Below are 55784 nucleotides of genomic sequence, written 5' to 3'. Positions count from 1 at the left end.
GCACGAGACTTAGTGGTCGATTGGGAGCGACGTGCTCAACGTGTGGTCGCTGAGTTCCGCGCAGATGTGGGGGCTCATGTTGATGAGCCAGAGCTGCGTGCCGTTGTAGCCGAACTTCAAGAACAAAGTCAGGTGTTTGCTCAATGGTGGGGACGCCAGCAAGTCACCGAGCGCGAAGGAGGGGTGCGTGAATTTAATCACCCCATCCACGGGGGACGGGTCTATCAACAGTTTACATTCAGGCTAGCTGTGCGTAGTGATTGCAAACTGGTGATGTTATTACCCGTACTTTAGGTGCAATGGGGAGTCAAATTCGGCTTAGCGGAATCACCCGTGGCGCAGGTCTTTCTGCAGAGACGGCTTCGCTTTGCTCTTCGTCCTCGCCAAAACGAGGTGTGGCTGGGTCCAGCGTGAAGTCTTGGCTGTCAAAAGCGGTATCACCCGTTGGGTCTGGGGTGCCAGTAGCCCGTAAGCCACTAAAATCGAACAACTCTCGATCCATCAGGTGAGAAGGTACTACCGAGTTTAAGGCACCAAAGACATTCCAAGTACGACCGGGGAATTTTTGATCCCATTCTGCGATCATGCGGTTGGCTTCTTGGCGTTTTAAGTTTTCTTGAGATCCACATAAATTGCAGGGAATAATAGGGAACTCACGTAACTTGGCATAGGCAATTAAATCTTTTTCTGCTACGTATGCTAAGGGGCGAATCACAATATGTTGACCATTATCGGACTGCAACTTGGGTGGCATTGCTTTTAAGCGACCACCGTAAAATAAGTTGAGGAAAAAGGTCGCTAAAATGTCGTCACGATGATGACCTAAAGCAATTTTTGTCGCCCCTAGCTCTTCGGCAACCCGATACAAAATGCCGCGACGAAGACGCGAGCATAACGAACAGTATGTTTTGCCTTCGGGTATCACACGGGTCACGATCGAGTAGGTGTCTTGGGTTTCAATATGGTAGGGCACACCAATGCCTTCCAAGTAGCTAGGTAGCACGTCATCTGGAAAGCCGGGCTGTTTTTGATCAAGGTTTACCGCCACGATATCGAAATGGATCGGTGCACGGGCCTTTAGCTTAAGCAAAATATCCAATAGACCATACGAGTCTTTACCACCGGATAAGCAAACCATAACCTTGTCACCGTCTTCAATCATGTTGAAGTCAGCAATAGCGCGGCCGGTTTCCCGTAATAAGCGTTTTTCTAGTTTGTTGTTCTCGTGCTTTTGTTTGAGTTCGGCTTTAGTGGGGAAGTCGTGAGTAGGAGCCATAAGAGTTAGCGGGTAAGTTCAAGTTCAATACCGACGCCGGCGCAGTCGGAAAAGGCTTGGGGTTTACTGATGCGTAGGTGAACGCGACGAATACTAGGGAATTGCTGCAAAATGGTTTGAGCCGTATGCTCGATAAGCGTTTCTAAAAGATTGACGTGCTGATGGGTACAGCAATCAATAATGGTTTGACGCAGTTGCCTATAGTCTAAAACGCTATCAATGTCTTTGTCATTACTGGGTTGCGTCACGACCGTATCAAACTCTGCATTCACATAGATAGGCTGCGTAGCACGTAGCTCATGCTCTAGGATCCCGATGCGTGCGGCAATAACTAGCTGATCAATAAATATGCGACGCATAAAAGGGGGGGTAATCATAAAACTACAATTCCAAAATTAAAGCAGGCTGAAGTCTTGCTGTAGCCCTAAGAGGTGTTGGCCCGCGTCAACGACAATACAACTGCCCGTTAGACTAGGGGTTTGCAGAATATAGAGTACAGTACGGCAAATGTCTTCGGCGCGACTGCCATAGCCCAGTGGGGAAATTTTATGGGTGCGCTCAAAGTCTTCAGCACTTTGTAAATGGCTTGGCAGGGTTAGGCCCGGCGCAATGCCAACCACTCGTACATGTGGAGCCAACGCTTGGGCCATCATTGTTGTGGCCGCTTTCAAGGCAGCCTTGCATAAGGTGTACGAGAAAAAATCAGGATTGTAGCTCCAAAGCTTTTGATCTAACAGGTTTATTGCAACCACAGGCTCATTTTGTGGTTTTTGTGTGCCCAGTGCATTGATCAGCTCTAATGGGGCAATGAGGTTTGCCCCCAGATGCTCGTGCAGGCAAGCCGCAGAGAAATCAGCCGCATGATCGTACTCAAAGCGGGCGGCATTATTAATAAGTGCTTGGATAGGCCCCATGCGCTCGTGCACAGCCTGCATTAATGTTAAACCTGCCTGAGGTTGGTTCAGATCAGCGTTGAATAGTTCGCAGCGCACACCCAGGTCGCGCAAGGTCGCCGCCGTTTGCTCAGCATCGGTTTGCGATTGGTGATAGTGCAACGCAATATCCCATCCGTTTTCGGCCAGGCTTAATGCAATATGTTGACCCAAGCGCTTAGCGGCGCCAGTAACAAGGGCGGTTTTACGTGACGTCATGATTGGGCGATAAGTTCAAAATGATCGGCAACCGGTGCGGCTAAGGTCACTTCATATTGACGGAGTTCATCACCACGAAAAACCGTTAGCGTTACAGTATCTTGGGCTTGGTAGCGCGCAAGTAGCTGCTGGAGTTGTTGCGATGAGCGGATACGCAGACGATCGAGGGCAATTAACACGTCACCAGCAGAAAGCCCCGCCTGATGTGCTGCCCCAAACTCGTACACGGTGGCAATGCTTACTTCGGCAGCGCTGTCTTTTAATCGCACATTTAAGGTGGGGGTAGCGTCTTTAACAACGGCTTTTAGCTCAATGTTGTGCAACGCAAAGAGCTCTGCTAAAGGAGGATCCTCACGGCCTTCCGCATAGCGCGTAATGAGATCGGAGACATCCACGCCGGTTGCCTCGAAGATTAGCTCTGGCATGGCATTTTCAGCAACACCTACTGGTTTGCCTCGGTAAAAATCACGCCCATAGCGTTGCCACATTAAGCGCATAACATCATCTAGGCTGTGTTGTCGTTGACTGTGATGTTGGATATAAAGATCTAAAGCTAAGGCAACCAACGCCCCTTTGCTGTAATAGCTAACTAGCGCATTGGGCGAGTTTTCGTCTTGCTTGTAAAACCGCGTCCATGTATCAAATGAACTTTCTGCGGTGGATTGTTTCAGTCTGCCCCCGGTGCGATGTACAAGGCCAATCACATGGGCTTGGCGTTCTAAAAAAGTGTTTTGATCAATGACTCCTGAACGCCACAGCATGAGTTCATCGTAATAAGAAGTGAAGCCCTCAAAAACCCACAAAAGTCGAGTGTGATTCTCGCGTAGTAAATCGTAAGGGGCAAAAGCCGCCGGTTTGATGCGTTTCACATTCCATGTGTGAAAGTACTCGTGACTGACCAACCCTAAGAAATCTTGATAGCCTTTGGTCTTTGTATTGGTGTCGCAATGCAAGGTAGGTAAGTCGTGTCGCGCTGCCATAAGCGCCGTAGAGCTACGGTGCTCTAGACCCCCATACCCATCTGCAGTGACTAAGGTCATGAACACATAGCGGTCTGAACTATCTAGCACAGGAACTTCATGAGTGCTGGGCTCAAACAAGGCAATTTGGGTTTCACAAATTTGTTTTACGTCAGCGGCAATACGTTTTAAATCAATGTTGGGTATGAAGCCAGTAAAAACCAGTTCGTGAGTCACACCGTAGGCGTCAAAGGCAATGTAGTAGGGGGTGCCTAACTCGAAAGGATGATCAATCAGCGCATCATAGTCTGGTGCGACGTACAACCCAAACCCATGACGTTGTGCAGCTTCAGGGTGACCTTTGGCTTCGGGTAGACTGGTGTAAACCTTCCAGTCGTTTTTATTTTGAGGGGGGCTAAGATGGACAAAGCAGGGCTGCGATTCTTGACCTGCTACGCCCAAGAAAACGCTTGTACCATTAAAAAAGGCATGGCTGTCATCGACGTGGGCGCTGCGTACTGACAAATCCCACGCGTAGATCACATACTCGACCTCTAAAACCCCCGAGCAGGGCTCGCAACGCCATTCATGGTTGGCGACTTTCTGTATGTCTAGAGGACGATTTCCACAAAAAGCCTGAATGTTTTCTATTTGGCGACTAAAATCGCGTAATAAGTAACTGCCAGGAATCCAAGCCGGCAGAAAAAGAGTCTGACCTGTCGGGTTGGGATGAGGAATACGTAAACGTACATGAATGCGATGCCCGTTAAGGTCATCAAAGCGTAAGCGATAAAGAATGTGATCGTGTTCCATCATTTCATTTTACGTAAATAATTGGAGGCAATGTGAGTGAATCGTTAGTGCGAGTTGAAACTCGAGGCCGCGTAGGCGTTTTAACACTAAACCGTCCTCAGGCTTTGAATGCCCTTAGTAATGATCTGATAGCCGAATTGGCTCAGGCGGCAGCTCAGTTTGATGCTGATCCGAATATCAGTGTAATGATCATTACAGGCAATGAGAAGGCATTCGCTGCCGGAGCCGATATAGGCAAGATGGCGCAGTGGAATTTTAGCGATGTCTATAATGACGACTACTTAGGGGGGCCGTGGCAGGCGTTACGTCGCTTGCGCAAACCCGTGATAGCTGCTGTCGCTGGCTATGCACTGGGCGGAGGTTGCGAGCTAGCGATGCAATGCGACCTGATAGTGGCTGCAGAGAACGCACGCTTTGGTCAGCCTGAAATTAAATTAGGGGTCATTCCTGGATACGGAGGCACACAACGGTTAACTCGTGCCTTAGGTAAGGCAAAAGCCATGGATTTAATTTTAACAGGGCGCATGGTAAATGCTGAAGAGGCGGACGCCCTTGGTTTAGTGTCGCGCGTCGTCGCAACAGAAACCCTGATGGACGAAGCCATGCAACTGGCTGAAACCATTGCCGGCATGTCGTTGCCGTCGGTCATGATGGCCAAGGAATGTGTAAACCGTGCATTTGAGAGCAGCCTCGAAGAAGGTCTACATTTTGAGCGGCGCAATTTCCATGCGCTGTTTGGCACCGAAGATCAAAAAGAGGGCATGGCGGCTTTTGTAGAAAAGCGTCAACCTCAGTTTAAAAATAAATAAATTGAAACTCTGGCTCAAGCCCTTGATTTTAAGGCTTTTTAGTAGGGTTTGAGTCAGGAAACCTTGGTGTGTAACGCTAAATTGGTTGTTTTTTGTTATACAAAAATGAAATCAGATTTGCTTACATCAAAAAAATAAAGCTATACTTCATGGGCTTGACACCGACGGCCTGTCTTCTGGTACTCCCTATTTAGCGCGAAAAGGTGTGATTTTAAACGCTTTTTGCTAGTTTTATTAGGAACGACTAAGATATGCAGCGGGTCAACAAACCTACTCAAACTGTAAAGCAGATGCCAACAGTTGAAAGTCAAACAGATACTGAAGCCATCGTACTAACGCCAGAGCAACGTGCTCGTTTAGCAAAGCGCTCTTCATTAGGCATAGTAAAGATATTAACTGCGCAAGCATTTTTGGCTTTAGTCGTAGTGGTCATATCGTGGTGGCTGGGTGGTAACGAAGCGGCAGTATCAGCATTAGTTGGTGCTGGGGCTTATTTCTTACCAAATTCTCTATTTGCCGTGCGATTACTAATAGGGCTGATGGGCGGAGCCAATGCGACAGCTATGTCCTTTTTTTGGGGCGAAGCACTCAAATTGGGTTCAGCTATAGCCATTTTAGGTGTGGCTGCATGGCAATTTAGCGACTGGTTAGTTTGGCCCGCATTGTTGTTTGGTTTGATAGGTGTTTTAAAAGGATACGTAGTGCTGCTTGCGTTGGGCAAGCTGCCTTAATAGTTTGGCTTAGGCCTTTAACATAACAGGGTAATAACAGATGGCTGCCGCAAGTACTAATACGCCTCAGTCAGATTACATCCAACACCACCTTGTGCACTTAAATAGTACTGGTGCCAAGCAGGATGTACTCGCTAACTTCAGCATAATCAACTATGACTCCGTTTTTTGGTCGTTATTGACAGGCCTAATTGCTGTCTATGTTATGTATCGTGCTGCACGCACTGCGACGCCAGGCGTACCAGGGCGCTTCCAAACCGCTATTGAAATGCTTGTTAGCTGGGTAGACGATCAGGCTAAATCTATTGTGCTGAATGCTGAGTCGCGCAAATTCGTTGCTCCACTCGCTTTAACCGTTTTTCTTTGGGTCGTTCTGATGAACGTGCTCGACTTATTGCCTGTTGATTTACTGCCTTGGACCTTAGCAACCACTGGTCTAGGTGCCGAGCCAGGCGATCCTCTGTACTACCATCGCATTTTACCTACTGCTGATTTGAACGTACCCATGGGTATGTCCCTAGGTGTATTGCTGCTCACCTTGTACTACAGCATTAAAATTAAGAAGCCAGGTGGTTTCGTCAAAGAACTCTTTACTGCTCCCTTTTCTTTCGGTGGGATTGCAGGTGTATTGCTTTCACCCTTTAACGTACTTTTGAACCTCATTGAGTACGGAGCAAAGACCGTATCCCTAGGGATGCGACTATTCGGCAACATGTTTGCTGGTGAATTGGTTTTCATGTTGATCGCCTTATTGGGTGGTGCATGGACAGGGTTTAATGGCGCAAGCATAGGCTTGGGTATTGGCCATGTATTAGCGGGTTCTGTGTGGGCTATCTTCCACATCCTAATCGTGCTTTTACAGGCGTTTATTTTCATGATGCTGACTTTGGTTTATATCGGTCAAGCTCACGAAAGCCATTAATCAGTTTCCGGGTCTTGGTCGGTCACCGAGACTCGGGATGCAGAATTCTTCTGCTACGCCGTTTTTTTGTAATTTTGAACTCATAAGCTTTTTAACCAAGGAGTTGTCATGACCAACGTTGCTTTCGTTGCCCTTGCTTGCGGTATTATCGTCGGTCTGGGTGCGTTTGGTGCCAGTATCGGTATCGCCTTAATGGGTGGTAAGTACCTAGAAGCCTCTGCTCGTCAGCCAGAGCTAATGAACGCATTGCAAACCAAAATGTTCCTTTTAGCAGGTCTAATTGATGCGGCCTTCCTAATCGGTGTTGGTATTGCTATGTTGTTTGCGTTCGCTAACCCATTTGTTGGTTAATTGCGGCGCGGGTCCGCTGCCCCTAAGGCGGACAGGCAGTCGTGAGCGGTGCTCATAAGCGCGCCGCAAGCGGCTTGATTAGATGGTGTCAGGTAGCACAATAGTACCGGACACGAGTGGTATATAAGGGAAACGACCGTGAATTTAAACGCGACTCTCTTTTTTCAGATGATCGTGTTTTTCGTCTTAGCATGGTTTACGATGAAATTCGTATGGCCTCCTTTGACAAAAGCAATCGATGATCGTCGCCAGAAAATTGCTGATGGTCTAGCCTCTGCCGAAAAAGGCAAAGCTGACCTAGCACAAGCTCAGGCACGTATTAGTCTGATGGAAGCATCCGCAAAGTCTGATAACCATTCGCGCTTGGTCGAAGCTGAAAAGCAAGCTGCTGCGCTAATCGAACAGGCTCGCCATGAGGCAGAAGCGGAAAAAGCGCGCATTATTGCGCAAGCTCAACTCGATGCCGCACAAGAAGTGCAACGCTTACGTGATACATTGCGTAGCGAAGTGGCGGTATTGGCAGTTAAAGGCGCTGAGCAGATCCTGCAACGCGAAGTTGACTCCAAAGCGCATGCCCAGCTGCTTGAGCAGCTAGAGGCTGAACTTTAATCTGAAGGCAGGCCATGGCTGAACTATCGACTATTGCCAGACCTTACGCTGAGGCTCTCTTTGCGTCCGTGCGCACAGAGGGTACGCTGGAGCAGTGGTCGGCCCTGTTGTCCGAAATGGCTCAGGTGGCCGGTCACCCAGAGGTTAGCGAGGTCCTGACTACACCAGGTATCACTAACCAACAGCGTTACGAGCTGTTTACAGGTCTGATGAAAACCCCGCTTACAGATAAAGCGCGGAACTTTCTCGAATTACTCATAGATAATGGGCGTTTAACTGTAGTACCCAATATCTACGAAGAATTCGAGGCATTGAAACACCAACTCGAAGGCTCTGAGTTGGCGCAAATTACAAGCGCCTTTGAATTAAGCCCCGAGCAACTTAACAAACTTGTTAGTGCTCTAGAAAAGAAGTTTGGCTTGAAACTTATACCCGAGGTGACCGTGGACGCTGCTCTGATCGGTGGTGTACGCGTAATGGTTGGTGACCAAGTACTTGACACTTCCGTGCAGGCCCAGCTGGCCCGCATGCGCGACACACTGGCAGCTTGATCGCCGGCCAGAATACAGGATTCCAGGAGTCTGAACATGCAACTTAACCCGTCTGAGATCAGCGAACTGCTAAAAAGCCGAATTGAAGGCTTAAGCGTGTCCACAGACGTTCGCACCCAAGGTACGGTAGTAGCCGTTACTGACGGTATTACACGCATCCACGGTCTATCCGATGTGATGCAAGGCGAAATGCTAGAGTTTCCAAATAACACTTTCGGTCTAGCTCTAAACTTAGAGCGTGATTCCGTTGGTGCGGTAATTCTAGGTGAATACACCAGCATTTCCGAAGGCGACCCCGTTAAAACAACAGGTCGCATTCTAGAAGTTCCCGTTGGCCCCGAGCTATTAGGCCGCGTGGTAGATACGCTAGGTAACCCGATTGATGGTAAAGGCCCTATCAACGCAAAAGAGACCGACGTTATTGAAAAAGTTGCCCCCGGGGTAATTGCACGTCAGTCTGTTGATGAACCTCTACAAACTGGTATCAAGGCGATTGATGCCATGGTACCTATTGGTCGTGGCCAGCGTGAGTTGATTATTGGTGACCGTCAAACTGGTAAAACAGCGGTAGCGATTGACACCATCATCAACCAGAAAGGTAAAAATGTTAAATGTATTTACGTTGCGGTGGGCCAAAAAGCCTCTACCATTAACAACGTAGTACGTAAGCTCGAAGAGCACGGTGCGCTTGAGTACACCATCGTGGTTGCCGCTGCGGCGTCTGAGTCTGCTGCGATGCAGTACTTGGCTCCTTATGCGGGTTGTACCATGGGTGAGTACTTCCGCGATCGCGGCGAAGACGCACTGATCGTTTACGATGACTTAACTAAACAAGCATGGGCTTACCGTCAGGTTTCTCTCTTGTTGCGTCGTCCTCCAGGGCGTGAAGCTTACCCCGGTGACGTGTTCTACCTACACTCCCGTCTACTCGAGCGCTCTGCTCGTGTAAACGCTGAATACGTAGAAAAATTCACCAATGGCGCAGTAAAAGGTAAAACAGGTTCACTCACTGCTTTGCCCATTATTGAAACCCAAGCGGGTGACGTGTCTGCTTTCGTTCCAACCAACGTAATTTCTATTACAGACGGTCAGATCTTCTTGGAAACAGACTTGTTCCACGCAGGTATTCGTCCTGCAATTAACGCGGGTATTTCTGTATCTCGCGTGGGTGGAGCAGCACAAACTAACATCATGAAGAAAATGTCCGGTGGTATTCGTACCGACTTGGCTCAGTACCGTGAGTTAGCTGCTTTTGCTCAGTTTGCTTCTGACTTAGACGAGGCAACTCGTCGTCAGCTAGAACGTGGTCGTCGTGTTGTAGAGCTACTCAAGCAGCCTCAATACGTCACACTGCCAGTATGGGAAATGTCTGTCTCTCTCTTTGCCATCAATAATGGCTACTTTGATGACCTCGAAGTCGAGCAGATTTTGTCATTTGAAAAAGCGCTTAAAGACTTCTTGCGCAGTCAGAAGGCTGATTTGGTACAACGTATTACCGAAGCCAACAAGCTCGGTAAAGAAGACGAAGCCGAATTAGTTGCTGCTATCGAAGACTTTAAAAAGAACGGCGCATTCTAACTCATAGGCACATTGAATGAGCCTGCTTAGTCAGGCTCAACAATGCCTTTACAGGAAAGTGTGATGGCCGGAATTAAGGAAATTCGTACAAAGATCAAGAGCGTACAAAATACGAGCAAGATCACCAAAGCCATGGAGATGGTGGCGGCATCCAAAATGCGTAAAGCGCAGGAACGGATGCGTGCTGGCCGCCCCTACGCAGAAAAAGTGCGCGAAATTGCTGCACATTTGATGCAGGCTAATCCTGACTACTCTCATCCTTACATGGTTGAAGCCAAAGAGCTTAAAAACGTGGGTGTGATTGTAGTTACCACCGATAAAGGCTTGTGTGGTGGATTGAACACCAACATTTTACGTTTGGTTTTAAGCCGCTTACGCGACTTTGCTGATCAAAATGTTCAGGTACAGACCACAGCTTTCGGTAGCAAAGGTGCATCGACGCTAGCACGTATTGGTGCGAACTTGGTTTCACAAGAGGTGCAGTTGGGTGACGAACCAGATCTAAACCGTCTGATCGGCTCAATTAAAGTGCAGCTTGATGATTACATGGATGGCAAAATTGATGCCGTTTACCTAGCAACTAGCTTGTTTGTAAACACCATGAAACAAGAGCCCACTTTTATTCGTCTCTTACCGCTGCCTAGCGATCTTAATGATCCTTTTCAGTCCAAAGAAGACGACGCCCTCAATACCGCAAAAAAAGCTAATAAGTCCGAATACGGCTGGGATTACATCTACGAGCCCAATCCTAAGGCTGTAATTGATGATCTATTACAGCGTTACGTAGAAGGCTTAATTTACCAAGCTGTGGCCGAAAATATGGCCTCGGAACAATCAGCGCGTATGGTTGCGATGAAATCCGCATCCGATAACGCGGCAAAAGTGATTGATGAGTTGCAATTGGTCTACAACAAAACTCGTCAAGCTGCTATTACTAAAGAAATTTCTGAAATCGTGGGGGGAGCCGCTGCGGTTTAATTATCGCTAGGCTTACCGTATACGTTATTAAGCAAGGACTAAACATGAGCAACGGTACCATCGTTCAGTGCATCGGCGCCGTGGTGGATATTCAGTTCCCCCGCGACAGCATTCCAAAAGTTTATGATGCACTTAAGTTAGTTGATGCAGATTCTAAATTTGCAGAGCACGACTTAACATTTGAAGTGCAACAGCAATTAGGCGACGGCATTGTCCGCACAATTGCTATGGGTTCCAGCGATGGCTTACGCCGTGGTATGGACGTATCCAACACAGGTGCTCCTATTTCCGTGCCTGTAGGTACAGGCACTTTAGGTCGCATCATGGACGTTTTAGGCCGCCCTATTGATGAGGTTGGCCCGATCGAGTCAGACGAGACTCGCTCTATTCACCAAGAAGCCCCTAAATTTGACGAGCTGTCTCCTTCTGTTGAGTTACTCGAAACCGGTATTAAAGTGATTGACTTGGTTTGCCCCTTTGCTAAAGGTGGTAAGGTAGGTCTGTTCGGTGGTGCGGGTGTGGGTAAAACAGTTAACATGCTCGAACTCATCAACAACATTGCGAAACAGCACAGTGGTTTATCTGTGTTTGCTGGTGTGGGTGAGCGTACTCGTGAGGGTAACGACTTCTACCACGAGATGGCTGAAGCCGGTGTGATTCAACTCGACAACCTGAAAGAGTCCAAAGTATCTATGGTGTTCGGTCAGATGAACGAGCCACCTGGAAACCGTCTGCGTGTTGCGCTTTCTGGCCTAACCATGGCTGAGAAATTCCGTGACGAAGGCCGTGATGTTCTATTTTTCGTTGATAACATCTATCGTTACACCTTGGCCGGTACTGAGGTTTCCGCGCTACTAGGTCGTATGCCTTCTGCTGTGGGTTATCAGCCTACATTGGCCGAGGAAATGGGTAAGCTCCAAGAGCGTATTACTTCGACCAAGACCGGTTCTATTACCTCTATCCAAGCCGTTTACGTACCAGCGGATGACTTGACTGACCCATCCCCAGCAACGACTTTCTTGCACTTAGACTCGACTGTTGTATTGTCTCGTGATATTGCCGCTTTGGGTATTTATCCTGCTGTGGATCCGCTAGATTCCACCAGTCGTCAGCTTGATCCCCAAATCGTGGGTGAAGAGCACTATGCTATTGCACGCGGCGTACAGCAGACATTGCAGCGCTATAAAGAGCTACGCGATATTATTGCTATTTTGGGTATGGACGAGTTGTCTCCCGAAGACAAACTTATTGTGGCCCGTGCACGTAAGATCCAACGCTTCTTGTCACAGCCTTTCCACGTTGCTGAGGTCTTTACTGGAGCACCAGGTAAGTTTGTGTCCTTAGCTGAAACCTTACGTGGCTTCAAGATGATTGTCGACGGCGAGTGCGATGCATTGCCTGAGCAAGCCTTCTACATGGTAGGTGGTATTGACGAAGCCATCGAGAAAGCCAAAACCCTATAATAAGGATTGATCATGGGTACGCTTCAAGTTGACGTAGTCAGCGCAGAAAAATCATTATTCTCCGGTGAAGCCAAATTTGTGGTGTTACCCGGAGAAACCGGTGAGCTAGGTATTCTACCCGGCCACACGCCTTTGATTTCTCGCGTTCGTCCGGGTACCATGAAAATCGAACTTACCGACGGCACGGAAGAGGTAATCTTCATTGCTGGCGGTATTCTCGAGGTTCAACCCGGTATGGTTTCGGTCTTATCAGATACAGCGATTCGTGCCGAGGATTTGGATGAGGAAAAAGCACTTGCTGCTCGTCAGCAAGCTGAAGAAACCTTAAGCAAAACCAAAGACAAAGCCGATATCGCCGTAGTCGAAGCTGAACTTGCTATGTTAGCAGCTCAAGCTCTAGCTGCTCGCAAATTCCGCAAAGCACCTCGTCACTAAGTCGAGTTGCATTTGCTTAAATAGGCGCCTTTAGGCGCCTATTTTGTGAATGCTAACTACAGGTTTAACACTACGTATTACTACGCTCCCACAATAACGAGTTTTTGCGCTTATTACGAATGGTGACTCCACCTAGGGCTTTTTATGATGAAAGCACTTTGTTATTTACAGGGGATCACCATGAAACCTATTACGCAGTGCGTCTTATTATTGGATCAGGCCAGTGCTTGGGCTCAAACGTATGCAGGGGCTTACAAACAATTGCGTGTGCAGCCGCTTAGTTTCGAGTCATTATTACAGGGCGATACTCCTGAACAGGGGTTGCGGCATTTAGCCACCAATCTGTTGTACTACGATCTTGCCATTGTCGTAGTCAGCCCTAGCAATGTGGCTTGGGTGCGTAGTCAGCTTTATTATGCTCGTCCCTACTTGCGTACGCCTGTACTCGCCCTAGTGAAAGATTTGCAACCAATTGCCATTCAAGATGTCTTAGATGTGGGGGCAGTCGATTTCATTATGGATTACCGCTTCATTTCCGAGTTTTCTATTCGTGTTAAGATTTTGCAGCAACGTTTGCATAAACGAGTAAGCCGCATTGAATCCGCTCCAGAGGAAACTCTCTCCCTCCATGCCGAAGCCCACGAGCCTAGCTCGCTCGAGGCCTATACGGCTGCATTAGCTACTCGGTACGCTGTCCATTGTCAGCCTTTCCAACAAGCTAAAAACACAGTGATACAGCGCTTTGAAAAGGCCTATATACGCGCCATTTTGGTGCGCAATCAAGGCAACATCACACGAGCAGCGCGCAGCGCACAAAAACATAGACGCTCCTTTTGGGAGCTCATGCGAAAACATAACATTGATGCTGAAATTTATCGGGTGTCTGCCTGCCCAGAACAGCTATCAATTCGTTAAAATAAGCAGGCATTGATTTATTAGGAATTGCCGTGTCATTACCCCAACTGAAAAACGATATTTTGTTGCGCTCTTTGTTGCGCGAGCCTGTGCCTTACACCCCTGTCTGGCTAATGCGTCAAGCCGGTCGCTATCTGCCTGAATACCGTGCAACACGCGCCGAAGCCGGTTCTTTTATGGGGCTAGCACAAAACAAGGAATACGCATGCGAGGTCACACTGCAGCCTTTACGTCGTTTTGATTTAGATGCGGCGATTCTGTTTTCTGACATTTTAACGGTGCCGCATGCCATGGGCTTAGGTCTAGATTTTGTGCATGGCGAGGGCCCTCAGTTCGCGCATCCCATTAAAGACGAGGATGACGTAAAGCGTTTAGCTGTACCGGATATGGCTAAACTGCAGTATGTCTTTGATGCTGTCAATTTAATCCGTCGCGAATTAGACGGTAAAGTCCCCCTCATTGGGTTTGCTGGTAGCCCCTGGACTATTGCCTGCTATATGGTAGAGGGCCGTGGTTCAGCTGATTACCGCAAAATCAAAGGCATGATGTATGGTCGCCCTGATCTAGTTCACCAAATTCTCGAGATCAACGCGCAAACCACCATCCAATACCTTAACGAGCAAATTCGAGCTGGCGCCCAAGCCGCCATGATTTTTGATAGTTGGGGTGGTGTTATGGCCGATACTTTGTTCCAAGAGTTCTCGTTGGCCTACACCAAAAAAGTGGTGGATGGTCTTATTCGTGATAACGATGGCCGTCGTGTGCCAGTTATTGTTTTCACCAAAGGCGGTGGTCAGTGGCTCGAGGACATCGTTCAGTGCGGTGCAGATGCCGTAGGGGTAGACTGGACAGTTAACCTAACACGTGCACGTCAACGTTTACAGGATCAGGTTGCTTTCCAAGGCAACATGGATCCAATGGTTATGTTTGGTGGTGCCGAAGCCGTAACCAAAGAGGTTCGGCGTGTGATTGATGATTTTGGTGTGGTGGGCAAAGGGGGGCATGTCTTTAACTTTGGCCACGGCATTTCTCAGTTTACCGATCCTGAGATGGTGAAAGTATTAGTGGACGAAGTCCACAGCTACAGCGCAAAAATGCATCAAGCTTAATCCTAAAAGCGGCTTCGGCCGCTTTTCTATCTCTTGCTCCTTCTAGCTCAAGGAACCTCTAAAAATGGGCCTGCTTCAAAAATCGACGGCTATTGCACTGTTAGGCTTATTGGCATGCTCTGTCCATGCTCAGGCGCTGGAAAAGGTTGACGCAAGCTCGTGGACCTATACTTTCAGCCCTTATGCATGGGCTGCCGGTTTGTCCGGTGACGCCGCTGCCTTGGGTATTCCTAAAACCCATGTAAAGTCTAATTTTAGCTCGTTGCGTAAAGACCTAGACTTTGCCGCCATGGCTTTATTCACTGCACGCAAACATCGATTCGGTTTTTTCGCTGATCTTACCTATATCAAGGCCTCAGCAGGAACTACATTTAGTGCGACCAGTCCCCTCCAAGACATCAACGTAGGGGCTACGGCCTTGGCAGCCATGCTTGGGGCGGGTTATGCCGTCTGGGATCACAAAAAAGGCCATGTGGATGTGATCGGCGCATTGCGTTATTGGGATGTCGATGTCAGTGCCACATTACGCGCCAAAAATACGAAGGCCATCCATCGTCATGATGGCGGCAAATGGGTTGATGCCTTAACAGGGCTTCGTGCTGTGTACTATCTGACAGATAACACCTATGCAACGGGTTGGGCTTTAGCTGGAAAAGGTGGGGCAGAATTCAGTTGGGACATCGCAGCAGGGGTAGGATACAAAATAAACACTGGGCTTTCTGCACAGTTAGGCTACAGAGCCCTAGGCGTAAACTATAGCCAAGACCATTTCCACTATAAAATGGTCCACAAAGGGCCAGTCTTGGGGCTAACATGGCGCTTTTAATATGACAGCGCGTTATTGGCTTCGTGTCGCACTAGACGTACCACTGCCTGATCTATTCGATTATTACCATACCGAACCGGTGGCGGTGGGGTTACGCGTTTTAGTTCGATTTGGGCGTAGGCAGCTCGTTGGAATGGTAATAGAAACCCCTCAGCAGCCTAGCTTTGACGCAGATCGCGTCAAAAATATCGAGCAGGTACTTGCCGATTTACCTCCGATGCCAGCGTCTTGGCTGGCTATGGCGCAATTTGCAGCGCGTTACTATCAACGCCCTCTGGGCGAAGTGGTCTTGCCGGTATTGCCTGCACCATTGCGGCGGCCAGCGGCATACACAGGAAAAAATGCTGCAGGTGGGCCGGTGGCACGCTTGCTGGCGCGTCAAAAGAAAAAAATTACCTCAGCCAAAAAGGTCACACCGCAACCGGCACCCGAACTGAACACCGAGCAACAGGTGGTGGTAGACCGCGTTACACAGTCTCAACACCCTGCGCGTTTTTTGTTGTATGGGGTCACAGGAAGCGGCAAGACGGAAACTTATTTGCGTTTAGCTCTTAATGTATTGGCCCAAGGCAAGCAAGTGCTTTTCATGGTGCCGGAAATTAATCTAACGCCCCAGTTTGAAAAGACGTTACGGCAGCGCTTAGTCGATGTGGACGGGGTGTCCTACCCCATTGCTGTAATGCATAGTGGGTTAGCAGACGGTAAACGCTTAGCCTCGTGGCTAGCCGCCAGTCGGGGCGACGCGCGTGTATTACTTGGCACACGCATGGCAGTATTTTGCCCCTTACCCGATTTAGGTTTAATTATTGTCGACGAGGAGCACGATGCTTCGTATAAACAGCAAGATGGCTTACGGTATTCGGCACGAGACTTAGCGGTATGGCGAGCCCAGCAGTTAGGAATCCATGTCATTTTAGGCTCGGCTACGCCTTCTTTTGAAAGCTGGCGTCACGCGGAACAAGGGCACTATCAGTTATTACAGCTTACCAAACGGGCCACAGCAGTGGCTTTACCTAGCGTGCGGCTGATTGATACGCGTCGAGCGCAACTAGACCAAGGCTGGTCGCCCCAGTTACTCGATGCGTTGCAGCATACCTTAGACCAAGGGCAACAATCCTTAATTTTTTTAAATCGTCGTGGCTATGCTCCCGTCTTGCACTGTGGATCCTGTGGGTGGTTAAGCCAATGTCCTCATTGCTCGGCTTATGCGGTACTGCATAAAGGGTACAAGCATTATATGCAGTGTCACCATTGCGGTACCCAGCAGCCTGTGGTCAGGCATTGTCCTGATTGCGGGCAAGTGGACTTAAAACCAGTCGGGCAGGGCACACAGCGTATCGAGGAGTTTTTATCAAACCGCTTTCCCAATGCACGAATCGTGCGTATTGATGCCGATGCCACCCGACGTAAAGGTAGTGCAGAGCGCTTGTTTGCTCAGGTTCACGCTGGCGAAGTCGATATTATCATTGGCACCCAAATGGTTTCTAAGGGGCATGATTTCAGTCAATTGGCATTAGTGGGCATACTAAATGCCGATACCATGCTGTTTGCCCAAGACTTTAGAGCCCCAGAGCGCTTATTTGCGCAGTTAATGCAGGTTGCTGGGCGCGCTGGGCGCCACCACGAGGGCGCAGAGGTCTTAGTGCAAACGGACTACCCCGACCAGGCCGTTTACCAAGCCCTTATCAAACATGACTATGCACTCTTTGCCCACCACGAGCTACAACAACGTCAGGCTGTAGGCTTGCCGCCCTATGTGCACTTAGCGCTAATTACGGCAGAGGCCAAAACGCTGGATCAGGCTCTGGGCTTTTTAAAACATGCCAAACAATGGGCACAACACCCCGACATGCCTGGGGCAGAGCACGTCTTTTTATACGATGCGGTGCCGTTGCGTATTGTTAGGGTCGCCAACATCGAGCGTGCTCAATTACTTATAGAAAGCCAAAAGCGATCCGCTTTGCAGGCGTTTTTATGGGCATGGGGGGCGCAGCTTGATGAGTTAGCCAAGCATTTTCGATGTAAATTTACACTAGAAGTGGATCCCCAGGAAATATAAATGAGTGCTGCTTTAGGATTAAACCCGGCTCAGGCAGAGGCGGTGCGATATTTAGATGGTCCTGCTTTGGTCTTGGCTGGGGCAGGGAGTGGTAAAACCCGTGTTATTACCCAAAAAATTGCTTATTTAATTGGCGAGTGTGGTTATAGTGCTAGGCAAATCACGGCATTAACGTTTACTAATAAAGCCGCCCGCGAGATGGCCGAACGTGTGCAGGGTCTCATAGAGCGTCGCTTAACTCGGGGCTTAACGATTAGCACTTTCCATTCCTTGGGCTTAAAAATTTTACGCGAAGAAGCTGTGCATGCCGGATTAAAGCCGCGCTTTTCTATTATGGATGCCAACGATACCTTAGGCATTATTCAGGAAATTTTAGCTACCACCGATAAAGCTCGTTTGCGTGCGGTACAACAGGATATTTCGTTATGGAAAAACGCATTGCTGGGGCCTAATGCGGCGGCTCAAGCAGTGCAAACACCGAGTCAGGCCGAGTCGGCAAAGGTATATCGTAGTTATGAAGAGACGCTACGCGCTTATCAAGCCGTCGATTTTGATGATTTAATTCGTTTGCCTACAGAATTACTCGAACAAAACCTCGAGGTTCGCCAGCGCTGGCAGAAAAAAGTCCACTATTTATTAGTGGATGAATACCAAGACACCAATACGTGCCAGTACCGCTTAGTCCAAGCTTTGGTTGGGGAGCGTGCCATGTTCACGGCGGTGGGTGATGATGATCAAGCTATTTATGCCTGGCGTGGTGCCACCGTAGAAAACCTAGAACAGCTTACCGTGGATTACCCGCAGTTAAAGCTGATTAAGCTTGAGCAAAACTACCGCTCTTCACAACGTATTCTCGAAGCCGCCAACAATGTCATTGGCCATAATCCTATCGTTTTTGGCAAAAAGTTGTGGTCGGAATTAGGTTTGGGTGAGTCTATACAGATCAAAGATTGTGACGACGAGCAGTCGGAGGCGCAGTGGGTAGGCATTAGCCTTTCGGCCGAACAGTTTGAGCGCAAAGCAAAGTGGGGGGACTTCGCCGTGCTCTACCGCAGCAATCAACAGGCACGTTTAATCGAGCAGCAGCTTCGTGAACTACGCATTCCCTATGTCATGAGCGGAGGCCAAAGTTTTTTTGATAAAGCAGAAATCCGAGATGTGTTGGCTTATATTCGTTTAATTGCCAACCATGATGACGATCCAGCTTTCATCCGCGCTGCTACCACACCTCGGCGCGGCATAGGCCAAACTACTTTGACTCAGCTGGGCGCTATTGCGGTCGCTCATCAGGTCTCGATGTTCGAGGCTATTGATGTTGCTGCTTTAACCGAACAGTTGCCCGAGCGGCAGTACAAACCATTGCAAGTGTTCCGCGAGTTTATTTTGCGCTTGACCCATAAAGCCGAGCAAACCGGACGCGAGGGCGCTGCAGTGGTGGACGAACTCTTATCAGCCATTAACTACGAAGGGTATTTGTACGATGTGTTTGATGATAAACCGGCTCTAGCACGCTGGCATAACGTACTCGAGTTAGTCGACTGGTTAAAAGGTAAAGCGGAGTCAGATGACATGAGCTTATTAGACTTATCGCAACACGTGGCACTGATCACCATGCTGGAACGCAATGAGCAAGACGATGAGGTCGATGCCGTGCATTTATCTACGCTGCATGCGGCTAAAGGTCTTGAGTATAAGCATGTGTTTTTGATTGGGGTGGAAGAAGGCTTGCTGCCTCATTTAGGGCGCGACGATGAAGATATTCCTGTCGGCCAAGAAGAACTCGTGCTGACACAACGTATCCAAGAAGAACGGCGTTTAATGTATGTAGGGATTACGCGAGCACAACGCAGTTTGCGTATCAGTTGGTGTAAAAGGCGACGTCGCGCTAAAGAATACACCGTCAGAGAAAAATCACGCTTTATTCCAGAGATGGGCTTAGCTGAAACGGCCATTGTTGAAGAGGCGCAGGCGCATATGACACCCAAGCAGCGTTTAACACTATTAAAAGAATTGCTGAAATAGAAAAAATAAAAGCACCACAGTAATAAGTGGTGCTTTGCGCTTGGTATCCAGAATACCGTTGCATAACGGTAGTCTTACTTAAGAACGAGATAGTCCCAAGTGTGGCTAGCCGGTAAAGGCTGTAGCTCTTTAGTAAAACAAACGAGAATGAATACGAGCATCTTCCATACGTGCTTCGTAGACCGCCTCGGATAAAGCAATCATTTTATTGCCAAAAGCTTTAGCAACTTTTTTGATCGTGCCACCAATGGTTGTCACTACATCTTTTAAGGATACAGCTTCGCCATTGCTTAGAGTTTGATCCATGATTGAACGCTCAATCGAATCGCTCCAGCGTGTGTCTTGTAAATTAGCATTTAGCGTTGCCATGTGTAAATCCTCAGTTAGAAAGTCATTTAGAAACTGACAGTACGCATATTATAGGGTTTTCCCTAGGGTTCAGTCAAGGGTAAACCCTAGTCTGTTGGTAAACAGCACAAAAGCCGAAGCCAAAATACGCTATTTTAGTAAAGGTATGTGTTAACAATGAGGAAAGGTGATGAGTCAAATTATAAAAAAATGGCGCCAAGGCTACGGACCCATTCAGCACAGTAAGGAAACAAGCCAAGCTATTCATCAAATGGGGCAACGCCTCGTCGAATTAGGCTTGCAGCCTAACATCACGACGTTTTATGAAAAAATGATTGCCTTAGATCGGTTAACGGCTGCGGCAATGTGGCTAGTGGTGCATATGACCTATGCGAATCGTGTGCGCATGGATGGTCAACCTTTAGAGGCTGAGGACTTTAAAATTCAACCTGAAGGCCATACCGGAGGCGCTCTAAATATGGTGCCTGCTTATGCTGCCTACATGAGCTTGAATGCTTTAACGGGCGAAACCAGGGCATGGCTGATGGGTCAGGGGCATAGCGTCGCAGCCATTGACGCCATCAATGTCTTGTTAGGCAATATGCATCCCGAGCAACAAGAGGCTTACGGGCAGGGGGAGGCCGGTTTAACCCAATTAGTCCAAGATTTTTATGGTTATGCTCAGGCGGCCGATGGCTCTGCGGCGGCCCCATTAGGCAGTCATGTGAACCCGCATACAGCCGGCGGCTTAATTGAAGGCGGTTATCTAGGCTTTGCCGAGTTGCAATATGTGCATATGCCTTTACCAGGTGAAAAGCTCGTTACCTTTTTGTCCGATGGGGCTGCCGAAGAACAGCGCGGCAGCGATTGGATTCCACGATGGTGGCGTGCGCATGACACGGGAATGCCCTTGCCCATCATGATCGCCAATGGGCGGCGGATTGAGCAGCGTACTCAATTAGGTACCTTAGAAGGCTTAAGTGGTTTTATGGAGCACTTAAAAGGGTGCGGTTTTGACCCCATCGCTTTTGATGGACGCGATCCAGCCATGTTTGTGTATGTGATATGGGAAATGGAGCAACGTTTGGCGCAACGCGCTCAGGCAGTTCAAGCAGGGCAATTGCATTATCCCGTAAAAATTCCCTATGGTATTGCTCATACTACTAAGGGTTTTGGTTTTTATGGTGCAGATGAGAACCGTGCGCATAATTTACCTTTACCGGCAAATCCCCACGTGGATCAACACGCGCGCGACTTATTTACGACCTACACCAAACCATTGTGGGTCGAGCCGCAAGAGCTCGCTGAAAGTGTGCAGGCATTACAAACGCATCACCAACAAAATCGAGTCCTCGAGCGTGATAATGCGCTAGCAACCCGCCGCCCTGCACTCCCTGTTTTGCCTGAGCTGTCCTACGAGCCAGTAGGCACCACACTAAGCCCCATGACGGCTATGGATCGTTTCTTTGTTGAGCTCGTACGTTTGAATCCCAGCCTAAGGGCTCGGGTTGGTAACCCCGATGAGCTCGCCAGCAACCGTCTTACAGCGGTACTACAGCACTTAAAGCATCGAGTTTCTGACCCTGAAAGTGAAAGTGAATCCGTTACAGGGGCCATCATTACTGCGTTAAACGAAGAGGCAGTAGTGTCTGCATGCATAGGAAACCAAGCGGGGCTTAATTTGGTCGCCAGTTATGAAGCTTTTTGCGTCAAGATGCTGGGGGCGCTGCGTCAGCGAATCATTTTCGCACGTCAGCAAAAAGAAGTAGGGCGCCCGGCGCAGTGGCTAAGCTGGCCGGTGATAGCGACCTCGCATACGTGGGAAAATGGAAAAAATCAGCAATCTCATCAGGACACCACCTTTGCCGAGGCCTTGCTCGGGGAAATGAGTGATGTGTCTAAAGTGGTTTTTCCAGCCGACTACAACAGCGTGTTAGCGCTTTTACCGGGCATTTACCAGTCACGTGGGCAAATTGTGTGTATGGTGGTGCCTAAGCGTGATCACCGAACCCGTTTTACTGCCACACAAGCTGCGCAGCTTGCCGAAGAGGGGGCAATCGTGGTGGCTGAACACGCTGGAACTCATCCTGTTTTATTGATTGCGAATGGCAGTTATCAGTTGACTCAACTAGAGCTAGCAGCCCAACGCTTACATCAACAAGGAGTAGGGTATCGACTGGTCTATTTGCAAGAGCCTGGGCGTCTGCGTCAAGCTCGTGATGAGTACGAAGCCGCTGCTTTACTCAGCCCAACGCGCCGCGATGCTTTGTTTCCCAGCTCATATGCCTTTAGCGTGGCATTAACTCATATCCGGCCCGAGGTATTCAGGGGCCATTTGCCCATGTTATTTCCTCACATGCAAACTCAACAGGTGTTGGGTTATAAAAACAGGGGCGGCACATTAGATGATTTTGGTATGTTATTTGCTAATCAATGCACCTGGGCGCATGCGGTTGCAGCGTATGCACAATTAGCGCAGACAGATTTAACCCAGTTTTTAACCACCGAAGAACAGGACGCCGTAGCCGGTAAAGGCGACCCGAATGTATTACGCACACCTTAAAAGGCAAAGGTGTTCAACCCACTGTACAAAAAGTGCAGTGGGTTTTTTAAAGGCTAAACATATTACAATTTTTTGATATTATTCTTTTAATTCGTATCGTTTAAGTTTTAATACCAGAGGAGACAGTATGTCTGGGATACAAAAAATCGGCATCATTGGTGCCGGAGCAATGGGGCAAGGGATTGCGCAAATTGCCGCTCAGGCCAATTTGCACGTCTTTTTATTTGATGTAAGTGCTGCTGCAATCAGTAAAGCACAGGCTCAGTTAACGAGCATTTGGGAGCGCCAAGTCGAACGCGGACGCATGAGCGTCGAGCAAGTTAAAGCCGCTCAAGCTCAGATTACCCCGTGTGCTGCGTTAGAAGAGTTAGCCGATGTGGATTTAGTAGTCGAGGCGATTGTGGAAAACCTCGAGGTAAAACAAGACGTCTTTAAGCGACTCGAAGCCGTGGTGAGTGCCTCATGTATTCTAGCGTCCAACACCTCGTCTTTATCCATTACCGCTATTGCTCAGGCGTGTGAGCACCCCGAGCGTGTAGCAGGATTCCACTTTTTTAACCCTGTACCCTTAATGAAAGTGGTAGAGGTGATTGAAGGCCTGCGTACTAAACCTGAGGTATGTCAGGCTTTGGTTGAGGTAGCGCAACGCATGGGTCATGCGCCAGTACGCGCTAAAGATATGCCCGGTTTTATCGTGAATCATGCCGGGCGTCCAATGAATATAGAAGGCCTGAAAATTGCTCAGGAGCAAGTCACAGACTTTGCCACGGTTGACGCTATTATGCGCGAACAGGCCGGCTTTAGAATGGGCCCCTTTGAGCTGTTAGATTTAACGGCGTTAGATGTCTCGCATCCTGTTATGGAATCCATTTACCACCAGTTTTACGAGGAGCCGCGGTTTAGACCTTCTCCGATTACTGCAGTGCGCTATGCCGGAGGCATGTATGGGCGTAAAACTGGCCAAGGCTTTTATACCTATGTGGATGGCAAAAAACAGTTGCCCGAGCCCATGCCGATTCCTCCGTTAAATGACGAGATTAAGGTGTGGGTACTGCCGCATCATGAAGTGGGTTACGAGCGTGCTACCGAATTATTAGAACGTCTAGGAATCGTCATCGATGAAAGTGATTTAGCGCCAGAAGACGCGTTGATTTTAATTACCCCTTATGGCGAGGACGTAGCCACGGTAGTGGCTAATTTTGGCTTAGATGCTCAGCGTACAATTGCTTTAGATACAGCGTTTGGTTTAGAGGCGGGACAGCGGCGGGTCTTAATGCGTTCGCTTTTAACGGCGGAAGAATGGTGCCATAAGGCGCTTGCATTATTTAGCCATGACCAAACTCCAGTCAGTTTGATTGAGGACTCGGCCGGTTTTGTAGCGCAGCGCTTAGTGGCATCTATAGTGAATGGGGCCTGTGATATTGCGCAACAAGGCATTGCGACCCCAGCCGATATTGATACCGCTGTGTCTTTGGGCTTAGGTTACCCACATGGGGGGCCATTGTCCTTGGGTGATGCAGTAGGAGCCGACCTAGTGTTAGAAATACTGCAGTCGATGCAGCATGTGACAGGAGATATGCGCTATAGACCAAGCCTATGGCTGCAACGACGTGTACAGTTAACGACCTCGTTGCGTACCACACGCTAAGTAAGAAGTAGACTTTATTGAAAACAAAAAACCGAATGGCATCTACCATTCGGTTTTTTGTTGGGGTGGAGCTGATTTAGCGAGCGTCTTCGATCATGTACAAAATAGCATCGCGTAAATCGTCGTCAGAGGCATTCATTGCGGTCCCACGAGGAGGCATGGCGCCCTTGCCGGCAATAGCAATTTGCAGCATGGTGTCTAGGCCTGTCTCAATATAAGGGGCCCAGCTGGCTTTATCACCAAATTTAGGAGCACCGGCTACGCCAGAGCCATGACAAGCAAAACAGGCGGCGTCATACAGTTTTTTACCATTAGCCAGCTGGTCGGGTGTGGCTGCAGGAACGGCGCCACCAGCCGCGGCCTGAGCGGTATCAGCGGAGGCGTCTGTGGTCGCAGCCTCTGCGGCCGGAGCATCTGTGGCTGGAGCAGCAGCGGTTTCAGTAGGAGCCTTGTCTGCGGTGGCATCTGTTTTTTCAGCCACGACATCGTCAGCCCCAGTGGGCTCGTCAAAGTTAGCCCCGGCGGCATTCGCCATATAGACCATAGCGCGCTCTACTTCGATGTCCTCGAGAGCAGGATTACCACCTTTAGCGGGCATCGCGCCTTTCCCGTTTAAAGCCACTTTGAGCATGGCCTCGTAGCCTGTTTCAATGTACGGCGCCCAAGCAGCGTTATCGCCGAATTTAGGTGCACCGGCTACACCCGCTGCGTGACACGTCGTACAGGTGGCTTCGTAGACTTCCTTGCCTGATTTTAAAGGGCGATCACCCTCGACGACGGCCAAAGCAAACTTAGCCACTGGCTGAATACGCGAAGACACGCTTTCGGTGTGATCAGAGCGTGATTTACCAGTGCGTAAGTCATTGGTGTTGATGTCAATGTAATACATGGCTGCACCAACAACGACCAAAAATAAAATAGACAACCAGAAAATACGGGCTGGATTTTTGACCTCTGCGGTATGTTTAATGGCGTTGTTGTGAGATTGTTGTTCCGTAAGGCTCATAGTCGGATCCTGCGAAATCGTACAAAGTGGGCGGGCTGACTACTGTTTAGGACGTCGCCACGAAAATAAAAGGGAGTTACTAACCCGTAATTATAGCGGACTAAGTGTACTATAGGGATAGGGTTAAGAGGGCTAAATTCAGTCTATAATAAAAATAGCTCAACAAAAACTATTATACGAGTTAAAATACTTTATTAGGCGCCCGTAGTTCAATGGATAGAATTAGAGTTTCCGAAGCTCTCGATACAGGTTCGATTCCTGTCGGGCGCGCCACAACGGCATAAATTACAGTACGTTAAAGTCAAATGAACCCGCACCAATACTAGGTTAGCGGGTTTTTTGTTGTCGGTTGATGCACGGCAATGTAAAGTGACATATACCGTCTTTAGTCGGTACTTTAGACGGTATCTCATAATTTTGATAAAAAAATACCGTCATGAAGCCAAAACTAAGCGCCGTTGCCGTCCGACAAGCCCACCAAGACGCTAAGCGGCTATTGGCTGATGGTATAGACCCGTTAGATCAAGATCAGCGACTACCGTTAATGGTATTTGCCGTACAAGAGCGTATGGGTGGTGCATCAAGAACAATCATTTATGAATGGGTTAAAAAGGGTCATTTCCCTAAGCCTATAAAATAGGAGGCCGTGCGATTGCTTGGCGCTTCAGTGATAGAGGAAGCTTAGACCCTAACCAGTTTTAAAAGGGGCTCAAAGGAGTAGAGTGCAGGTTTTCTTCCTGCAGCCTCTTCTAGTGTTATTAGAATGTTATTGTCAATCATTGTTCTTGTGAATCTAGCTGCAGTAGCTTGAGGTATCCCACTTTGAGATGTGAATTTGTTATTTCTAAATATGGGATTTGTAAAAACAAAATCTAGAGCAGTAACACTCCATTTGGATGAAAGTATATCTGCGAAGGTTTTTTTCATATCCTCATAGAGAGCACGTATATTCTCAGCTATTGATAAATTGCTAATGGCTTGGTTTTCTACTGCTTCTAAGAAAAATAAACACCACTCGTCCCAATCACCTGTTTCTGAGACTTTTCTCATTGTGTCTATATATCGGTCTTTATTTTCCTCAAAGTAGGCACTGATGTAAAAATGTGGTTCGGAAATAGTTTTTGCTTGCCAAAGCATCAGTGTGATTAACATGCGGCCGATGCGCCCATTTCCATCTTTAAAAGGGTGGAGGGCTTCAAACTCAAGATGGGAAATAGCAGCCTTGAGGAGACTTGGTGCAGAAGAGCTTTTTATATAAGCAAATAACTCATCTAATCCATCTTGAAGTTTCTCAGGACTAATAGGCACAAATAAAATTTTTTGCTTAGCTCGATCGGCTAAATAGTTTTGTTCTATTTTAAACTCCCCTGGTGATTTCCCTGCACCCCTGCCAAATGACAAGAGTCTTTGGTGTAAGGACTTAATCATTGATTGACTTATGGGGTAGCCATCTATTAATGCTTGCTGCGCCAGCTTTAAAGAGCGTTGATAGAGGATAGTTTCAATAACTTCTGATCTAACATTTTCAGTGGAGTCTGAGTCTCCATTTTGATGGTCTGCTTCATATTTTAAAATTTCATCCATCGTACTTACGGTACCCTCCATCCTTGAGGAAATAACAGCCTCTTGGTTACGTAAGGGAGCCAACAGTATTTCGCTGTTGTGCATGTTTTTTAGCATTTGGTCATATCTAGCTATTGCATCTGTAGCTCTAAGCAACATTGGCATCAATTTTTCATAGTTTAGTTGCTTAGGGGGGAAATTATCGTAATGGTAATGTACAGCTCCATCTAGGGCTAAGTTCATCATATAAATTCTTCCTTTTAGCAATAAGAGCTAAAACGGTTGTCTATCAAAATGTCATTGAAATGATAGTCAATGTGGTTTGAGGTGAATATATGATAGTCAAACCGCGTTGTCTATCAAAATCTATAAAAAGTGATAGACAACGGGTTTTGAGTCTTATAATTGAGAGACAAGTTGCGTTGCTTATCATTTCAATGACATTTTGATAGACAATAGCAACTTGAGGGGACTAGAGTGCAGATTAGCGCAGTGCTTTGATTAGTAGCTTAGGTAGTAAAAGTTAGTCTTTGGTGTGGCTGTATTGGTACAAGGTTAGTACAAGAGTTAGCGAAAATGAACCCGCACCAATACTCGGTTAGCGGGTTTTTTGTTGTCGGTTGATGCACGGTAATATCAAGCCAAAAACCACACAAGCTTGCCTAGCCTCTAGGCAAATCCAGCTTTTTCTCAAAAGCCAATACAAAGTTTTCAAAGCTTTGATTGGCTTCTTTGGCCTCGATCTGTGCTTGCTGCGTTAAGGACTCGGTGGCGGCTTGGGTAAGCGCTTGCAATGTGTCGGCTGGGATTTCTTGCTTAAGCAAGGTTGCTTTATGTACTTGGCTTTGAGCATAGGTAAAGTCGACAAAACTTAACCCGGATTCTTTAACTTGCTGCAAGAGCTGAGCCGAAGGGCATAGGCTGGCGTCTTGTACCTTTGCAAATTGTGCTTGGAGAGCATCTTGATAATGGGTATGACCCGTGCCTTTATCGAAGAGCTCTACATAAGGCTGCATGGCTAACAGTATTTCCTCAGCCCAGCTTTTTAGCTCGATATCTTGCTTGTATTGGTTTTTTAACAGCAGGCCTGGCTTGCGGCCTTCGGTAACGACCAAAGCAAAGTTGTTTTTGCTGTCTTGGCAAAACCCACCCTCGGGAAAAATCGGGCTAGGTTCTGCCGCACAGAATAATAAAAAAGCATCTAAAAAGCGTGATGAGGCTGCCGATAAGCCGATAGGGTCAAAAGGGTCAATATCAAGACAACGGACTTCGATGTATTCCACGCCATGATTAGCTAGCGCAGTAGCAGGACGTTCATCCGCTTTAGGCGTACGCTTAGGACGGATGTTTGAATAATACTCGTTTTCGATTTGTAGGATATTGGTATTGAGCTGAATCCACTCGCCGTTTCGGTGCGTACCAATGGCCGCATACGCAGGCCACGGGGTGGTAGCAGCACGGCGCATACGTAATAAAAACGTATCCAAATCGTTATAACAAAGCTGCAACTCGGCTTGAGCTTCTTTGTTTTGGTAGCCTAAGTTGCTCATGCGTAAGCTAGTTGCCCACGGTAGGTAGTAGGAATCAGGGCCGAGCTGTTCTAAGGGAAGGTCGTGTCCATGCAGAAAGTCTTTGGACACAATAGGCGATGCACCAAATAGGTACATCAGTAACCACGAAAAACGTGTGAAATTACGAATTAATGCAAGGTAGCCATTAGAGCGCTGTTCTTGAAGGGTACGCCCTTCGATTTCCAACAACGACCACATCTTGTCCGGTAAGGAGTAGTTATAGTGCACGCCCGCAATACACTGCATGCGTTTACCATAGCGTTCTGCCAGACCGCGGCGATATACGTTTTTAAATAAGCCAGAGTTAGACGTACCGTACCAACCAATTTGTATATCTGATTCGGGGGGCAAGTAAGCCGGCATGGATTGATTCCACATGACCTCGTCACCAATATGTCTAGCGACAAATTGATGCACATGCAGCAAGTCAGACTGTAGGCCTTCAACCGAAGATCGGGGACTAGTAATGAGCTCGAGTAAGGCTTCAGCATAATCCGTTGTGATGTGATCGTTGCATAAAGCAGAGCCTAATGAATGCGGGTGAGGGGTGGCACTTAAAGAGGCCTGAGTATCTACACGTAAGCCTTCTTTTTCAACCCCACGACGAATGTCACTGAGTAGCGTTAAATGAGAGGCTAATTTTTTTATGTGATTCTGGCTTAATGTCATTACCTAAGTTCGCTTATAACTGGCTAAATATGCCGTTGATTGTAATGCGCATTGAGAATAAAGGGAAAGACATCTGGCAGGTACAAGGGTTATCAGTTGCAATGAAAACCCTTTTTTATATGGCGAGTAAGGGGCTGATTAAACTAGAGTTAAGAACGTCTAGAGACGACTGGCGAGGATTCGGGTAAAGCCAATAAAGAGTGAGCCAGTGCCTTAGCTATGGCTGCGGGTCGGCTAGAGACATTGAGCTTAATAAAGCAGTTGCGAATATGAAAATTAACAGTATGAGGGCTTAGTCCTAAGATGTGGCTGATTTCCTCGGAGGTTTTACCTAAAGCAACCCAGTACAAACATTCTCTTTCTTTAGGGCTTAAGGGTCTTTTTCTCATCTTATTGCATCCTTAAATCTAAAAATCGTAAAAATGTATCTAAAGTTTTCTCATAGTGTCTAATGTTTGTGTTTTTCTACAAATTATTCAAGTGTTTTGGGTCTAGTATTAATCCTTACGTAGTTGTCACAGTAGGCAGCACCGACGTAATGCTGCTAGTTACGTCTGTATTTTGTCGTTCAAGGTGGTAAACTCATTAGTTATTATTGTTGGCGCCGATTTGCTTGATCCGCTTGCGGGCGCTCCATAAATCCAGCTAAAGAGGTCCATAAATGGTCTCAATATCTACTACTGATACATCTTTTTCTATTCCCGAAGGCTCAGTGGGTCTAGTGCACTCTGAGTTCATCCAATTTGATGAGCCGCTGCATTTATCAAGCGGACACGTTTTACCGCAGTATGAGCTCGCTATTCAAACCTATGGTCAACTCAATGCGGACCGCAGCAATGCCGTGTTGATTTGTCACGCGCTTAATGCTTCTCATCATGTGGCCGGCTTTGATGCGCAAAATCCTGACAGTATTGGTTGGTGGGATAACATGGTTGGGCCTGGCAAGGCCTTAGATACCGATCGCTTTTTTGTGATTGGTGTCAACAACATTGGTTCTTGCTTTGGCTCAACCGGGCCGGCCTCCATTAACCCTGTCACCGGCGAGCCTTGGGGGGCCAGTTTTCCAATGCTTACGGTAGAAGACTGGGTGCATGCTCAGGCCCGCTTAGCCGATTACTTGGGTATAAAGAAATTTGCCGCCGTGATGGGTGGCTCATTAGGCGGCATGCAAGCCCTAAGCTGGGCTATTACTTGTCCCGATCGTCTAGTAAACTGCATTGTGATTGCCAGTACACCACGATTAAGTGCTCAAAACATTGCTTTTAACGAGGTAGCGCGTCGAGCCATTATTACTGATCCCGAGTTTTATGATGGCAACTACCACAAGTATCAAACGGTTCCTAAGCGTGGTCTATCCGTAGCGCGCATGCTAGGCCATATCACGTACTTATCCGATGAGGTCATGGCTGAAAAATTCGGTCGTGCTCAGCGCAACCCAAATGATAGTGGTCAGTATCGTTACAACTACGATGTGGAGTTCGAGGTAGAGTCCTATTTGCGCTACCAAGGTGAAAAATTTTCTAAATACTTTGACGCGAATACGTATTTACTTATTACCCGTGCTCTAGATTATTTCGATCCCGCACGTCATGTGGGGGGTGACTTGGCTCGCAGTCTAGCGCAGGTCACAGCGCGTTTCTTAGTGGTGTCGTTCACGACAGATTGGCGTTTTACGCCCGAGCGCTCTAGGGAAATAGTGCAGGCGTTGTTAAAAAACAAAACCAGTGTGACCTATGCCGAGATTGATGCTCCGCATGGCCACGATGCTTTTTTACTTGACGACAGACGCTATCACGGCGTGGTTCAAGGGTATTACGACCAAATTGCAGAACAGTTAGGGTTGGGTGCGCGTCAACGCACAACAGGAGTATTGGCATGACGGCAGTAAGCTTAGCCCAACGTCCAGACTTAATTCGTATAGCCAGTTGGATTCAACCAAAATCCGATGTGTTAGATCTTGGTTGTGCCGATGGCAAACTACTTGCTTACTTACAGCAGACAAAACAGGTGCATGGCACGGGCATAGAGCGCGACCCTGAAGCCGTGGTCGCCAGTGTACGCCGTGGGGTAGCGGTGGTGCAGCAAAACCTCGAAGAAGGTTTAGCCTTGTTTGAAAACCAGCATTTTGAAACAGTTGTGCTGTCTAAAACTTTGCAGTCCATGCTTAATACTGAGCACATCTTACGTGAAATGGCACGGGTAGCTCGCTACGGCATCGTATCTTTTCCTAACTTTGGCCACTGGAGCCACGGACTGTCTATCTTGGCAGGCCGCATGCCTGTCTCTAAAGAAATGCCTTACGAGTGGTACAACACACCCAATATTCACTTATGTACCTTACGCGATTTTGAAGATCTCGCTAAGGCTTTAGGGCTACGTATTACTGACCGAGTCGTCTTTAATGGTAAAAATGAAGTGAATTGGTTACCCAGTTTACGGGGGACATTGGCCGTTTATCGGTTTGAGTCGCCATTTGCTCACTCTTAACTCGGTGCCGCTGTGTCCCATGTCTATCTAAGCTCTCGTGTTTTCCCTTTACTCATCCTCGGATTTGCCAGCGGATTACCTCTGGCACTGACGAGTGGCACGTTACAAGCGTGGGCCACAGTCGCCAATGCGCCACTGACGCAAATTGGTTTTTTAACCTTGGTGGGGTCGGCTTATACATTAAAGTTTTTATGGGCACCGCTTATTGATCGGTATGCCGTTCCTTTATTAGGACGCCGACGCGGCTGGATTGCCCTGAGTCAGCTTGTATTGGCTGCGTCCATTTTTTTGATGGGCTTGTTTAATCCCTCAGAGCAATTAGGTTGGATCGCCTTAGTGGCGGTGTTCGTCGCCTTTATGTCAGCAACCCAAGACATTGCATTTGATGCCTACAGTACTGACGTGCTCCGCAACAATGAGCGGGCAGCGGGGGCGGCGGTAAAAGTCTTGGGCTATCGCTTAGCGATGATTTTTTCTAGTGGCTTGGCTCTGGTTATTGCTGACCAATGGCTTGGTTGGAACGGCATGTACATGATGATGGGGGGAGTCATGGCCGTTTGTGTATTTGCTACGCTATTAGCTCCCGAACCCGAAGTCACCGTAGCACCGCCCCGGACTTTACGTTTAGCGGTCATCGAGCCGCTGGTCGAGTTTTTTAAACGACCCGAAGCCCTTAGCATTTTGGTATTGATTGTCCTTTATAAACTAGGCGATGCCTTTGCGGGGGCGTTATCCACCACTTTTTTGATCCGTGGCGCAGGCTTCAGTGTCTCAGAAGTTGGCACCATTAACAAAATATTTGGCTTGGCCGCCACCATTATTGGCGCATTAATCGGCGGTGCGCTCATGGATCGTCTGGGTTTATTTAGATCATTAATGCTGTTTGGGCTATTGCAGGCCGTATCCAACCTAGGCTATTGGTATTTAGCCATTAGCGATCAAAGCTTATTTTGGATGGGGGCTGTTGTTGCCCTAGAGAATCTCTGTGGGGGAATGGGCACCGCCGCCTTTGTGGCGTTGCTTATGGCGCTATGTAATCAACAGTTTTCGGCGACTCAGTTTGCTTTACTCTCGGCTTTATCTGCAGTAGGGCGCACTTATTTAGCGGGGCCATTAACACCGCCGTTAGTTGAATCATTAGGTTGGCCTGTTTTTTTCCTAGTCACCGTGGTGTTGGCGCTACCTGGCTTATGGCTTTTATGGAGTAAACGCGCCGCGATTATTTCTATGGATAAGCACGAAACGTTATGATGCTCCTTATTTTCTATCTAATCGCTATTACCGCAGAAGCCATGACAGCGGCTTTAGCCGCTGGGCGACGAGACATGGACTGGGTGGGGGTCTGTGTTATTGCTTGCATTACCGCATTAGGTGGGGGCTCTGTACGTGATGTACTGCTAGGGCATTATCCGCTCGTTTGGGTGGCGCACCCTGAATACCTATGGATGACTGCTGGTGCCGCTTTATTTACGGCTTTTACGGCACGTATGATGCGGCACTTACACAAGTTATTTTTAGCGCTAGACGCGTTGGGCTTAGTGACTTTTACCGTATTGGGCTGTCAAATTGGTATAGATATGGGGTTGCCCGTGACCATTATCTTACTAAGCGGGATGTTGACAGGGTGTGCAGGAGGGGTGTTGCGCGACATTTTATGTAATGACATCCCGTTATTGTTTCGCAAAGAAATGTACGCCAGTGTATCGATGGTTACAGGGGGGCTATATATGGCGGCTATTCATTATGAGCTACCTGAATTAGCCAGTATGTTAGTACCTATGGGCATTGGGCTAGTATTGCGCTTTTTAGCGCTACGGTTTAACTGGCAAATGCCGCAGTTTGTGTATAGAGACGATTGGAAATAGTTTTATCAAATCGCGCGGAAAACCCCGCCGTTCAGGGCGCAGATGAATAGCGCGGACGCGCTAGCGTCTTCGTATCCGCTTGGCGTCTGTTGTTGCTCAATGTATTGTCGGACGATCTCGATAGGCGCACCGCCACAGCTTCCGGCAAAGTAGCTCGGCGACCAGAGGGCGCCACCCCAGAGTTTGTTGTGAAGGCTCGGATACGTCTTTTTGCGAATCATCCGGCTTGATACGCCTTTCAAACTATTTACCCGTGCCGACACGGCGACCTGGGGGGGATAGTTGACCAACAAGTGAACATGGTCATCCTCACCGTCGAACTCTACCAATTCTGCCTCAAAGTCCGAACAGACGCCCGCAAAGAGGTCACGCAAGTCGTCAAGAATTTCTTTGGTGAACACACCACCGCGGTACTTTGTCACAAAGACCAAGTGAACGTGCATGTTAAAAACACAGTGTCTACCGCGTCTAATGGCGTTGTTTTTCTTCATAGACTAAGTATAATTCTTAGCATGAAACGATTGCAAGCCTATCAATACGAACTCAAGCCTAACGGCGCTCAGCGACGCGATATGCGCCGCTTTGCTGGTGCGTGTCGTTTCGTGTTCAATAGGGCGTTGGCATGGCAAAAAGACCGTTATGCCGCCGACAGCACGACGAAATTCAGCTATACCGTTCTGGCTAATTTCCTGCCCGCTTGGAAGAAGGATAAGGAAACAGAGTGGCTGAAACACGCGCCAAGCCAGTGCTTGCAACAAACGCTTAAAGACCTCGAGCGTGCCTACAAGAATTTCTTTGCCAAACGCGCCGCTTTTCCCTGCTTCAAGAAAAAAGGCCAGTCAGACCGTTTCCGCTACCCGCAAGGATGCCAACTCGATCAGGAAAACAGTCGTATCTTTCTGCCGAAACTGGGCTGGGTACGCTACCGCAACAGCCGCGAGGTACTGGGCACGGTGAAAAATGTCACGGTAAGTCATAAAGCGGGCAAATGGTTCATCAGCATCCAGACCGAACGTGACGTCGAGCCACCGGTTCCGCAGGGCACGTCAGCGGTTGGCATCGATATGGGTGTGGCACGGTTTGCCACGCTCTCAGACGGCACGTACTATGCACCGCTCAACCGTTTCAAGCGGCACGAAACCGCCCTGCGTAAAGCGCAGCAAGCATTAAGCCGCAAAATCAAATTCAGCCACAACTGGAAAAAGGCGAAAGCCCGCGTCCAGCGTATTCACTCCCGCATCGGCAACGCCCGCCGCGACTACCTACATAAAGCCACGACCGCTATCAGCCAAAACCACGCGATGGTGTGTATCGAGGACTTGCAGGTACGCCACATGAGCAAGTCGGCAGCAGGCACAGCAGATGCACCGGGGCGAAACGTTCGGGCCAAGTCCGGTCTGAATAAAGCCATCTTGGATCAAGGGTGGTTCGAGTTCCGCCGTCAACTAGAGTACAAAATGGCGTGGGTAGGAGGTTGGCTTGTCGCTGTACCACCGCACTACACCAGTCAGACCTGCCCTGAATGTGGGCATTGCAGCAAAGCAAATCGCCTTACGCAAGCGGCCTTCGCCTGTGTGCAATGCAGTTTCGAGGAGCATGCCGATGTGGTTGGTGCGATCAATGTATTAAGGGCGGGACACGCCCAGTTCGCCTGTGAAGTGAGCGGTGCAGTCATGCCGCCAGCAGCAGGAACCCACCGAAGCGACTCTGGGGGCTCAATGCCTCCCTTGAGCGCTGTAGGAATCCCCGGCCTTTAGGCGGGGGAGGATGTCAAAACCACTGCAGCGCTGCCAAGGCTTGGACGATAAACGGCATAAATAATGCCGTTAGTACCCCGGTTACACTCATCGCTAAAGCAGAAAAAGCGCCCATGCCCTCGTCAACTTGAATTAAGCGTGCGGTGCCAATAGCATGCGCCGAGACGCCCATTGCCACCCCTCTAGCAGCGGGTTCATCAATACGCAGCAAGTAAAAGACGGGTAGTGCAATCACACTGCCAATAATGCCCGTTAAGGCAACAGATACAGCAGTCAACGACGGGTTGCCACCAAAGTGCTCTGAAATCGCCATAGCAATAGGCATGGTCGTGGATTTGGGTAGTAGCGAGATGATAAGTTCTGGGCTAGCGCCTAGACTTACGGTAAGCAAAGCACTGCTTAATAGCCCGGTTAGTGCGCCAATAATTAAGCTAATACTTAAGGGACGCCATAAAGCAACTAGCTTAGGTAATTGATGATAAAGCGGAATAGCCAAGCCTACTGTAGCGGGTCCAACTAAAAAGTGAAGCAGCTGTACCCCAGAAAAATAGGTCTCATAGTCTGTTTTAGTGATGAGTAATAAACTAACTATTACACACACGGATGTAAACACAGGCAAAACCAATGGATTCTGACGGAGACGTTGATACAGTTTAACGCTAATGATATACACCACAAGCGTGATAGTTAGCCATAACAATGGGCTAGTTTGTAAGGCACTCCAGATGGAACTAATACTAGATGGACTCATGAGAACGGCGGCGTTTTAAAAACCAAGATAAACAATAAGCAGTGATTATCTGAGTAATCAGTGTGCCTACTACCCCCGCTACGATAAAAGGCAACCATTCTTTTTTGAGTTGTCCAAACGACGCCATCACACCTGCTACCGCCGGAATAAAAAGCAGCATTAAATGCGAAACGAGCCAACTCGATGTGGTGGCCAAAGCAGGCGGTACACGCTTACGTATAATAAGAGCCAGCAACAGTAATAGCATGCCAGCTAATGGGCCAGGCAAAGGAATAGCAAAAAGGTGCACAAGCATCTCTCCTGCCAGCTGAAACAGCAGCAGGGTCATAAAAGCAATAATAAAAGCCATTTATTCAGTTAAGGCGGTGTTATAAGGCGTAGCGACCCAAGTCCGCCAACGTAATTCAAGCCCCTCGGGTAAATACACCACAACGGGCAAATTGCTATTATATTGTAATAATGAACCGTTACTTTGGACAGGAACAAACTGCAAAGACTGTTTGTCATCGGGACAGGCCATTTTAGTGCTGGCAGGGCCCTCTACGTTTTTAAGTTCGTAATAGTTGTAGCCCCAGCCCTCTAGGATTTTTTCTTCAAATTGGCCGGTGTAATGGCTAGGGTTGCAGTCCGTTTCTTGGACTTTTCCTGCTAAGAGCTCTATTTTGAGATTGTTTTCATAATTGCCAATGGGCAGATGAATGACATGACGCGTGTAGCCAGACTGGGGGGCAGGGAAGGCATCGAGCACAGAGGCAGTACTGGGTTCAGCGTCGTCGGGAGGGGCTTCTTGGGCATTGGACGTGTTGAGAAAAAAGCAAGCCAATGCAATACCTAAGGGTTTAAGCCATGTGTGTAATTGCGTAGAGTGCAGCATAATAAAACTCTATAAAAAGAAGAAGCGACCAGGACAAAACGGCCCAAAACCGTAGTGTTAAACACCTAATGGCCTCATCAAATTAAAGGTGGTTTACCTTTAAATCAGACCGTAAAACTGGAGACACTCATGATGACGTCGTTTATGCAGAGCATGAATGAATGCATGGAACACGCTTTACAAGCCGGTGTATTACAACCTATTAAGTTCCATGCCGAAGCAGTCCCAACTCACGATGTGAATTTTCAAATTTGTTGGGTACCTGCTTTGTCGACCAAAGCAAATGGGGCACCCAAAGGGTTCCCGGGCGGCACTCAGCATGCCAATTTTAACCCGTTTTTACCCCCTGATCCTACCTTAACTGTCGGCAAGCTCGGTGACTACCATCATGCGGTGCTCAATAAGTTTCCAGTGTGCGCTCAACACCTAGTCATACCGCGTGTGGATTACGCCGATCAGCGTAGTCGTCTTCAGTACGAAGACTTCTTAGCGTTAAGTCTCTTGCTGACAGAATACGGTGGGTTAGGCTTTTTTAATGGTGGCCCCGAAGCCGGCGCTAGCCAACATCATTTGCACGTGCAATGGCTACCCGATGCGCCAACGAACGCCAGTCTAATGCCCTTTGTAAAAGAGTTAGACCCCGAGCTCGAATACCAGGCCCAACAACAACGGCATTGGCCTTTTCCTCATGCATTTACATATATCGAACCGTCATCCGATCCCTACGAGTATGCCCGAGACCTTTACCAAGGCTATCAACGTATATGTCAGCAGATGCAACTGCAGCAGTGCGCCCAAGGCTTTATGCCGCCGTTAAATTTATTGATCCAAAAGGGTTGGCTCTTAATTGTGCCCCGCAGCCAAAACCACATCAACGATATTTCTTTAAATGCGCTTTCCTTTGCAGGAGTCATTTATGTCCGAGAAAAAGAGCACATCGATTTCGTCAAAAAGCAGGGCGTTACGCAGGTTTTAGCTGCTGTTTCCACCTAGTTACGGCTTGGCACCTTTCTTGACAAAGATTAAATGGCTATGCTAAGGTTTGGCTGTATTTTGCATAGCTTGGCTAGTTTTTAGCCAGATTATGACCAAGAGCAGGTGCATAATAAATGAATTTGTTTTTATATAGGTTTCATTTCTTATTCACCTTCATTTGTAGTGGCATACGTCACTAGGCTCTTAGAGCTGAACACACGCTTAACCTTTGTAACGGTATCCGTTCGAAGCGTTCCAAAAACACTCCGCCCCTGAAAAGGTGGACGAATTAAAAATTGTCCTACTTGGACAATAGCCTTTACGTCATGGCGTCTTGTAATTCTTCTCCTTCTTTCGAAGGGGTGTAGTTGCGTACCTAAGGTGCGTGCAGTGTGTGCTTCAGCGTGGGGTTCGTGCCGCCCATCGTATTGATGCGCAAACGGCGCGTTGCCAAACATCTATGTATAAATCCAAAAAAGATGTGGCTTACGCAGAAGGGTTAGAAGAAAAATGGGAGAAACGGAGTTTTTTCAGCTCAAAACATCCACCGCATTATTATTGCTGGTTGGGTTTTATGTATTGACATTTTTAATGTCACTAATGATCAGTCGTCGTAATGAGAACGTAGATGGTTATATGGTCTCAAATAGCGCCGTTGGGTTTGGTCTATCTGCTGCCAGCATGATTGCTACGTGGATATGGGCGGCTTCTTTTTATGCTAGCGCGACCTCTGGGTTTAAATACGGCTTATCCGGTCCCATTCATTATGGGTTCTGGGGCGCTCTGATGATTTTGTTTATTTACCCCTTTGGACGCCGCTTTAGAAAGCTCGCTCCCGAGGCACATACCCTTGCCGAGGTTATTCATGCTCGTCACGGTCGTTCCAGTCAACTGATTATGGCAGGCTCAAACCTGGTTGGTAGTTGTATCAGCTTGATGGTCAACTTCACTGCTGCAGGGGCGCTGGTGTCAGTCCTAAGTCCACTCAGCTTTATTCAAGGGGTCTTAATTGCTGGCTTGGGTGTGCTGTCCTATACCTTATGGTCTGGTTTTAGAGCGTCGGTATTAACTGATTTTGCGCAGCTTGTTGCCATGATTTTGGCCGCTGTAGTCATCATTCCTTTGATTTTTTATAACGCTGGCGGCACGGATTTTCTTGCCGATAACATGTGGCGGTTGAGTGCAGAACAAGCGAATTTCTTTTCTACTACTGCAATATTAGAACAGGGGGCTCCTTATTTTGTGGCTGTCTTAGCCTACGCCATTGGTAATCAGACGATTGCGCAGCGCTTATTTGCTGTCAGAGAAGACTTAATTCGCTCTACCTTTTTGACTGCTACCATTGGTTATGGGGCGGTGGTAATTGGTTTAGGTATGTTGGGTTTATTGGCTCTGTTTGCAGGCATTCAGCCAGCGAATGGGGACATGAACAATATCATCCCGCAGATGGCATCCATGTACTTGCCGCCTTTGGGTATTGCGCTGTTTTTTATTTTAGTCGTGGGGTCGTTGTCTTCTACCGCTGATGCCGACTTATGTGCGCTTTCGGCGATTGTCATGACCGATATCTATGGTAAGAACGTTGCTAAAGGCAAACCCAACCCACAGCGTATGTTGTGGTGGGGGCGCTTTACGATGATTATTGCCACGATGTTGGGTGTGGTGTTTGCAAGCTTACGCTTGGATATTCTTGTTATGCTGGTTTTTGTGGGAGCCTTATGGGGGGCGATTGTGTTCCCTGTCATTGTCAGCTTTTACTGGGATCGCGTGACAAACCGTGCTTTCACCACTTCCGTCGTTAGTGCCGTGCTCTTATTTACTTTAGTCCGCTTTGAGCTCGTACCTTTAACTGGAGCCATAGGGGTGTTTTTTGAGGTGGCTGCCTCAATTGGTGCTGGTGTAGTGGCTGGCTTAATGGCATTTGCTTTCTTCCCACGTATTGTGGCGGTAGTGGTTGCCGCCTTAGTCACCTTTGTGTCGATGTACTATTTTGTTGGGTTTTTGCGTGACTACACGGTGTTGCTAGGTTCATTAACATCCTATGGCGTGAGCGCATTTGTTTGTGTGCTGATGAGCTGGAGAAGCACAGAACGTTTTGATTTTTCTGTCTTATCCGAGCGAGTGACGGCTTTCCACGAGGAGCAAGAAGCCGTCATGAACATTACGCAACCCCAAAACTAATTAAGAGGTATTCCATGAGCTTAACTGCCTTATCTGTTTATATTTTAATTTGGCCAGTCATGTCAGCAGGGATATTGGTCTTATTGCTGGTTTCCTTATTTAGAGACATTCGCGCTGCAAAGCGAGAAGGGCGCGAAATGCTCTAAGTTTAGACATTGCACAGCAAAAACCCCAAAGCCTTGCTTTGGGGTTTTTTGTGAAAAAAAACACGCAATAAGGCGGGACGATTACAATGCAACTATTAGTAAGAGGGGAAGAGGCCTCGGCACAGCATTTCAGGAGGACACCATGGCGCTATTTACCAAAACTAAGCAGAGGGTTATTCGCCTAATCTATGTGTTAGGGCTTAGTGTTTCAGCGCTGCATGCACAAACACTGACGGTGGCTCTCCAAGACGAGCCCACTGCGATTGATCCTCATTATCAGTCGTTTACGCCCAATGTTCAGTTGGCGGCCACCTTATTCGACCCGCTCATAAGAAAAAATAGTCAATCTGTTGCGGTTCCTGCGTTAGCTCAATCGTGGCAGGTGGAAGGAAACATCTGGACTTTTCACTTGCGACCTAATGTGCAATTTAGTGATGGCTCCCCTTTTACCGCAGCTGACGTGGTCTACAGTTACGAGCGTGTGTTTAAAATTCGTAATAGCCCTTCTTCCTATGCGCTATATTTAAATCAGGTAAAAAGCGTGGTGGCGGTGGATGAGCACACCGTCCAAATAGAAACTGATGGGCCAGCTCCGGTTTTGTTAGCCAACTTAGCCATGATCCCCATCCTATCGCAACGCTTGGCTCAGCAGGAGGGGCTAGCAGAGCTAGGTCAGGCACCTTTAGACCATCGCAAAACCTTAGCGGGCACGGGCCCTTATCAACTTGATCACTGGCACAAAGGCACTGAACTCGTACTCACTCGTAATCCGTATTATTGGGCTGACGAGCCCCCGTGGAGCCGGGTTATATTTCGGCCTATTCCAGATGGGCACAAACGTGTTGAGGCATTAGTAACAGGAGTGGTGGATATAATCGAAGCGCCGCCTGTGGCGGATATTGCACGATTAGAAAAAATGCCTTCTATTTTCATTCAGAAGATGCCTTCACTACGTTTGTTATACGTTAGTTTAAATCAAGGCCCGGATCTTCCAGAGGGCATGAAAAATACGAATGGAGCAAACCCACTTTCTGATCAGCGTGTGCGTAAAGCCTTGTCACTCGCTATTGATCGTGAAGCCTTAGTTCAAACGGTGATGCAAGGAATTGCTCAAGCCGCAGGCAATTTATTAAGTTATCCCAATTTTGGCACAAGCGAACGCTTTGCTTTAGCGCCCTTACCCGATCTAGACCAAGCGCGAGAGCTATTAAAACAAGCCGGGTATCCTCGTGGTTTTACGTTATCGCTAGGGGCGCCAGTAGGGCGTTACCGCAATGACGAGCAATTAGCCCAAGCTATTGCCCAGATGTGGGCTCAAATTGGGGTGGAAGTGCAAGTCGAGCTTTTCACGCCTGCCTTATTTTTCAAGCAGCGCGACCAGTATGCGTTTAGCAGTTATTTATCCGGTTGGTCTGCCGTGACGGGCGAAATGAGCAATCCGCTGATTGCATTAACGATGACGCCAGACCCGGCACTGGGCCAAGGCATTACCAACTGGAGTCATTACAGCAACCCTCGTTTGGATGAGCTCATTCGCCAAGCCATGCGCACCTTAGACGAGGATCAACGTGCTATGGTGCTTGAGGAGGCCGCCGCCGAAGTGCTAACGGATTACGGTATTTTGCCTATTTTATTTGAGCTATCTACTTGGGCGATGAAGCAAAGCATACGTTATGACGGTCGAGTTGATCAGTTCACTTTGCCTCAAGATGTTTACCCTAATCATTAAAGCGGCTTAGCGCCCTTAAACCGCAGTAATAGAAAACTAGGGAATAGGTGTGTGATTGATGTCATCACTGTGAATATGTAAGGCCTCTAAAAAGCGCGATACCATATTATAAGTCGCGATAGTTGCCGTCAGCTCTACTACGGTTTGCGCATCAAACTGGGTGGCAATTGCCTCATACACGGCATTGGGCACTTGAATGTCACGGGTCATGGCATCGGTATAGGCCAATACGGCTTGTTCTTTATCAGAGAACAAATCAGTGTGATCTTGCCAGTTGGGGAGTGCATCCAATTGCTCTTGGGTGACGCCTTCTTTTAGGGCAATAGGCGCGTGTTGGTCTGCTTCGTAAGGCGCTCGATTGATAATGGCGACCCGCATAATAATGAGTTCGCGTAAGTCACCTGATACTTGGCTTTTAAGACGGATCCCCGTGAGATGATTGAGCCAGCCTTGAGCCACCGCCGGGCTGTGCAAAAGCATTTGGTACAGATGGATCACACTGCCTCGTTCGGCCTCAATTTGAGTGACGAGGTCATGAATAGCGGGATTATTTAAGTCTGCATACGGCAAGCGAGCCATGGTGAATTTCCCAACGTTATGCGCGAAGAGCGACAGGTTCAACAACACAAGGCAACACCTCGTGAATGGTAGCGCTAACAAGCTCGACGATGCGAGTGATATCGGTAGCATCACAAATAAAAGGCGGGGCCAGTAAAATGTGATCACCATGCACCCCGTCTACGGTGCCGCCCATTGGATAAAGTAAAAGCCCTTTTTCCATAGCGACTTTACGCAGCTTAGCATGCGTTTTGGCGGTGTGCTCGAGTGGTGTTTTAGTAAACTTGTCAGCGACTAATTCAATGCCTACCATTAAACCACGGCCGCGAATATTGCCTACATTGGGGTGGGCATCAAGCTGTTCGTGCAGTTCGTGGCGTAGTTGGGCGCCACGTGCTTGCACATTGGCCAAAAGATGATCGCGCTCAATGACTTTTTGTACTGCGAGCGCAGCAGCGCAAGCGGTTGCATGGCCCATATAGGTATGACCATGCTGAAAAAATCCCGACCCATTGACGATGGTGTGGTAAATTTTACTGCTCGCTAACATGGCCCCTATAGGCTGATAGCCAGCGCCTAACCCTTTGGCAATAGTTAAAATGTCTGGGGCAACACCGTCTTCAGCGCAAGCAAACAAGTGACCGGTGCGGCCCATGCCACACATGACTTCGTCGAAGATCAACAGTACGCCGTATTTGTCGCACACATCGCGGATTGCTTGCAAATAGCCTTGAACTGGGGGTAATACCCCGGCTGTAGCGCCTACAATAGGCTCAGCAATAAAAGCCGCCACGTTATCGGGGCCTAAATCTAGGATTTTCTGCTCTAGCTCTGCTGCCAAACGTAATGCATAGTCTTGTTCCGTTTCATACTCTGCTTGATCGCGGTAGGCATAACAGGGGGAAACGTGATGCGCTTCCGTCAGCAAGGGTAAAAATGGCGCTCGACGCCACGCGTTACCACCAATTGCTAAGGCGCCCAGGGTATTGCCATGATAGCTCTGCCGTCTGGCAATAAAGAGTCGGCGGGAAGGTTGATTTAACTCGACAAAGTACTGGCGCGCTAGTTTTAGAGCGGCTTCTACGGCTTCGGAGCCACCGGACACGTAATACACATGATTTAGGTCGCCCGGAGCACGCTCCGCTAAAAAGGTTGCTAACTCTTCGGCGGCTTCATTAGTAAAAAAGGAAGTGTGTGCATACGCCACCGCATCAATTTGCTGATGGATAGCTTGAATAACGTCTTGATGGCTATGACCTAAGCAAGAGACTGCCGCACCACCGGAGGCATCTATATAGCGTTTGCCGTTTTGGTCAATGAGCTCGATCCCTTCGCCTGCTATGGCAGTAGGCAAGGAATGATTTGGATTACGATGGAATACGTGTGTCATGGCAACCTACTTTATAAAAGGTCTGGATCAAGTGTTGCGTAATGCTTTTATAAGATACATTCGTTTCTTATAGCATAGCGCCTGAAACAAATAAATCAAAGGTTGAGCCATAGGAAACACTATGAATCATTGGATTTGTTGTCTTAATGCCGCATCTGCGGCGATAGGGTCAAAGAATGGGAAAGAAAAAACGAACACCTCAGGATTTAGAGGGCTTAATTCAGTTATTACAGGCGGACTATGCGTCCATGCCACCTCAGTTTCAAATAGGGGCACGTTACTTAATCGATAAGCCTGGCGACGTCCCCATTGCATCAATGCGCACCATTGCTACGCAGGCGGGTGTACAACCGGCTACGCTGGTACGTTTAGCTCAATCGCTTGGCTATGCAGGTTGGTCCGAGTTAAAGGAAATCTTTGTACAGTCTTTGCGTCAAACGCCCATGACGTACACCGAGCAAGCTGAAGCCGTGATGCGCAGCCGTAACTCATCTAGCATGTTTAATCGGGTGATTCAGGCTCAGGCCCAAAATGTACAGCATTTAGCCACCGCTAACGCGGCACCATTAAAACCAGCAGTTGAAACCATAGTGAAAGCGAAACGGGTACATGTGGCTGGTTTCCGTGCTTCACATGCCGCCGCTTTTAGCTTTTATTATTTGTATCGTTTGTTTCGTTCCAGCGTCACCATGATTCGTACTGAGGCAGGAACATTAGAGATGGAGCTGCGTGACTTTCAAGCGGGTGACGTGGTGGTACTAGTGGCATTTGCGCCGTACTCACAAGAAAGTGTACGTGTCTATGAAGCGGCAATAGAAAGTGGCTGCAAGGTGATTGCGATCTGTGACAGTCATGTTGCACCCATTGCTTTAGAAGCCGAATGTACGTTGATATTTGATACTTCAGTGCCTTCTTTTTTTCCGTCTAGTACTGCCGCTATGGCATTGGTAGAAGGGTTAATTGAGCAGATTTTAGCTCGGACGGGAAAAAAGGCTTTAAGTGGGCTGCATGCGGCAGAAAATCAGTTGCATCAAACTGGGGCTTATTGGAAATAAAGCAGAGGTCGAGTTCATCGACCTCGGGGTGAATAGGCGATGGAAATGGCTAAGAGGCACGCGCTAACTGGATAAGTGCTTTATCTTCTACGCGCACAATACGCCAGTCGGGTAATACCTGAGCCCCATGATGCTCATAAAAATCAATGGCGTTTTGGTTCCAATCTAATACGACCCACTCAAACCGCCCACAATCGAGTTCGATGGCTTTTTGAGCCAATTGTCTTAGCACAAAACCACCTAAGCCTTGACCGCGGTGTTCAGGCGCAATGTAAATGTCTTCCAAATACAGACCACGTTTAGCTTTAAAGGTAGAGTAATTATGAAACCAAAAAATATACGCGACGAGGTGGTTAGGCTGGTCTTTGGGGGTGATAACTAATGCACGGGCGGTAGGTGCCGCAGTAAAAAGGCTGTGATGTACTAGTTCGTTGGTGGCTTGAAACTGATCCAGCAGTTTTTCAAATTCAGCCATATCACGCATGAGATTCACAATTTGGGGTACATCATCAGGGGTAGCGGCGCGCAATACATAGTTGCCAAATACTTCGTTCACACTAAAACCTCGTTGTAAAATGAATTGAGCTTTATTTTAAGGGGAAACCTATGTCTTTAGTATCTATTCGTTCTGTAGCGGCCGTTGGCTTGGTGTTAGCTGGTACCATGGCCGTGGTCAGCTCTGCTCAGGCCCAACAAGGCAGCGCCTCAGGCGAAGTACGGCGTATTGATGCCGAAGCAGGAAAAATCACATTAAAGCACGGCAGTATCGAGGCCTTGCAGTTACCTGCCATGACATTGGTGTACTTGATTCAAATGGACCAATTAGCTGGCATAGAGCCTGGGGATAAAGTGAAATTTACCGCCGAGCGCCGTAATGATCAGTATGTGATTATTAAAATAAATAAATAAATAGGTGGGGCGGCCTGTTTGCCGTTTGACAGCATGTGATTTGCCTTTAACCAACAAGGACGCCAAACGGCGTCCTTGGTGTTGGCTTAGATAGTGGGTTTATAACACATAACGTGCTAAGTCCTGACTTGCAGCCGTTTCTTCGAGTTGTTCATTCACATACGCGGCATCAACCGTAACTGCCATCTCGCCCTTAGAGCCAGCGTCGTAAGACAAATCTTCAAGCAGTTTTTCCATGACGGTATACAAGCGTCGTGCTCCAATGTTTTCTGTACGCTCGTTCACTTCAAAAGCCAGCTCAGCCAAGCGACGGATCCCGTCTTCTTTAAACTCAAGGTTGACGGACTCGGTAGCCATGAGGGCAGCGTATTGCTTGGTTAATGAAGAGTCGGTGTCATTAAGGATTTGAACAAAATCATCAGCCGTTAATGAATCCAGTTCTACACGAATAGGAAAACGCCCTTGGAGCTCGGGGATGAGATCGGAGGGGCGTGATAAATGGAAGGCACCCGAAGCAATAAACAAAATATGATCGGTGCGCACCACACCGTACTTGGTATTAACGGTCGTGCCTTCTACTAAAGGCAGTAAATCGCGCTGTACACCTTGGCGTGATACTTCACCACTGGTATTGCCTTCACGCGCAGTGATTTTGTCAATTTCATCTAAGAAGACAATCCCATTTTGCTCAGCATTGCGCACTGCAGCAGTTCGAAGTTCTTCTTCGTTAACCCGTTTTGCGGCTTCTTCTTCGACCAAAAGCTTGTAGGCCTCTTTGACTTTCATTTTTTTGCTTTTGGTTTTGTCTTGACCTAGGCCAGCAAACATACTGCGCAACTGCTCGGTCATTTCCTCCATGCCGGGAGGCGCCATGATTTCCATTTGAGGCATGCCTTGAGCTACCTCAATATCAATTTCAGTATCGTCTAGCTTGCCCTCGCGTAAGCGTTTACGGAAGGTTTGGCGCGTGGTGCTTTCTTCACGCTCGGGCTCGCCGATCGCATTACGCGCTGGAGGCAAAAGCGCATCGAGCACACGGTCTTCGGCGGCGTCTTCTGCTTGAGTGCGTACCCGACGCATTTCAATTTCACGCGTCTGTTTGACAGAGGCATCGACCAAATCGCGGATGATGGTCTCTACGTCACGCCCTACATAGCCCACTTCGGTGAACTTGGTGGCTTCGACTTTAATAAAAGGCGCATTGGCTAATTTAGCTAGTCGGCGTGCAATTTCTGTTTTTCCTACGCCAGTAGGCCCAATCATTAAGATGTTTTTGGGAACAATTTCGTTGCGCAGCGGTTCGGCAACTTGTTGCCGACGCCAACGGTTGCGTAAAGCAACGGCTACAGAGCGTTTGGCTTTGTTTTGGCCAACAATATTTTTGTCCAATTCGGAAACGATTTCAGCGGGGGTCATGGTAGTTGCTGACATATAGACAACCTAACACTAAGTAATTATAAAGTTTCGATGACGTGATTCTGGTTAGTGTAAATACACAAATCACCGGCGATTTCTAAGGATTTTTTGACGATTTCAGCAGGGCTTAAATCGGTATTATGCAATAAAGCCAAACCTGCTGATTGCGCGTAAGAGCCACCAGAGCCAATAGCAGCTAAGCCATCTTCGGGCTCTAACACATCGCCATTGCCTGTCAGAATTAAGGTGTGCTCTTTGTCTGCCACAATAAGCATGGCTTCAAGCCGACGTAAAACTCGGTCAGTACGCCAATCACGAGTTAACTCAACAGCGGCGCGTAATAAATGACCATGGTGTTTTTCTAGTTTGGCTTCAAAGCGTTCCTGGAGCGTAAAGGCATCGGCGGTAGCACCTGCAAAGCCGGCCAGAACCTGATCGCGATACAGACGACGAATTTTGCGAGCTGTACCTTTAACGACCACGTTGCCTAGAGTAACTTGACCGTCGCCGCCAATAGCGACTTCGTTGCCGCGACGTACGGCAATAATAGTAGTGGCGTGATATTGTTCCATTGTGATCCTTTGCGTTGTGTTTTCTATACGTGGGGGCAAGCAATTTGAATTCAAGAGCACCAATGCAGAAAGCCACTCAAGGAGTGGCTTTCAAATGGCAAAGCGAGCATTAGAGCTAAGACTTAATCGCCATACAGCTTTTGACGTTTTTCGCGACGCTCTTGGGCCTCTAGAGATAGATTGGCCGTAGGACGTGCAAGTAAACGTTGTAAACCAATGGGTTCGCCTGTTTCTTCGCACCAACCGTATTCGCCTGTTTCAATAAGCGTTAAGGACTGCTGTACCTTTTTCAGTAATTTACGCTCACGGTCACGTGTACGTAGTTCTAAGGCGTGCTCTTCCTCGATGGTAGCGCGGTCAGCAGGGTCAGGAACGAATTGGGTTTCACGCAAGTTTTCGGTAGTGGCACCGGCGTTTGCGAGAATTTCTTGCTCTAGCTCGCGTAAGCGATTTTCAAAAAATGCCAGTTGCTGACTATTCATATAGTCGGATTCGGGCATTGCTAAGAGTTCGTCCACTGTTAACAGTTGATCTGGGTTTGTACTGACATTGCTTGCCATGATAGTTCCCTTTTTATCATCGTGGAGCTAAAGCTCCTGCCTATGTTAAGCCTTGGAAGTTTAGGCTAAAAACAAAGATTAAACTAGACATTGCTCTAAACCTTGCATGAAGACGTCTTTTGGCAGGTTGTGGCCAATAAAGACGAGCTTGGTTTCAGGCTTCTCTTTGCCTAGCCACGGTTTGCCGGGTTCGGCTCCCATCATCATGTGTACGCCCTGAAAAAGCATACGACGGTTTGCCCCTTTCAGGTAAATAATACCTTTATAGCGTAATAAGTCAGGGCCGTATATTTGTACCACACCGCTTAGAAAGTCTTCTAGACGGTCTGGGTCAAAAGGTCGGCGTGACTTAAATACAAACGCACTGACACTGTCTTGGTGAGGCGCATGATTATGATGTGCATGATCGTGATCACACGTTGCGTCACAAGCGTGGTCGTGGTCATGATGACCATGATCATGAGGCGCATCATCTACCGCTAAGAAATCGGGGTCAATGTCTAAAACGGCATTCAGATTAAAGCCACTGATATCTAAAATTTCTTTTAAGTCGGTTTCACCAAAATGTACAGCAGTGATAGTAGCACGGGGATTAATACGAATGATGCGTTTACGTAAACGTTCGTATTCATCATCGCTGACTAAGTCTTTTTTAGAAATCAGAATTCGGTCAGCAAAGCCAATTTGCTTTTGAGACTCGTCTTGCTTGTCGAGGGTGTCCATGCCGTGCTTGGCATCGACCACCGTCACCACCGCATCAAGACGGTAGTATTCAGCAATATGATCATCCATAAAAAATGTCTGACACACCGGCCCTGGGTTTGCCATGCCTGTGGTTTCGATAATGACGCGTTCAAAGGTGAGCTCGCCGTTTTCACGTTTTATACGTAGATCATTAAGCGTACGCATCAAGTCGCCACGTACTGTACAACAGATACAACCATTGCTGAGCTCGATGATTTCTTCGTCTTGTTCTTGGACAAGAAGCTCGTTATCGATATTTTCAGGACCAAACTCATTTTCAATCACCGCAATACGACGCCCGTGGTATTCGGACAAAATGCGCTTGAGTAAAGTGGTTTTTCCTGCCCCTAAAAAGCCGGTTAAAACAGTGACAGGCACCATTTTTTCTAGAGCAATGGTCATAAGTGAAGCCTTTATGAGAAATTTAAGCGATTACAGCACAGCAAGGACTGAAGCGCAAATAACAAAAAATATGCTTAGACAGATGGGGGCGCTTTAGAGCAGTTCAAGCAAAGCGCGCGTAATTCTGTTTCGGGGCTAGATAAAGCGAAACCTGCCTGCACAATGCAATCAGTAATTTGTTGACTTAACCGTGGGGCACGTAGCTCGGCAACCGTACCGCACTGAGTACAAACCACTAGTAAATCGTGTGGCTCGCCTGCCACATCGACACACGCTGTCCACGCATTGATCGCATCTAAGCGGTGAATTAGCCCTTCTTCGGTCAGAAAGTCTAACGCACGGTACACCGTGGGGGGCGCCGCATTTGGCTGTTCTTGCTTGACTAAGTCAAGCAATTCATAGGCTTTAAGACCGCGTTGCGCTTTAATGAGTAGCTTGAGGACGTGTTTGCGGATGGGCGTAAAGCGCTTTTGTCGCTGTTTGCATAGTTGTTCTGCAATCGCTAATTGTTGCTCAATCGCTTGGGGGGTAAGGACATGAATAGGCATAAAGTCTGGATCAACACAATACAGTTATGTTATAACATATCAAAAAAAGAGATACCTAATTATTAACTGGAAAAACCATGCGTAAAACAGCGCGTTTATATACTGGCTCTGCTTTGCTGTATTCAGCAGGGCAACGAATGCTGGGGGCAGTTATTGTTATTGTGCTCATGTGGCTGCTTAGTGCATGGGCCTTAGGGTGGGTATGAGCACGGCGCTGATTGAATTAGAACACCTAAGCTTAGGCTGGCGTGACAAAGTCGCCGTCCGTGATATTAGTGGCCAGTTTCTTCAGGGTGGGTTGTATGCCTTGGTAGGACCAAATGGTGCAGGTAAGTCTACCTTGTTAAAAGGGCTAATGGGGGAAATTGCACCCTTACACGGACAGATTCATCTACATATTAATCATGCCACTGAGCTGGCTTTTTTGCCACAACAAGCAGACATTGACCGTAGCTTTCCAATTACTGTGTATGATCTGGTCGCTATGGGTGCCTGGTCACGCATAGGCTATTGGGGCCGAGTCAGTCAGGCGGAACGGCAACGCATTACCTATGCCCTAGAGCAAGTGGGCCTAGTTGGTTTTGCTAAGCGCAGCATAAATACATTATCGGGCGGCCAATTTCAACGGGCTCTTTTTGCACGGTTATTAATGCAAGACGCCAGTGTGATTTTACTGGATGAGCCATTTGCAGCAGTGGACACCGAAACCACTCAAGACTTATTGGCATTAATTTTACAGTGGCATCAGCAGGGTCGTACCATCATTGCCGTGTTACATGAGCTAGACATGGTGCGAGATCATTTTCCTACGAGCGTTTTACTTGGTGGTCAATTGGTGGCTTGGGGACCAAGCTCGACGGTTTTAACACCCGAAAATTTGCATATGGCGCGTCATTTATGCGCTGGAGATTATCTGTGATGCTCATCGAGTGGCTGATTCAACCGTTTTTAGACTTTGGTTTTATGCGTCGCGCCTTAGCGGGCTCGTTTGCCTTAGCCATGGCAGCCGGGCCGTTGGGTGTGTTTTTAATTCTGCGCCGCATGAGCCTGATGGGTGATGCCATGGCGCACGCTATTTTACCTGGTGTAGCAGTAGGGTTTTTAACGGCGGGTTTGTCTTTAGGAGCCATGGCACTGGGCGGCATGATCACCGGTTTAGTCGTCGCCCTTTTAGCGGGGGCAGTATCCCGTATTACTCCTTTACGCGAAGATGCTAGTTTTGCTGCTTTTTATCTGGTGTCGCTGGGGTTAGGGGTACTGTTGGTGTCGTTACGCGGCTCTAATATGGATTTATTACACGTCTTATTTGGCACCGTATTAGGTCTTGACGATGCCTCCCTGCTTTTAGTCACCAGCACATCCAGTGTGGCATTACTGGTATTAGCGGCTATTTACCGCCCATTAGTGATGGAATGCTTAGATCCGTTATTTTTACGTGCTCAAGGCAAGCGTTCTGGTTGGGTACACGCTGTGTTTCTGGTGCTGCTTGTTATGACCTTAGTAGCCGGCTTTCAGGTGTTAGGCACCCTCATGGTGGTAGGGATTATGATGCTGCCTGCTGCGTCCGCTCGGTTTTGGGTGCACTCAGCAAGCAGCCAAATGATATGTGCAGGACTACTAGGGGCGTTTACCTCGTATTTAGGTCTATTGTTGTCCTTTCATGTGGATGTGCCGGCATCACCCGCTATTATTTTAATGGCAGGTCTGGCGTATTTTATTTCTATATTTTTTGGTCGGCACGGTGGTATTTTGCAAGCCATAAAGCACTCGGCTTATCACCGCCAACGTATTGCTCAAGGGAGAAAAAATGAAACACCTTCTCATTAGAACGACCGCCATAAGCGTTTTAAGCTGGTTTGTTGGCAGCCCTTTGGCGCTTGCTGCGCCACTCAAGGTAGTCAGTAGTTTTTCTATCTTGGCCGATATGGTGCAGCAGGTAGGAGGCGATAAGGTGGATTCACTTAGTATCGTTGGGCCCGAAGGAGACGCGCATAGCTTTGAGCCACGCCCTAGCGATTCCAGAACGTTACAAGATGCCGATCTACTGTTTATCAATGGGGCCCAATTCGAAGAGTGGCTGCCGCGTTTGATTGAGGCGGCGGGTTATCAAGGCAAGGTCATAGAAACCATCGAGGGAGTCCCTTTGCGTGCCTACGCAGAGGAAGAGGAAGGGCATACCTACAGTCTAGAAACCAGTCATCATGACGACCATGAGCATCATGAGCATGATCATGGCGATTACGATCCGCATGCGTGGCAAAGTCTAGAACACGCTCAGCTTTATGTGAAAAACATCCGTAACGCATTGATTGAGGCAGACCCAGATCATAAAGCTTATTATCAGCAGCAAGCCGAGGCTTACCAAAAACAACTCAGCGCGTTGCAAACTGAAATGCAAGCGGCGTTCGACCAGCTGCCTAAGACAAGCCGTACCGTGGTGACGTCGCATGATGCCTTTGCCTATTTAGGCCAAGATTACGATATTGAGTTTCTATCCTTATTAGGTGCTTCGAACCAAGCTGAGCCGTCGGCAAAAGAGCTGGCTGGCCTGATTGATTTCATGCGAGATAACCAAGTTAAAGCGGTATTTGTGGAAAACATTTCTAACCCAAAATTACTGCAGCAAATTGCAAACGAAACTGGTGCGCAATTAGGGGCGCCCTTGTATTCAGACGCACTGGCTAAAGCCCCGCATCCTGCCGACCATTATCTAGGTCTCATGCGATGGAATGCAGAAGCCTTGTTAAAAGCGCTAAGTAGTTAATCGTCTTTTTTTGGGTTGTGGCGTGGGTGCGCTTTGAAGAATTCGGCTAGCTGCTCGGGGTTAAGTTGCTTTAGACTGGCAGTGGAATCAGAAATGGCATGCCCCATCAGTTGTTGCACCCCCGTCACGTCATTGGATGACTCCAGTAAATGGTTAGCAAAACTGTTGCGTAATCGGTGCGGAAAAACGCGCTGATTAAGGCCGGCTTGTTGGGCTCGAAGTTGTAATTGTTTTTGAATGACGCGCGGACTAATACGTTGCCCTCTGACCCCTAAAAATAACGAGAAATAATTCGCTGGGTCTTGCTCTGGCTGTTGGGCCAGTGCTGTGGGTAAGAGTTCATGACGGCGTTGGCGCCATCGCGTTAATGCCGTTAATGCGGGCCCGCCAATGGGCACATGACGTTGACGCTCTGAAGCGGCCGCAATCACCACTTCGTTTTCTTCCCAGTCTATCCATGCTTTAGAGGTATAGGCGGGCGACTCGCAGACTTCAACATCAAGCCAAATTAATTCGCTTAGACGTAACCCACTGGAATACAGCAACTCGAAAAGCGCTTGATCGCGTAGCTCGACAGCAGAACTGTCTTCGGTTGGGGAGGAGGCCTCAAGTAATTGTTGGGTCTGAGTGAGCGAAAGAATTTTAGGATCAGGATAATGACCCTTAGGTGCTTGGACGCCAAGGCACGGGTTATAGCCGCTTTGGTATTGTTCGCTAAACCAATTAAAGAAATTACGCCATGCGGAGAGCAGTCGTGCCAAGCTGCGTGGCTGCAAGCCCTGCGCCTGCAATTCGCCTAAAGCAAACTGCAAGTGATTGCGGGCGTAATGCTGGGGGCTGGGTAAGTCATAACACGCGATCAGGTGTTTTAGGTCGCGCTCGTAGGCAGCCAACGTGTCTGCTGCCGCGCCCGCCGCTTTCAGGTGCTGAAGCCACTGCAGCATGGCTTGGCGAGTATTAGGAGTGCGAGGGGTGGGAGTCATAAAACCGAGCCAAGGACGCCACAATGACTTGGGCCATAATTTCTAAAAAATCCGTCCCCATGCGTGCAGTAAAACGGTTGGCAATGTCTGACCCTAACGCCAATGCGCCGATAGACCGCGAAGCATTCGGTGCATACAGAGGGATAACTGCCATTGAAGCCCATGTGCCTTCGAACCACTGCGCCGCAGGATGTTGAGTGGTACCTGCATAGGGTTTGGTTTGATGGGTGATGAGGTCTTGGGTGGCAGTATCTGTGCTTTGAGTGGCATAGGGGTAGTCATCCCACCACAAGCGCAGCTGTACCTCTTGTAAGCCATAGCGCACTTGTAAGCGATCGCAGGCAAAACGAGCGAGGTGTTCGGCAGCACCTTGATAGGCTAATAGGTCGCCTGCCCACAGCCAGAGTGCTTGTTGAATCAGCTCATTTTCGCGAGCGATAGTTAAAAACTGTTGGCGCTCTTGCTTGAGTTGTTGATTATGCTGTTGAAGGTACAGGGTTTGGCGTTCTGGTAAAGACAAGACTTTAGCCGTACGTGGATGGGGCAGTTTAAGCGAGAGTAGCAGATACTCGTGCTCTAAAAAAAACGTGGGGTTGTGCTGTAAAAAAGCAGCCACATCGTCAGCTTGAATCGCAGTTTGGCTCATAAATCATCCCAAAATAAATTATGAGGTAAAAGAAGGCGGTATAGCGGGAGCTTCAGGAGGAATTTTATATCGGTTGTAGCTCCAAAGATACTGACTAGGAAAACGTTGAATCAAATGCTCCATGGCCTCGTTAATGGCATACACCGTATTTTCTACCGTTGGGTCGTCGGGAAGCGTTAAGCGTACATAGTGAATACGCCAGCCTTGGCCTTTAGGTAAGCGTTCGCCTGCGGTGAGCACAATGGGAACATTGGCTTGTAGGGCAAGCTTGGCCGCCAAGGTCATGGTATAGGCGGGTTTGCCAAAAAAAGGGGCCCAGATGCCGTCACCCGTACTAGGGACTTGGTCTGGGAGCATGCCGACGGCCTCGTTACGCCTTAAGGCTTTTAGAAATTCACGTATACCACGCACGGAAGCCGGCACAGCATGCAAACCGGGCATATTACGGGAAGCTTGCATAGCGGGCTCGATGAATTGCTGGCGTGGCGGTCTAAACATAACAGTGATGGGGCCATGTTTGATGAGGGCTCGCGCTGTAATTTCAAAACAGCCTAGATGCGGCGTTAAATATAAGATACCACGTTGCTCGGCTAAAGCTGCGGCAACGATGTGTTCGTCTTGGGTACTACAGCGCGCTAAACAGGTGGCGGGCTCTAGCCAGACTTTAGGTGTTTCCATAATCATGGCTCCGGTCTCTGCCGCTGCGCGTCGTGCAAAGCCAGCGCCAGAATAGCCCGCTTGGGCGGCATTTTTTTGGATACGTTGACGATAACGACCGGGTAGTAAATAAACCACGACCCCTAAGAAGCGGCCCAGTGCGTGAAGCCACCGTAGGGGTAACTTTGCCAACAATTTCAGGAAAAACAAAAACATAATTCGAGGGTAATACGTTGAATAAATAACAATATAGTATGAATCTTAGTTAAATTTGCTTAAAATGGTGGCATCGCTGAGTTAACCCGACAACTTGCGGAGCGATATCCTCGAAAGAGAGCTGTACATTCCCGCTAAAGCGTCGCGCCCTGATATGTCTTTTAGGCTTTCTCCCGTGGTGCAACGCCATTGTTTTAATTGAAACCTACAGGATAAATCACTGTGGCACATAACGATTTTCTATTTACTTCAGAATCTGTCTCCGAAGGTCACCCCGATAAAGTCGCTGACCAAATTTCCGATGCGGTGCTAGACGCTATTTTCGAGCAAGACCCCAATGCACGCGTTGCCGCTGAAACCCTGTGTAACACGGGCTTAGTGGTTATGGCAGGTGAAATTACCACCACAGCAAATGTGAATTACATTGATGTAGCGCGCGAGACCTTAAAGCGCATTGGCTATGATAACGCTGATTATGGTATTGATTATAAGAGCTGCGCCGTTTTAGTCGCCTACGATAAACAGTCACCCGATATTGCCCAAGGCGTAGACCGCAGCCCCGAAGAAATCATGAACCAAGGGGCAGGCGACCAAGGTCTCATGTTTGGCTTTGCGTGTGATGAAACCCCTGACCTTATGCCTGCACCCATTTGGTACTCTCACCGGTTGATGCA

58 protein-coding genes, 1 tRNA gene, 1 pseudogene and 1 riboswitch (2 of these 61 cut by a window edge) are annotated in these 55784 nt (G+C 48.2%); of the genes and pseudogenes, 36 read left to right on the top strand and 24 right to left on the bottom strand.

The features are described from left to right. Window positions 1–294 carry the 3' portion of a helix-turn-helix transcriptional regulator gene (locus GGR41_RS05965; RefSeq protein ID WP_167661056.1) on the top strand. The gene continues 507 nt to the left of window position 1, outside the view, so 294 of the gene's 801 nt are visible here — the last part of the coding sequence; the start codon falls outside the window, past its left edge; its stop codon occupies window positions 292–294. 13 nt (window positions 295–307) lie between these two features. On the opposite strand, the gene ttcA is transcribed toward GGR41_RS05965, so the two are convergent. The 4 genes from ttcA to GGR41_RS05945 are packed head-to-tail and all read right to left on the bottom strand — an operon-like array spanning window position 308 to window position 4199. After that, entirely contained in the window at window positions 308–1276 is a 969-nt protein-coding gene (ttcA, locus tag GGR41_RS05960; protein WP_167661055.1) for a tRNA 2-thiocytidine(32) synthetase TtcA, read from the bottom strand. Window positions 1277–1281: 5 nt separating this feature from the next. Further along, a complete protein-coding gene (locus GGR41_RS05955; RefSeq protein WP_167661054.1) occupies window positions 1282–1653 on the bottom strand; it encodes a dihydroneopterin aldolase in 372 nt (123 codons plus the stop codon). An 18-nt stretch (window positions 1654–1671) separates the two neighbouring features. Continuing rightward, a complete protein-coding gene (locus GGR41_RS05950) occupies window positions 1672–2427 on the bottom strand; it encodes an SDR family oxidoreductase (RefSeq protein WP_167661053.1) in 756 nt (251 codons plus the stop codon). Beyond that, window positions 2424–4199, bottom strand: a complete 1776-nt coding sequence (locus GGR41_RS05945; protein ID WP_167661273.1) for a M61 family metallopeptidase — start codon at window positions 4197–4199, stop codon at window positions 2424–2426. Before GGR41_RS05945 ends, GGR41_RS05950 begins: the two co-directional genes overlap by 4 nt. Before the next feature lie 32 nt (window positions 4200–4231). Between GGR41_RS05945 and GGR41_RS05940 the strand changes: the two genes are divergently transcribed. The 15 genes from GGR41_RS05940 to GGR41_RS05870 all read left to right on the top strand — a co-directional run bounded on the left by GGR41_RS05940 (window position 4232) and on the right by GGR41_RS05870 (window position 19557). Next, on the top strand, window positions 4232–5008 hold the full coding sequence (locus GGR41_RS05940; protein WP_167661052.1) for an enoyl-CoA hydratase: 777 nt from the start codon (window positions 4232–4234) through the stop codon (window positions 5006–5008). Window positions 5009–5259: 251 nt separating this feature from the next. Beyond that, complete coding sequence (locus tag GGR41_RS05935) at window positions 5260–5739, top strand: ATP synthase subunit I (protein WP_244951438.1); 480 nt, start codon at window positions 5260–5262, stop codon at window positions 5737–5739. A 40-nt stretch (window positions 5740–5779) separates the two neighbouring features. Continuing rightward, the gene (atpB, locus tag GGR41_RS05930) at window positions 5780–6661 is read left to right on the top strand and encodes a F0F1 ATP synthase subunit A (protein ID WP_167661051.1); all 882 of its coding nucleotides are present in this window, start codon (window positions 5780–5782) and stop codon (window positions 6659–6661) included. Between the two features lie 108 nt (window positions 6662–6769). Next, the gene (atpE, locus tag GGR41_RS05925) at window positions 6770–7012 is read left to right on the top strand and encodes a F0F1 ATP synthase subunit C (protein ID WP_077734422.1); all 243 of its coding nucleotides are present in this window, start codon (window positions 6770–6772) and stop codon (window positions 7010–7012) included. A 138-nt stretch (window positions 7013–7150) separates the two neighbouring features. Further along, a complete protein-coding gene (locus tag GGR41_RS05920; RefSeq protein ID WP_077734423.1) occupies window positions 7151–7621 on the top strand; it encodes a F0F1 ATP synthase subunit B in 471 nt (156 codons plus the stop codon). Between the two features lie 14 nt (window positions 7622–7635). Then, complete coding sequence (locus GGR41_RS05915; protein ID WP_077734424.1) at window positions 7636–8172, top strand: F0F1 ATP synthase subunit delta; 537 nt, start codon at window positions 7636–7638, stop codon at window positions 8170–8172. A 36-nt stretch (window positions 8173–8208) separates the two neighbouring features. Next, window positions 8209–9750, top strand: coding sequence for a F0F1 ATP synthase subunit alpha (gene atpA / locus GGR41_RS05910; protein ID WP_077734425.1), 1542 nt, complete (start codon window positions 8209–8211; stop codon window positions 9748–9750). Between the two features lie 63 nt (window positions 9751–9813). Then, window positions 9814–10728, top strand: coding sequence for a F0F1 ATP synthase subunit gamma (gene atpG / locus GGR41_RS05905; RefSeq protein WP_167661271.1), 915 nt, complete (start codon window positions 9814–9816; stop codon window positions 10726–10728). 44 nt (window positions 10729–10772) lie between these two features. Continuing rightward, complete coding sequence (gene atpD / locus GGR41_RS05900; protein WP_167661050.1) at window positions 10773–12191, top strand: F0F1 ATP synthase subunit beta; 1419 nt, start codon at window positions 10773–10775, stop codon at window positions 12189–12191. A gap of 12 nt (window positions 12192–12203) precedes the next feature. Beyond that, window positions 12204–12626: a F0F1 ATP synthase subunit epsilon gene (locus GGR41_RS05895; protein WP_167661049.1), complete on the top strand. Its 423-nt coding sequence runs from the start codon at window positions 12204–12206 to the stop codon at window positions 12624–12626. 180 nt (window positions 12627–12806) lie between these two features. After that, on the top strand, window positions 12807–13541 hold the full coding sequence (locus tag GGR41_RS05890) for a hypothetical protein (protein WP_167661048.1): 735 nt from the start codon (window positions 12807–12809) through the stop codon (window positions 13539–13541). Between the two features lie 32 nt (window positions 13542–13573). Then, window positions 13574–14650, top strand: coding sequence for a uroporphyrinogen decarboxylase (gene hemE, locus GGR41_RS05885; protein WP_167661047.1), 1077 nt, complete (start codon window positions 13574–13576; stop codon window positions 14648–14650). 64 nt (window positions 14651–14714) lie between these two features. After that, window positions 14715–15476, top strand: a complete 762-nt coding sequence (locus GGR41_RS05880; RefSeq protein ID WP_167661046.1) for a hypothetical protein — start codon at window positions 14715–14717, stop codon at window positions 15474–15476. A gap of 1 nt (window position 15477) precedes the next feature. Continuing rightward, the gene (locus GGR41_RS05875; RefSeq protein WP_167661045.1) at window positions 15478–17535 is read left to right on the top strand and encodes a primosomal protein N'; all 2058 of its coding nucleotides are present in this window, start codon (window positions 15478–15480) and stop codon (window positions 17533–17535) included. Continuing rightward, the gene (locus GGR41_RS05870; RefSeq protein ID WP_167661044.1) at window positions 17536–19557 is read left to right on the top strand and encodes a UvrD-helicase domain-containing protein; all 2022 of its coding nucleotides are present in this window, start codon (window positions 17536–17538) and stop codon (window positions 19555–19557) included. Window positions 19558–19686: 129 nt separating this feature from the next. On the opposite strand, the gene GGR41_RS05865 is transcribed toward GGR41_RS05870, so the two are convergent. Beyond that, window positions 19687–19926 (bottom strand): hypothetical protein, encoded by a 240-nt coding sequence (locus tag GGR41_RS05865; protein ID WP_077734433.1) that lies wholly within the window; start codon window positions 19924–19926, stop codon window positions 19687–19689. A 169-nt stretch (window positions 19927–20095) separates the two neighbouring features. Here GGR41_RS05865 and GGR41_RS05860 point away from each other — a divergent pair, with 169 nt between their 5' ends. Beyond that, window positions 20096–22468 (top strand): phosphoketolase family protein, encoded by a 2373-nt coding sequence (locus GGR41_RS05860; RefSeq protein WP_167661043.1) that lies wholly within the window; start codon window positions 20096–20098, stop codon window positions 22466–22468. 127 nt (window positions 22469–22595) lie between these two features. Beyond that, on the top strand, window positions 22596–24116 hold the full coding sequence (locus GGR41_RS05855) for a 3-hydroxyacyl-CoA dehydrogenase (RefSeq protein ID WP_167661042.1): 1521 nt from the start codon (window positions 22596–22598) through the stop codon (window positions 24114–24116). Between the two features lie 76 nt (window positions 24117–24192). Here the strand turns inward: GGR41_RS05855 and GGR41_RS05850 are convergent, their stop codons facing one another. Then, a complete protein-coding gene (locus GGR41_RS05850) occupies window positions 24193–25122 on the bottom strand; it encodes a c-type cytochrome (RefSeq protein WP_167661041.1) in 930 nt (309 codons plus the stop codon). Between the two features lie 198 nt (window positions 25123–25320). Between GGR41_RS05850 and GGR41_RS05845 the strand changes: the two genes are divergently transcribed. Next, window positions 25321–25395 (top strand) — tRNA-Arg (locus GGR41_RS05845). Between the two features lie 163 nt (window positions 25396–25558). Then, the gene (locus GGR41_RS05840) at window positions 25559–25762 is read left to right on the top strand and encodes a helix-turn-helix transcriptional regulator (protein WP_167661040.1); all 204 of its coding nucleotides are present in this window, start codon (window positions 25559–25561) and stop codon (window positions 25760–25762) included. A gap of 41 nt (window positions 25763–25803) precedes the next feature. Here the strand turns inward: GGR41_RS05840 and GGR41_RS05835 are convergent, their stop codons facing one another. From GGR41_RS05835 to GGR41_RS05825, 3 genes are all read right to left on the bottom strand, one after another. Continuing rightward, window positions 25804–26931, bottom strand: coding sequence for a Fic family protein (locus GGR41_RS05835; RefSeq protein WP_209279757.1), 1128 nt, complete (start codon window positions 26929–26931; stop codon window positions 25804–25806). A 416-nt stretch (window positions 26932–27347) separates the two neighbouring features. After that, on the bottom strand, window positions 27348–28925 hold the full coding sequence (gene gshA / locus GGR41_RS05830) for a glutamate--cysteine ligase (protein WP_167661039.1): 1578 nt from the start codon (window positions 28923–28925) through the stop codon (window positions 27348–27350). A gap of 149 nt (window positions 28926–29074) precedes the next feature. Next, the gene (locus GGR41_RS05825) at window positions 29075–29314 is read right to left on the bottom strand and encodes a response regulator transcription factor (RefSeq protein ID WP_167661038.1); all 240 of its coding nucleotides are present in this window, start codon (window positions 29312–29314) and stop codon (window positions 29075–29077) included. Window positions 29315–29516: 202 nt separating this feature from the next. After that, window positions 29517–29595: riboswitch (SAM riboswitch) on the top strand. Here GGR41_RS05825 and metX point away from each other — a divergent pair. The 4 genes from metX (at window position 29587) to GGR41_RS05805 (ending at window position 33277) form a co-directional block, all read left to right on the top strand. Further along, window positions 29587–30804 (top strand): homoserine O-succinyltransferase MetX, encoded by a 1218-nt coding sequence (gene metX, locus GGR41_RS05820; protein WP_167661037.1) that lies wholly within the window; start codon window positions 29587–29589, stop codon window positions 30802–30804. It overlaps the preceding riboswitch by 9 nt. Then, window positions 30801–31412, top strand: a complete 612-nt coding sequence (metW, locus tag GGR41_RS05815) for a methionine biosynthesis protein MetW (RefSeq protein WP_167661036.1) — start codon at window positions 30801–30803, stop codon at window positions 31410–31412. The genes metX and metW overlap by 4 nt, the downstream gene beginning before the upstream one ends. A gap of 12 nt (window positions 31413–31424) precedes the next feature. Continuing rightward, complete coding sequence (locus GGR41_RS05810) at window positions 31425–32663, top strand: muropeptide transporter (RefSeq protein WP_167661035.1); 1239 nt, start codon at window positions 31425–31427, stop codon at window positions 32661–32663. Further along, window positions 32660–33277, top strand: coding sequence for a trimeric intracellular cation channel family protein (locus GGR41_RS05805; RefSeq protein WP_077734438.1), 618 nt, complete (start codon window positions 32660–32662; stop codon window positions 33275–33277). The genes GGR41_RS05810 and GGR41_RS05805 overlap by 4 nt, the downstream gene beginning before the upstream one ends. Before the next feature lie 80 nt (window positions 33278–33357). On the opposite strand, the pseudogene tnpA reads toward GGR41_RS05805, so the two are convergent. Next, a pseudogene (gene tnpA / locus GGR41_RS05800) lies at window positions 33358–33768 on the bottom strand (IS200/IS605 family transposase); the annotation flags it as partial. A gap of 21 nt (window positions 33769–33789) precedes the next feature. Here tnpA and GGR41_RS05795 point away from each other — a divergent pair. Next, window positions 33790–35034 carry an RNA-guided endonuclease InsQ/TnpB family protein gene (locus tag GGR41_RS05795; protein WP_167661034.1) on the top strand — a complete coding sequence of 415 codons (1245 nt, stop codon included), beginning with the start codon at window positions 33790–33792 and terminating at the stop codon, window positions 35032–35034. Window positions 35035–35047: 13 nt separating this feature from the next. On the opposite strand, the gene GGR41_RS05790 is transcribed toward GGR41_RS05795, so the two are convergent. From GGR41_RS05790 to eco, 3 genes are read right to left on the bottom strand one after another with little or no spacing between them, the layout of a single operon-like run. Further along, the gene (locus tag GGR41_RS05790; protein ID WP_167661033.1) at window positions 35048–35785 is read right to left on the bottom strand and encodes an LrgB family protein; all 738 of its coding nucleotides are present in this window, start codon (window positions 35783–35785) and stop codon (window positions 35048–35050) included. Then, entirely contained in the window at window positions 35772–36134 is a 363-nt protein-coding gene (locus GGR41_RS05785; protein ID WP_229711041.1) for a CidA/LrgA family protein, read from the bottom strand. The genes GGR41_RS05790 and GGR41_RS05785 overlap by 14 nt, the downstream gene beginning before the upstream one ends. Further along, window positions 36135–36659, bottom strand: a complete 525-nt coding sequence (gene eco / locus GGR41_RS05780) for a serine protease inhibitor ecotin (RefSeq protein WP_167661032.1) — start codon at window positions 36657–36659, stop codon at window positions 36135–36137. Window positions 36660–36788: 129 nt separating this feature from the next. Between eco and GGR41_RS05775 the strand changes: the two genes are divergently transcribed. The 4 genes from GGR41_RS05775 to GGR41_RS05765 all read left to right on the top strand — a co-directional run bounded on the left by GGR41_RS05775 (window position 36789) and on the right by GGR41_RS05765 (window position 41690). Next, window positions 36789–37652 carry an ATP adenylyltransferase family protein gene (locus GGR41_RS05775; protein ID WP_167661031.1) on the top strand — a complete coding sequence of 288 codons (864 nt, stop codon included), beginning with the start codon at window positions 36789–36791 and terminating at the stop codon, window positions 37650–37652. Between the two features lie 492 nt (window positions 37653–38144). Beyond that, complete coding sequence (locus GGR41_RS05770) at window positions 38145–39815, top strand: sodium:solute symporter family protein (protein ID WP_167661030.1); 1671 nt, start codon at window positions 38145–38147, stop codon at window positions 39813–39815. A 14-nt stretch (window positions 39816–39829) separates the two neighbouring features. After that, entirely contained in the window at window positions 39830–39961 is a 132-nt protein-coding gene (locus GGR41_RS13035) for a putative transporter small subunit (RefSeq protein WP_209279756.1), read from the top strand. A 142-nt stretch (window positions 39962–40103) separates the two neighbouring features. Continuing rightward, entirely contained in the window at window positions 40104–41690 is a 1587-nt protein-coding gene (locus GGR41_RS05765) for an ABC transporter substrate-binding protein (RefSeq protein ID WP_167661029.1), read from the top strand. Between the two features lie 36 nt (window positions 41691–41726). Here the strand turns inward: GGR41_RS05765 and GGR41_RS05760 are convergent, their stop codons facing one another. Both GGR41_RS05760 and GGR41_RS05755 read right to left on the bottom strand, forming a co-directional pair. Then, entirely contained in the window at window positions 41727–42269 is a 543-nt protein-coding gene (locus GGR41_RS05760) for a carboxymuconolactone decarboxylase family protein (RefSeq protein ID WP_167661028.1), read from the bottom strand. Between the two features lie 16 nt (window positions 42270–42285). Beyond that, on the bottom strand, window positions 42286–43638 hold the full coding sequence (locus tag GGR41_RS05755) for an aspartate aminotransferase family protein (protein WP_167661027.1): 1353 nt from the start codon (window positions 43636–43638) through the stop codon (window positions 42286–42288). Window positions 43639–43814: 176 nt separating this feature from the next. Between GGR41_RS05755 and GGR41_RS05750 the strand changes: the two genes are divergently transcribed. Then, window positions 43815–44693, top strand: a complete 879-nt coding sequence (locus GGR41_RS05750; RefSeq protein WP_167661026.1) for a MurR/RpiR family transcriptional regulator — start codon at window positions 43815–43817, stop codon at window positions 44691–44693. Window positions 44694–44742: 49 nt separating this feature from the next. Here GGR41_RS05750 and GGR41_RS05745 read toward each other — a convergent pair whose 3' ends face one another. Continuing rightward, on the bottom strand, window positions 44743–45177 hold the full coding sequence (locus GGR41_RS05745) for a GNAT family N-acetyltransferase (protein ID WP_167661268.1): 435 nt from the start codon (window positions 45175–45177) through the stop codon (window positions 44743–44745). Window positions 45178–45299: 122 nt separating this feature from the next. Between GGR41_RS05745 and GGR41_RS05740 the strand changes: the two genes are divergently transcribed. Further along, the gene (locus tag GGR41_RS05740; RefSeq protein ID WP_167661025.1) at window positions 45300–45602 is read left to right on the top strand and encodes a copper-binding protein; all 303 of its coding nucleotides are present in this window, start codon (window positions 45300–45302) and stop codon (window positions 45600–45602) included. A 99-nt stretch (window positions 45603–45701) separates the two neighbouring features. Here the strand turns inward: GGR41_RS05740 and hslU are convergent, their stop codons facing one another. The 5 genes from hslU to GGR41_RS05715 form a co-directional block, all read right to left on the bottom strand. Then, entirely contained in the window at window positions 45702–47033 is a 1332-nt protein-coding gene (gene hslU / locus GGR41_RS05735) for an ATP-dependent protease ATPase subunit HslU (RefSeq protein WP_077734449.1), read from the bottom strand. 23 nt (window positions 47034–47056) lie between these two features. Beyond that, window positions 47057–47590 carry an ATP-dependent protease subunit HslV gene (hslV, locus tag GGR41_RS05730; protein WP_077734450.1) on the bottom strand — a complete coding sequence of 178 codons (534 nt, stop codon included), beginning with the start codon at window positions 47588–47590 and terminating at the stop codon, window positions 47057–47059. Between the two features lie 122 nt (window positions 47591–47712). Next, window positions 47713–48150 carry an RNA polymerase-binding protein DksA gene (gene dksA / locus GGR41_RS05725; RefSeq protein ID WP_077734451.1) on the bottom strand — a complete coding sequence of 146 codons (438 nt, stop codon included), beginning with the start codon at window positions 48148–48150 and terminating at the stop codon, window positions 47713–47715. 78 nt (window positions 48151–48228) lie between these two features. Beyond that, entirely contained in the window at window positions 48229–49296 is a 1068-nt protein-coding gene (locus tag GGR41_RS05720; protein WP_229711043.1) for a CobW family GTP-binding protein, read from the bottom strand. 74 nt (window positions 49297–49370) lie between these two features. After that, window positions 49371–49844 (bottom strand): Fur family transcriptional regulator, encoded by a 474-nt coding sequence (locus GGR41_RS05715; protein WP_167661024.1) that lies wholly within the window; start codon window positions 49842–49844, stop codon window positions 49371–49373. Between the two features lie 77 nt (window positions 49845–49921). Here GGR41_RS05715 and GGR41_RS13170 point away from each other — a divergent pair, with 77 nt between their 5' ends. The 4 genes from GGR41_RS13170 to GGR41_RS05700 are packed head-to-tail and all read left to right on the top strand — an operon-like array spanning window position 49922 to window position 52608. Then, window positions 49922–50050 carry a hypothetical protein gene (locus GGR41_RS13170; RefSeq protein WP_268235101.1) on the top strand — a complete coding sequence of 43 codons (129 nt, stop codon included), beginning with the start codon at window positions 49922–49924 and terminating at the stop codon, window positions 50048–50050. Continuing rightward, the gene (locus tag GGR41_RS05710; RefSeq protein ID WP_373868041.1) at window positions 50041–50763 is read left to right on the top strand and encodes a metal ABC transporter ATP-binding protein; all 723 of its coding nucleotides are present in this window, start codon (window positions 50041–50043) and stop codon (window positions 50761–50763) included. The genes GGR41_RS13170 and GGR41_RS05710 overlap by 10 nt, the downstream gene beginning before the upstream one ends. Further along, window positions 50742–51671 carry a metal ABC transporter permease gene (locus GGR41_RS05705; protein WP_209279755.1) on the top strand — a complete coding sequence of 310 codons (930 nt, stop codon included), beginning with the start codon at window positions 50742–50744 and terminating at the stop codon, window positions 51669–51671. The genes GGR41_RS05710 and GGR41_RS05705 overlap by 22 nt, the downstream gene beginning before the upstream one ends. Next, window positions 51652–52608, top strand: coding sequence for a metal ABC transporter solute-binding protein, Zn/Mn family (locus GGR41_RS05700; RefSeq protein ID WP_167661022.1), 957 nt, complete (start codon window positions 51652–51654; stop codon window positions 52606–52608). The genes GGR41_RS05705 and GGR41_RS05700 overlap by 20 nt, the downstream gene beginning before the upstream one ends. Here the strand turns inward: GGR41_RS05700 and GGR41_RS05695 are convergent. Genes GGR41_RS05695 through GGR41_RS05685 form a run of 3 tightly spaced genes read right to left on the bottom strand, consistent with a single transcriptional unit; the run spans window position 52605 to window position 55113 of the window. Then, window positions 52605–53591 carry a site-specific integrase gene (locus tag GGR41_RS05695; protein WP_167661021.1) on the bottom strand — a complete coding sequence of 329 codons (987 nt, stop codon included), beginning with the start codon at window positions 53589–53591 and terminating at the stop codon, window positions 52605–52607. The two genes, GGR41_RS05700 and GGR41_RS05695, sit on opposite strands and share 4 nt — an antisense overlap. Beyond that, window positions 53566–54237 (bottom strand): DUF484 family protein, encoded by a 672-nt coding sequence (locus tag GGR41_RS05690; RefSeq protein ID WP_167661020.1) that lies wholly within the window; start codon window positions 54235–54237, stop codon window positions 53566–53568. The genes GGR41_RS05695 and GGR41_RS05690 overlap by 26 nt, the downstream gene beginning before the upstream one ends. An 18-nt stretch (window positions 54238–54255) precedes the next feature. After that, complete coding sequence (locus tag GGR41_RS05685) at window positions 54256–55113, bottom strand: lysophospholipid acyltransferase family protein (RefSeq protein WP_268235104.1); 858 nt, start codon at window positions 55111–55113, stop codon at window positions 54256–54258. Between the two features lie 219 nt (window positions 55114–55332). Here GGR41_RS05685 and metK point away from each other — a divergent pair, with 219 nt between their 5' ends. After that, window positions 55333–55784: the start of a methionine adenosyltransferase gene (gene metK, locus GGR41_RS05680; protein ID WP_077734459.1), read on the top strand. Its footprint extends 712 nt past the window's final position; 452 of the gene's 1164 nt are visible here — the first part of the coding sequence; it begins with the start codon at window positions 55333–55335; its stop codon lies beyond the right edge, outside the window.

It is taken from the genome of Paenalcaligenes hominis (genome assembly GCF_011927625.1).
Classification (GTDB): domain Bacteria; phylum Pseudomonadota; class Gammaproteobacteria; order Burkholderiales; family Burkholderiaceae_B; genus Paenalcaligenes; species Paenalcaligenes hominis.
Note: the sequence above shows the minus strand (reverse complement) of the source record. Positions and strands in the feature narration are given on the sequence as shown.

What these genes read in the sequence shown, in the direction of transcription:
- GGR41_RS05915 (WP_077734424.1), top strand. Translation starts at nt 7,636, where the DNA reads ATGGCTGAACTATCGACTATTGCCAGACCTTACGCTGAGGCTCTCTTT.
- metW (WP_167661036.1), top strand. Translation starts at nt 30,801, where the DNA reads ATGACGGCAGTAAGCTTAGCCCAACGTCCAGACTTAATTCGTATAGCC.
- metX (WP_167661037.1), top strand. Translation starts at nt 29,587, where the DNA reads ATGGTCTCAATATCTACTACTGATACATCTTTTTCTATTCCCGAAGGC.
- GGR41_RS05825 (WP_167661038.1), bottom strand. Translation starts at nt 29,314, where the DNA reads ATGAGAAAAAGACCCTTAAGCCCTAAAGAAAGAGAATGTTTGTACTGG.
- GGR41_RS05720 (WP_229711043.1), bottom strand. Translation starts at nt 49,296, where the DNA reads ATGACCATTGCTCTAGAAAAAATGGTGCCTGTCACTGTTTTAACCGGC.
- atpD (WP_167661050.1), top strand. Translation starts at nt 10,773, where the DNA reads ATGAGCAACGGTACCATCGTTCAGTGCATCGGCGCCGTGGTGGATATT.
- GGR41_RS05785 (WP_229711041.1), bottom strand. Translation starts at nt 36,134, where the DNA reads ATGGCTTTTATTATTGCTTTTATGACCCTGCTGCTGTTTCAGCTGGCA.
- GGR41_RS05790 (WP_167661033.1), bottom strand. Translation starts at nt 35,785, where the DNA reads ATGAGTCCATCTAGTATTAGTTCCATCTGGAGTGCCTTACAAACTAGC.
- GGR41_RS05850 (WP_167661041.1), bottom strand. Translation starts at nt 25,122, where the DNA reads ATGAGCCTTACGGAACAACAATCTCACAACAACGCCATTAAACATACC.
- GGR41_RS05715 (WP_167661024.1), bottom strand. Translation starts at nt 49,844, where the DNA reads ATGCCTATTCATGTCCTTACCCCCCAAGCGATTGAGCAACAATTAGCG.
- GGR41_RS05870 (WP_167661044.1), top strand. Translation starts at nt 17,536, where the DNA reads ATGAGTGCTGCTTTAGGATTAAACCCGGCTCAGGCAGAGGCGGTGCGA.
- GGR41_RS05745 (WP_167661268.1), bottom strand. Translation starts at nt 45,177, where the DNA reads ATGCGTGATATGGCTGAATTTGAAAAACTGCTGGATCAGTTTCAAGCC.
- GGR41_RS05760 (WP_167661028.1), bottom strand. Translation starts at nt 42,269, where the DNA reads ATGGCTCGCTTGCCGTATGCAGACTTAAATAATCCCGCTATTCATGAC.
- GGR41_RS05770 (WP_167661030.1), top strand. Translation starts at nt 38,145, where the DNA reads ATGGGAGAAACGGAGTTTTTTCAGCTCAAAACATCCACCGCATTATTA.
- GGR41_RS05865 (WP_077734433.1), bottom strand. Translation starts at nt 19,926, where the DNA reads ATGGCAACGCTAAATGCTAATTTACAAGACACACGCTGGAGCGATTCG.
- GGR41_RS05955 (WP_167661054.1), bottom strand. Translation starts at nt 1,653, where the DNA reads ATGATTACCCCCCCTTTTATGCGTCGCATATTTATTGATCAGCTAGTT.
- GGR41_RS05840 (WP_167661040.1), top strand. Translation starts at nt 25,559, where the DNA reads ATGAAGCCAAAACTAAGCGCCGTTGCCGTCCGACAAGCCCACCAAGAC.
- GGR41_RS05945 (WP_167661273.1), bottom strand. Translation starts at nt 4,199, where the DNA reads ATGGAACACGATCACATTCTTTATCGCTTACGCTTTGATGACCTTAAC.
- atpA (WP_077734425.1), top strand. Translation starts at nt 8,209, where the DNA reads ATGCAACTTAACCCGTCTGAGATCAGCGAACTGCTAAAAAGCCGAATT.
- ttcA (WP_167661055.1), bottom strand. Translation starts at nt 1,276, where the DNA reads ATGGCTCCTACTCACGACTTCCCCACTAAAGCCGAACTCAAACAAAAG.
- GGR41_RS05775 (WP_167661031.1), top strand. Translation starts at nt 36,789, where the DNA reads ATGATGACGTCGTTTATGCAGAGCATGAATGAATGCATGGAACACGCT.
- atpE (WP_077734422.1), top strand. Translation starts at nt 6,770, where the DNA reads ATGACCAACGTTGCTTTCGTTGCCCTTGCTTGCGGTATTATCGTCGGT.
- GGR41_RS05935 (WP_244951438.1), top strand. Translation starts at nt 5,260, where the DNA reads ATGCAGCGGGTCAACAAACCTACTCAAACTGTAAAGCAGATGCCAACA.
- atpG (WP_167661271.1), top strand. Translation starts at nt 9,814, where the DNA reads ATGGCCGGAATTAAGGAAATTCGTACAAAGATCAAGAGCGTACAAAAT.
- GGR41_RS05805 (WP_077734438.1), top strand. Translation starts at nt 32,660, where the DNA reads ATGATGCTCCTTATTTTCTATCTAATCGCTATTACCGCAGAAGCCATG.
- GGR41_RS05895 (WP_167661049.1), top strand. Translation starts at nt 12,204, where the DNA reads ATGGGTACGCTTCAAGTTGACGTAGTCAGCGCAGAAAAATCATTATTC.
- GGR41_RS05765 (WP_167661029.1), top strand. Translation starts at nt 40,104, where the DNA reads ATGGCGCTATTTACCAAAACTAAGCAGAGGGTTATTCGCCTAATCTAT.
- gshA (WP_167661039.1), bottom strand. Translation starts at nt 28,925, where the DNA reads ATGACATTAAGCCAGAATCACATAAAAAAATTAGCCTCTCATTTAACG.
- hslV (WP_077734450.1), bottom strand. Translation starts at nt 47,590, where the DNA reads ATGGAACAATATCACGCCACTACTATTATTGCCGTACGTCGCGGCAAC.
- GGR41_RS05875 (WP_167661045.1), top strand. Translation starts at nt 15,478, where the DNA reads ATGACAGCGCGTTATTGGCTTCGTGTCGCACTAGACGTACCACTGCCT.
- GGR41_RS05880 (WP_167661046.1), top strand. Translation starts at nt 14,715, where the DNA reads ATGGGCCTGCTTCAAAAATCGACGGCTATTGCACTGTTAGGCTTATTG.
- GGR41_RS05740 (WP_167661025.1), top strand. Translation starts at nt 45,300, where the DNA reads ATGTCTTTAGTATCTATTCGTTCTGTAGCGGCCGTTGGCTTGGTGTTA.
- GGR41_RS05890 (WP_167661048.1), top strand. Translation starts at nt 12,807, where the DNA reads ATGAAACCTATTACGCAGTGCGTCTTATTATTGGATCAGGCCAGTGCT.
- GGR41_RS05695 (WP_167661021.1), bottom strand. Translation starts at nt 53,591, where the DNA reads ATGACTCCCACCCCTCGCACTCCTAATACTCGCCAAGCCATGCTGCAG.
- GGR41_RS05855 (WP_167661042.1), top strand. Translation starts at nt 22,596, where the DNA reads ATGTCTGGGATACAAAAAATCGGCATCATTGGTGCCGGAGCAATGGGG.
- atpB (WP_167661051.1), top strand. Translation starts at nt 5,780, where the DNA reads ATGGCTGCCGCAAGTACTAATACGCCTCAGTCAGATTACATCCAACAC.
- dksA (WP_077734451.1), bottom strand. Translation starts at nt 48,150, where the DNA reads ATGGCAAGCAATGTCAGTACAAACCCAGATCAACTGTTAACAGTGGAC.
- GGR41_RS05705 (WP_209279755.1), top strand. Translation starts at nt 50,742, where the DNA reads ATGCGCTGGAGATTATCTGTGATGCTCATCGAGTGGCTGATTCAACCG.
- GGR41_RS05690 (WP_167661020.1), bottom strand. Translation starts at nt 54,237, where the DNA reads ATGAGCCAAACTGCGATTCAAGCTGACGATGTGGCTGCTTTTTTACAG.
- GGR41_RS05755 (WP_167661027.1), bottom strand. Translation starts at nt 43,638, where the DNA reads ATGACACACGTATTCCATCGTAATCCAAATCATTCCTTGCCTACTGCC.
- GGR41_RS05795 (WP_167661034.1), top strand. Translation starts at nt 33,790, where the DNA reads ATGAAACGATTGCAAGCCTATCAATACGAACTCAAGCCTAACGGCGCT.
- GGR41_RS05700 (WP_167661022.1), top strand. Translation starts at nt 51,652, where the DNA reads ATGAAACACCTTCTCATTAGAACGACCGCCATAAGCGTTTTAAGCTGG.
- GGR41_RS05950 (WP_167661053.1), bottom strand. Translation starts at nt 2,427, where the DNA reads ATGACGTCACGTAAAACCGCCCTTGTTACTGGCGCCGCTAAGCGCTTG.
- GGR41_RS05750 (WP_167661026.1), top strand. Translation starts at nt 43,815, where the DNA reads ATGGGAAAGAAAAAACGAACACCTCAGGATTTAGAGGGCTTAATTCAG.
- eco (WP_167661032.1), bottom strand. Translation starts at nt 36,659, where the DNA reads ATGCTGCACTCTACGCAATTACACACATGGCTTAAACCCTTAGGTATT.
- GGR41_RS05860 (WP_167661043.1), top strand. Translation starts at nt 20,096, where the DNA reads ATGAGTCAAATTATAAAAAAATGGCGCCAAGGCTACGGACCCATTCAG.
- GGR41_RS13035 (WP_209279756.1), top strand. Translation starts at nt 39,830, where the DNA reads ATGAGCTTAACTGCCTTATCTGTTTATATTTTAATTTGGCCAGTCATG.
- GGR41_RS05835 (WP_209279757.1), bottom strand. Translation starts at nt 26,931, where the DNA reads ATGATGAACTTAGCCCTAGATGGAGCTGTACATTACCATTACGATAAT.
- GGR41_RS13170 (WP_268235101.1), top strand. Translation starts at nt 49,922, where the DNA reads ATGCGTAAAACAGCGCGTTTATATACTGGCTCTGCTTTGCTGTATTCA.
- hslU (WP_077734449.1), bottom strand. Translation starts at nt 47,033, where the DNA reads ATGTCAGCAACTACCATGACCCCCGCTGAAATCGTTTCCGAATTGGAC.